40 protein-coding genes and 1 tRNA gene (2 of these 41 cut by a window edge) are annotated in these 57,671 nt (G+C 35.2%); 10 read left to right on the forward strand and 31 right to left on the reverse strand.

Features of this window, described 5'->3' with window-relative positions; translation table 11 throughout:
• The 3 genes from mnmG to FAF07_RS07435 form a co-directional block, all read right to left on the reverse strand.
• A protein-coding gene (gene mnmG / locus FAF07_RS07425) for a tRNA uridine-5-carboxymethylaminomethyl(34) synthesis enzyme MnmG (RefSeq protein ID WP_142784500.1) crosses the window boundary here: on the reverse strand, positions 1–916 show its 5' end (the start). The gene continues 956 nt to the left of window position 1, outside the view; only the first 916 of its 1,872 coding nucleotides appear in the window; the start codon lies at positions 914–916; its stop codon lies off the left edge, out of view.
• 109 nt (positions 917–1,025) lie between these two features.
• Positions 1,026–1,433: an rRNA maturation RNase YbeY gene (gene ybeY / locus FAF07_RS07430; RefSeq protein ID WP_142784501.1), complete on the reverse strand. Its 408-nt coding sequence runs from the start codon at positions 1,431–1,433 to the stop codon at positions 1,026–1,028.
• Complete coding sequence (locus tag FAF07_RS07435) at positions 1,426–4,827, reverse strand: DUF4175 family protein (RefSeq protein ID WP_142784502.1); 3,402 nt, start codon at positions 4,825–4,827, stop codon at positions 1,426–1,428. The genes ybeY and FAF07_RS07435 overlap by 8 nt, the downstream gene beginning before the upstream one ends.
• Before the next feature lie 178 nt (positions 4,828–5,005).
• Between FAF07_RS07435 and FAF07_RS07440 the strand changes: the two genes are divergently transcribed.
• Entirely contained in the window at positions 5,006–6,052 is a 1,047-nt protein-coding gene (locus FAF07_RS07440; protein WP_317130342.1) for an alkane 1-monooxygenase, read from the forward strand.
• 59 nt (positions 6,053–6,111) lie between these two features.
• Positions 6,112–7,629 carry a glutamate--tRNA ligase gene (gltX, locus tag FAF07_RS07445; protein WP_142784503.1) on the forward strand — a complete coding sequence of 506 codons (1,518 nt, stop codon included), beginning with the start codon at positions 6,112–6,114 and terminating at the stop codon, positions 7,627–7,629.
• A gap of 10 nt (positions 7,630–7,639) precedes the next feature.
• Here gltX and FAF07_RS07450 read toward each other — a convergent pair whose 3' ends face one another.
• Entirely contained in the window at positions 7,640–8,104 is a 465-nt protein-coding gene (locus tag FAF07_RS07450) for a hypothetical protein (protein ID WP_246067803.1), read from the reverse strand.
• Positions 8,105–8,402: 298 nt separating this feature from the next.
• Between FAF07_RS07450 and FAF07_RS07455 the strand changes: the two genes are divergently transcribed.
• Positions 8,403–9,326, forward strand: coding sequence for an SPFH domain-containing protein (locus tag FAF07_RS07455; protein WP_142784504.1), 924 nt, complete (start codon positions 8,403–8,405; stop codon positions 9,324–9,326).
• A gap of 116 nt (positions 9,327–9,442) precedes the next feature.
• Here the strand turns inward: FAF07_RS07455 and FAF07_RS07460 are convergent, their stop codons facing one another.
• The 4 genes from FAF07_RS07460 to FAF07_RS07475 form a co-directional block, all read right to left on the reverse strand.
• Entirely contained in the window at positions 9,443–9,643 is a 201-nt protein-coding gene (locus FAF07_RS07460; protein ID WP_142784505.1) for a hypothetical protein, read from the reverse strand.
• 287 nt (positions 9,644–9,930) lie between these two features.
• Positions 9,931–11,091 (reverse strand): peptidogalycan biosysnthesis protein, encoded by a 1,161-nt coding sequence (locus FAF07_RS07465; protein ID WP_142784506.1) that lies wholly within the window; start codon positions 11,089–11,091, stop codon positions 9,931–9,933.
• 62 nt (positions 11,092–11,153) lie between these two features.
• Positions 11,154–11,639, reverse strand: coding sequence for a DUF1761 domain-containing protein (locus FAF07_RS07470; protein ID WP_142784507.1), 486 nt, complete (start codon positions 11,637–11,639; stop codon positions 11,154–11,156).
• A 78-nt stretch (positions 11,640–11,717) separates the two neighbouring features.
• Positions 11,718–13,724 (reverse strand): glutamine--tRNA ligase/YqeY domain fusion protein, encoded by a 2,007-nt coding sequence (locus tag FAF07_RS07475; protein WP_142784508.1) that lies wholly within the window; start codon positions 13,722–13,724, stop codon positions 11,718–11,720.
• 141 nt (positions 13,725–13,865) lie between these two features.
• On the opposite strand from FAF07_RS07475, the gene FAF07_RS07480 reads away from it, so the two are divergent.
• The 3 genes from FAF07_RS07480 (at position 13,866) to FAF07_RS07490 (ending at position 14,560) form a co-directional block, all read left to right on the forward strand.
• Positions 13,866–14,075: a zinc ribbon domain-containing protein gene (locus tag FAF07_RS07480; RefSeq protein WP_142784509.1), complete on the forward strand. Its 210-nt coding sequence runs from the start codon at positions 13,866–13,868 to the stop codon at positions 14,073–14,075.
• Positions 14,075–14,437 (forward strand): dihydroneopterin aldolase, encoded by a 363-nt coding sequence (folB, locus tag FAF07_RS07485; RefSeq protein WP_142784510.1) that lies wholly within the window; start codon positions 14,075–14,077, stop codon positions 14,435–14,437. Before FAF07_RS07480 ends, folB begins: the two co-directional genes overlap by 1 nt.
• 52 nt (positions 14,438–14,489) lie before the next feature.
• A tRNA-Cys gene (locus FAF07_RS07490) sits at positions 14,490–14,560 on the forward strand.
• A 16-nt stretch (positions 14,561–14,576) separates the two neighbouring features.
• Here the strand turns inward: FAF07_RS07490 and FAF07_RS07495 are convergent.
• The 20 genes from FAF07_RS07495 to rnr all read right to left on the reverse strand — a co-directional run bounded on the left by FAF07_RS07495 (position 14,577) and on the right by rnr (position 51,819).
• Complete coding sequence (locus tag FAF07_RS07495) at positions 14,577–15,272, reverse strand: LysE family translocator (RefSeq protein ID WP_142784511.1); 696 nt, start codon at positions 15,270–15,272, stop codon at positions 14,577–14,579.
• A 125-nt stretch (positions 15,273–15,397) separates the two neighbouring features.
• Positions 15,398–16,048 carry a T9SS type A sorting domain-containing protein gene (locus FAF07_RS07500; RefSeq protein WP_185956538.1) on the reverse strand — a complete coding sequence of 217 codons (651 nt, stop codon included), beginning with the start codon at positions 16,046–16,048 and terminating at the stop codon, positions 15,398–15,400.
• A 782-nt stretch (positions 16,049–16,830) separates the two neighbouring features.
• The gene (locus FAF07_RS07505; RefSeq protein ID WP_142784513.1) at positions 16,831–17,715 is read right to left on the reverse strand and encodes a glycoside hydrolase family 17 protein; all 885 of its coding nucleotides are present in this window, start codon (positions 17,713–17,715) and stop codon (positions 16,831–16,833) included.
• 29 nt (positions 17,716–17,744) lie between these two features.
• Entirely contained in the window at positions 17,745–19,310 is a 1,566-nt protein-coding gene (locus FAF07_RS07510; RefSeq protein ID WP_142784514.1) for an MFS transporter, read from the reverse strand.
• Between the two features lie 6 nt (positions 19,311–19,316).
• Positions 19,317–20,816 (reverse strand): glycoside hydrolase family 30 protein, encoded by a 1,500-nt coding sequence (locus tag FAF07_RS07515; RefSeq protein ID WP_142784515.1) that lies wholly within the window; start codon positions 20,814–20,816, stop codon positions 19,317–19,319.
• Positions 20,817–20,920: 104 nt separating this feature from the next.
• Positions 20,921–22,207 carry a glycosyl hydrolase family 17 protein gene (locus tag FAF07_RS07520; RefSeq protein WP_142784516.1) on the reverse strand — a complete coding sequence of 429 codons (1,287 nt, stop codon included), beginning with the start codon at positions 22,205–22,207 and terminating at the stop codon, positions 20,921–20,923.
• A gap of 17 nt (positions 22,208–22,224) precedes the next feature.
• The gene (locus tag FAF07_RS07525; RefSeq protein ID WP_142784517.1) at positions 22,225–24,027 is read right to left on the reverse strand and encodes a glycoside hydrolase family 3 protein; all 1,803 of its coding nucleotides are present in this window, start codon (positions 24,025–24,027) and stop codon (positions 22,225–22,227) included.
• A gap of 30 nt (positions 24,028–24,057) precedes the next feature.
• On the reverse strand, positions 24,058–27,519 hold the full coding sequence (locus FAF07_RS07530; protein ID WP_142784518.1) for a hypothetical protein: 3,462 nt from the start codon (positions 27,517–27,519) through the stop codon (positions 24,058–24,060).
• A gap of 71 nt (positions 27,520–27,590) precedes the next feature.
• Positions 27,591–28,919, reverse strand: a complete 1,329-nt coding sequence (locus tag FAF07_RS07535; RefSeq protein ID WP_142784519.1) for a glycoside hydrolase family 2 TIM barrel-domain containing protein — start codon at positions 28,917–28,919, stop codon at positions 27,591–27,593.
• A 10-nt stretch (positions 28,920–28,929) separates the two neighbouring features.
• Positions 28,930–30,468, reverse strand: a complete 1,539-nt coding sequence (locus FAF07_RS07540) for a sugar porter family MFS transporter (RefSeq protein WP_142784520.1) — start codon at positions 30,466–30,468, stop codon at positions 28,930–28,932.
• A gap of 187 nt (positions 30,469–30,655) precedes the next feature.
• The gene (locus tag FAF07_RS07545) at positions 30,656–33,355 is read right to left on the reverse strand and encodes a PKD domain-containing protein (RefSeq protein WP_142784521.1); all 2,700 of its coding nucleotides are present in this window, start codon (positions 33,353–33,355) and stop codon (positions 30,656–30,658) included.
• Positions 33,352–34,269, reverse strand: coding sequence for a glycoside hydrolase family 16 protein (locus tag FAF07_RS07550; RefSeq protein WP_142784522.1), 918 nt, complete (start codon positions 34,267–34,269; stop codon positions 33,352–33,354). Before FAF07_RS07550 ends, FAF07_RS07545 begins: the two co-directional genes overlap by 4 nt.
• Before the next feature lie 32 nt (positions 34,270–34,301).
• Positions 34,302–35,750, reverse strand: a complete 1,449-nt coding sequence (locus FAF07_RS07555) for a glycosyl hydrolase family 16 (RefSeq protein WP_142784523.1) — start codon at positions 35,748–35,750, stop codon at positions 34,302–34,304.
• Positions 35,751–35,762: 12 nt separating this feature from the next.
• Positions 35,763–38,951: a glycosidase gene (locus FAF07_RS07560; protein ID WP_142784524.1), complete on the reverse strand. Its 3,189-nt coding sequence runs from the start codon at positions 38,949–38,951 to the stop codon at positions 35,763–35,765.
• Positions 38,952–39,554: 603 nt separating this feature from the next.
• Positions 39,555–40,907 carry a hypothetical protein gene (locus FAF07_RS07565; protein ID WP_142784525.1) on the reverse strand — a complete coding sequence of 451 codons (1,353 nt, stop codon included), beginning with the start codon at positions 40,905–40,907 and terminating at the stop codon, positions 39,555–39,557.
• A gap of 18 nt (positions 40,908–40,925) precedes the next feature.
• Positions 40,926–42,497, reverse strand: coding sequence for a RagB/SusD family nutrient uptake outer membrane protein (locus FAF07_RS07570; protein WP_142784526.1), 1,572 nt, complete (start codon positions 42,495–42,497; stop codon positions 40,926–40,928).
• Between the two features lie 10 nt (positions 42,498–42,507).
• A complete protein-coding gene (locus tag FAF07_RS07575) occupies positions 42,508–45,609 on the reverse strand; it encodes a SusC/RagA family TonB-linked outer membrane protein (RefSeq protein WP_142784527.1) in 3,102 nt (1,033 codons plus the stop codon).
• Between the two features lie 232 nt (positions 45,610–45,841).
• Complete coding sequence (locus tag FAF07_RS07580; RefSeq protein ID WP_246067804.1) at positions 45,842–48,661, reverse strand: helix-turn-helix and ligand-binding sensor domain-containing protein; 2,820 nt, start codon at positions 48,659–48,661, stop codon at positions 45,842–45,844.
• 199 nt (positions 48,662–48,860) lie between these two features.
• The gene (locus FAF07_RS07585) at positions 48,861–49,535 is read right to left on the reverse strand and encodes a head GIN domain-containing protein (protein WP_142784529.1); all 675 of its coding nucleotides are present in this window, start codon (positions 49,533–49,535) and stop codon (positions 48,861–48,863) included.
• Positions 49,536–49,629: 94 nt separating this feature from the next.
• Positions 49,630–51,819: a ribonuclease R gene (gene rnr, locus FAF07_RS07590; RefSeq protein ID WP_142784530.1), complete on the reverse strand. Its 2,190-nt coding sequence runs from the start codon at positions 51,817–51,819 to the stop codon at positions 49,630–49,632.
• Positions 51,820–52,445: 626 nt separating this feature from the next.
• Here rnr and rpiB point away from each other — a divergent pair.
• The 4 genes from rpiB (at position 52,446) to FAF07_RS07610 (ending at position 54,987) form a co-directional block, all read left to right on the forward strand.
• Positions 52,446–52,880 (forward strand): ribose 5-phosphate isomerase B, encoded by a 435-nt coding sequence (rpiB, locus tag FAF07_RS07595; RefSeq protein WP_142784531.1) that lies wholly within the window; start codon positions 52,446–52,448, stop codon positions 52,878–52,880.
• A gap of 163 nt (positions 52,881–53,043) precedes the next feature.
• On the forward strand, positions 53,044–53,955 hold the full coding sequence (locus FAF07_RS07600) for a cation diffusion facilitator family transporter (protein WP_142784532.1): 912 nt from the start codon (positions 53,044–53,046) through the stop codon (positions 53,953–53,955).
• A gap of 238 nt (positions 53,956–54,193) precedes the next feature.
• Positions 54,194–54,550 carry a hypothetical protein gene (locus tag FAF07_RS07605; RefSeq protein WP_185956539.1) on the forward strand — a complete coding sequence of 119 codons (357 nt, stop codon included), beginning with the start codon at positions 54,194–54,196 and terminating at the stop codon, positions 54,548–54,550.
• Positions 54,547–54,987 carry a GNAT family N-acetyltransferase gene (locus tag FAF07_RS07610; protein ID WP_142784534.1) on the forward strand — a complete coding sequence of 147 codons (441 nt, stop codon included), beginning with the start codon at positions 54,547–54,549 and terminating at the stop codon, positions 54,985–54,987. Before FAF07_RS07605 ends, FAF07_RS07610 begins: the two co-directional genes overlap by 4 nt.
• On the opposite strand, the gene FAF07_RS07615 is transcribed toward FAF07_RS07610, so the two are convergent.
• From FAF07_RS07615 to FAF07_RS07625, 3 genes are all read right to left on the reverse strand, one after another.
• Positions 54,988–56,400 (reverse strand): T9SS type B sorting domain-containing protein, encoded by a 1,413-nt coding sequence (locus FAF07_RS07615; RefSeq protein ID WP_142784535.1) that lies wholly within the window; start codon positions 56,398–56,400, stop codon positions 54,988–54,990.
• Complete coding sequence (locus FAF07_RS07620) at positions 56,387–57,259, reverse strand: OmpA family protein (protein WP_246067805.1); 873 nt, start codon at positions 57,257–57,259, stop codon at positions 56,387–56,389. Before FAF07_RS07620 ends, FAF07_RS07615 begins: the two co-directional genes overlap by 14 nt.
• A 115-nt stretch (positions 57,260–57,374) precedes the next feature.
• Positions 57,375–57,671 carry the 3' end of a S41 family peptidase gene (locus tag FAF07_RS07625; RefSeq protein ID WP_142784536.1) on the reverse strand. The gene runs 1,338 nt beyond the window's last position, so the window shows 297 of its 1,635 coding nt (coding positions 1,339–1,635); the start codon falls outside the window, past its right edge — the gene reads right to left on this strand; the stop codon is at positions 57,375–57,377.

Below are 57,671 nucleotides of genomic sequence, written 5' to 3' on the forward strand. Positions count from 1 at the left end.
CCTCACAAGTGTTCCAGCCTTCTGGCTCGATAAAAAGTTGGTGCCTATCCTTATCTGCAAATCTATTGATCTTGTCTTCAATTGAAGGACAATACCGCGGCCCCAAACTCTTTATACGACCATTGAACATGGGAGACCTATCAAAACCCTCTCGAAGTAAATCGTGTACTTCAAGACTGGTATACGTCATATGGCAAGAACGTTGATGCTCTAGAGGTTTTGTAATATCTAAATAAGAAAATTTTTCAGGGTTCTCATCACCTGGTTGCTCAATCATTTTAGAATAATCAAGTGATCGTCCATCGACTCTAGGCGGTGTTCCCGTTTTCATTCTGCCTGAATCAAAACCTAAACTTACTAACTGCTCTGTTATTCCAGTTGCCGCTCTTTCGCCAGCGCGACCTCCACCAAAATTTTTATCACCTATATGAATAAGTCCATTTAAAAAAGTTCCGTTGGTAAGGACTACGGATTTCGCCTTAATTTGAATACCCAGTGACGTTTTTACACCAACCACTTTATGATTTTCGATCAATAATTCAGACACCATGTCTTGATAAAAATCAAGATTAGGCGTGCCTTCTAACATCAAGCGCCAGTCTTCGGCAAAACGCATGCGGTCACTTTGAACACGAGGACTCCACATGGCAGGTCCTTTAGATTTATTAAGCATTTTAAACTGAATGGCCGAGGTATCTGAAACTATTCCACTATACCCGCCAAGCGCATCAATCTCCCTAACAATTTGGCCTTTAGCAATACCGCCCATAGCGGGATTACATGACATCTGTGCTATGTTTTGCAAGTTCATGGTCACCAATAAGGTTTTACTCCCCATATTGGCAGCAGCAGCAGCAGCCTCACTACCTGCGTGACCAGCTCCTACTACAATAACATCATACACTTCGTTAAACATAAACTCTAATTTAAATACTTCAATTCACCTCAAAACGTTCCACGTGGAACATTTAAAAATTTTAAGTTTGCAAATATACGTTGATTCTTGAAAACTAGCCTAATACCAATTACAACAGATCTAAGTATTGGTTTTCCTTCTGCCTCATAGTAGCAGCATCTAATTCGTTTTTATCCTTGTAACCACAATAGTGTAGCACACCATGCGCCATGACACGATGTAGTTCCTCTAAGAAAGACACCTCAAAATCTTTGGCGTTATCTACCACCCTATCAATAGAAATAAAAATATCGCCCTGTATTATTTTTCCGACTGAGTAATCAAAACTTATCACGTCTGTTAAGGTATCGTGATTTAAGAACTCTACATTCATTTGATGCAAATACACATCTGTACAGAAAATATAATTGATATCCCCTACCTTGAAATTTTCCTTCAAAATCACTTCAGAAATCCATGCGCTAATGGTCGATTCTTGCTCTAGCTGAAAATCGGTTTCATAATTAAAACTAATCATTTGTTTTCTTAAAATAGGCTTGTACTTTCTTTTTATAAACTTGGTGCAAAGGTAGTGTTTGTTTATTCAATATTTCTGTCGTGTTAAAATATTGTTTAGCCCTTGGAATGGCATCAGTAGACCGATTTATAAATTGATTGTTGTTTGTTTCCGATTCTCTTTTAGTGTCCTGACCTTGCTGAAATGTAGCATTTTCCAGCTTTAACAATTGATGCTTCAATTCCATCATTTTTTGGAGTGTTTGATTTGTAAATCCCTTATTTAATAAATCGAGTTCCACCTCTTCCATCTGCTTCAACAAAGCATCTCCGTTTCCTGTTTTGCCTTCTTTTGCCAATCGTTCTTCCAAAGCGTTTCGAAGCTGTTGTTGCTGTTGATAGATTTCATATAGCTGCCCATTTAAATCTTCATTTGAACCCTCGCCTTCTCCACCGGACTCAGACCCATGCCCTCCATTTTCTTTTCCGTTTTTACCATCCTTTCCTTTATCACCCTCCTTTTTACCCGCGCCTTCTTTTTTTCCTTCTCCTGGCTTTGGTTTCCCTTCTTGACCCTTTTTCATACCGTCCTCCATCAGTTTATTCAGCTCTTCTTGGCTCATTATGATATCTGGTAGTTGCATATCACCTTCACTGCCCTTTCCTGCCGCCATACTCATAGTCTCCTGCATATTATCTAAAACATCACTTAAAAAATTAGCTAAATTATTAGCAGCGGTAATGGTGAACTGTTGATTGGAAACACCTTGGTATATTTGATTTTCGGCAAGTTGAGCCAAGGCCTTATCCATATTATAAAATGCTTCAGTGACTTCATTATTGACACGCTCTGAGAGTTTGGGCTGACGAAGCGATAAGGCAAATAAACTGTCATCAATATGCTCAAAATATTCCTTTAGGTGCTGCTGCTTTCGGAGATATGAGGCATATTTATTATTATTGACTTCAATAGATTCGAATTGATTCATAAGGGCTTCCTGATCGAAAGAAAACAACACTAGGTTATCTAAAATTTGTCGAAGCATCTCCGCATCTTCCTGCATTTGTTCCCCACCTCCGGCCTGCATAGCACTTTGCATTTGCTGGCTCATCTGTTTCATTTTTTTTGCCGCTTTCTTCTGGCTCTTCTTTGCTTTTTCGGAGCTTTGGTTGTCTTTTGGTTCGCTTGTATTTTTATCAGATGGGTTCTCGCTTTCTTTCTTTTCTAATGCTTCTGAAGCTTTTTGTTGTTCTTGCTCCACCTCCTTTTCATCTAATTTATCCCTGGGGATTTCAATCGGTTTTCTTAAAGCCTTACTTTCTTTTTCCAGCTCTTCTATTTGTTTTTTGAAGTCTTCAAAACGCTCATTTAATTTGTCCTGTTGTTCCTTGGTGTTTTCCTCTTCTTTTTCATTAGACAGTTCTTCCTGATCTATGGCTAGTTTCATTAAATCTTCCTTCAGTTTATCTAGCTTTTTTTCGACATAAAACCTTTTGGTTAACTCCAATAACTGCTCTAAACTTCGCTTCTTGTTTTTATTCTGCTTTGCTAAATCTTCCAGTTTTTGAGTTAACTCTTCTTTGTGTATTTTGTCTTGAAGCTTTTTAAGAGCTTCTAATAATTTTTCATCTTTTTCGAGCTGCGCTTCGTTTTCTTTAACCCGTTCTTTTAAAGCTTCCTTAAAGCGATCTTCCTTGTCTTTTTTAAACTCCTCCAAGTTTTCCTGTAGCTTTTTATTGAAATTCTTCATCATCTCATTTTGCAGATCTTGGCGCTTTAAAAAGGATTCTAATTTCTTCTTGTCGTTAAAATTGAGATTGGATTTCTCTTTCTGGGTTTTTGAAAATCGCTCCAATTGTTTTTCTTGCACTTCAAATTTCTGAATGGATTTGTTCAAGTCCTTTATAGTTTCACTTTGGGATTGTAATTGCTTTTCCTCTTCTTCTGTTTTGGTGCGTTTACGATATGTGAAGATTGGGCTTTTTGCACTTTTATACCTGTTAACTTCATCATTATCAAATACTTGAAAATACAAGCTATAGGAAACACCTCTCTTAATATCGATATTATTTGGAAATGCACTTACAAATTCGGTGATATTGGATTTTGAAATCGGGATATTTTCAAAAATTTTATCCTTTTGATTATCACTTGGATAATACACCATTTGTAATTTGTTTAAACCGTAGTCATCACTAAGCTGGCCGAAAAAATAAAGTGTTTGCAGGTCTAAACTGTCCACTTCCATTTTAACATTTAATTCGGGAAACTCATCTTTGACAACGTCAATATGAAAAGACAAGTTTTCGTAATCTTTCAGCTTCATATTGCTCGTACTTAAACTATAGTCAAAACTGTGATATAAGCGCCTAGAGGCTTCAAATTTATCGAGATTACTAGAAGAAAAGCGGAGCGTATCTTTTGAATATAAGTTTACGGTACTAGTTGATTTTGTGTTCAAACGCCAAGTTACTTTTGTGCCTTCAGGAACTACAGCATTGCCTGAACTTTTTAAAATGACATCCTTCTTTTTGGTATATGTTGGATAATCTAAATCCATTTCAAAACCTAATAAAGAAGGTGCGGCTATCACATGCAACTGATATGGTTTTGAACTCACTTTATTGGCAGACAACTGAAAACTAACATTTTTCTTGGGTTGTGCAAATACATATTCAAACTCGCCAATCCCTGTTTTCTTTAATATATATACCTCATTATCAAAACTAATTTGAGCGGTTTCAGGAATGACCTCTCCCGCCGTGCGTACTCGAAGTTTAAAGGTTTCATTTTCTATGGCATGTAAACTATCATTAACTACGAAAAACTGAAAAGGCGCTGGGGGCTCATAGGTTGTTTTATAATGTACGACACGCTCATAACTGGTACTAAACCAATCAAAATTGCCAGATAAAACAATAAAAGCAATGATTATAATGGGGATTAGCACATATTTTAGATACCTAATGTTTTTATTATAATTAACAGCGAATTTAAAAGGAATGGGTTTGAGCTCCAGTGACTTTTGATTAATGCTAGCAAGTAATAATTCAGACTGCGTATCCGCCTGATGAAGCTGAAGCACGTTTAGTAATTTATCATTAACCTCAGGAAAATGCTCGCCTATAATTTTTGAAGCATCCTCGTAATTGATTCCTTTTTTCAGTTTTAATAATTGGGCTATTGGAAATGCAATAAATTTAGTTAACAAACCAACTTCCACAACTACAAATGTCCAGAACAATATGGTTCTTGCTCCCGTATTGAGCCATAGCGCGGATTCGATAAAAAGCGTGAACAGAAAATACAACAGCCCAATGGTAAAAAATAGAATAGTACCTTTTAATATGTCATTAGTATAATAGCGCCTAATAAACACTTCTAATTTTTGCTTTATAATGGTGAAGTTATCCATTCTTAATTCTTCTATTTATCACTAAATAAGCCCTTGGTTATAAAATATTTTGGTACAGGCTATTACAACACACTAAACTACAATTTTATTTTATAGGCTATTTGCTTATGTTTGGTAAAACTTAGTTAATTTTATAACGGTAGTCTGTGTTATAGCCAATTTGTCAATCTTGGGAACAATGAAAATAAACGATTTTAAATACTTAGCCGCTTTTAGCATCCCCGTTTTCGCATGTCTTGGTATGATTTATCAAGGGGCATGGTCTTTTGTCACTCCATTTTATGCCTTTGTAATTATTCCCGTGTTGGAACTTATATTTCCCGTAGATAATAGCAACCTTAATCAGAGTCAAACAGAGCAATTAAAAACCAAGACGGTATTTGATTGGATGCTTTACTTAAATTTAGTCGTGGTTTATGGACTTCTTATTTTTGGACTCGTTACCGTTACAAGCACCATATTAGAAACCTATGAATTTATTGGTTTGATATTCTCTATGGGCATTATTGCCGGAGTCAATGGCATTAATGTTGCCCATGAACTAGGACATAGGCAAACCACCAACGAGCGCTTTATTGGTAAGGCCCTGCTCCTTCCGGCGCTTTACATGCACTTTTATATTGAACATAATTTTGGGCATCATTTACACGCCGCCACAAAAGAAGATCCTGCTACAGCAAAATACAATCAAACAGTATATTCGTTTTGGGTGAGCTCTGTATTTAGGCAATACTTTAGCGCATGGAACATTCAAACCAAACTTCTGCGTAACACTGGTAACCCCTTTTTTTCCTATACAAATGACATGCTGTGGTATATGCTTATAGAGGTTCTGTATTTACTAATCATTTTAATGGTGTTTGGTGTTACAGGCTTCATTTTTGCATTTTTTTCAGCTATTGTTGGCTTTATATTGCTTGAAACCGTAAATTATATTGAGCATTATGGCTTATTGCGATTAAAAACACCCTCCGGGCGCTATGAACGTGTGCAGGAAATACATTCTTGGAATTCTAATCATATTATAGGACGCATTGTTTTATATGAATTAACCAGACATAGCGATCATCATTTTAAAACCACCAAAAAGTATCAGCTTTTAGACTGTCATACTGAAAGTCCGCAAATGCCTTACGGATACCCAACATCTATGGTGCTTGCCATGATTCCACCGCTGTGGTTTTCAATTATGAATAAACGGATTCCTAAAGATATGATTAGCTAGTATTTTCTTTGTTCTATTGGCTTATCAATCTATCTTTGCAATCTTAAATAAAAAGAGACATGATCAAGAACGTTCGTGTGCGTTTTGCACCAAGCCCAACAGGCCCTTTACACATTGGTGGGGTACGCACAGCATTATTTAATTATTTGTTTGCCAAAAAACACAATGGTACGTTCGTTCTCAGAATTGAAGATACCGATCAAAATAGATACGTTCCGGGTACCGAAAACTACATTATTGAGGCCCTTAATTGGTGCCACATTCCTTATGATGAAGGTCCAGGAAAAAACGAAAAATTTGGCCCTTATAGACAAAGCGAACGTAAGCATATATATAAAGCCTATGCAGATAAACTCATTGCTTCTGGTGATGCGTATTATGCCTTTGATACCTCAGAACAATTGGATTTTCACAGAAAAGACCACGAAGAAAAAGGTAAAACCTTTATCTATAACTGGCATAACCGGGAAAAAGGCCGGCTGGTTAACTCTTTAGTACTTTCTAAGGAAGAAACACAAGCCAAATTAGATGCAGGTGAAGATTACGTCATTCGTTTTAAATCGCCTCAAGATGAAACCCTTCACTTAACGGATCTTATCCGTGGGCAAATCACTATTGATACCAATATTCTGGACGACAAAGTCCTTTTTAAAAGCGATGGCATGCCAACGTACCATTTGGCCAATATTGTTGATGATCACCTTATGGAAATCTCACATGTTATTCGCGGTGAAGAGTGGTTACCGTCCTTAGCTTTACACTATCAGCTGTACCAAGCCTTTGGTTGGGATGCTCCAGAGTTTGCGCATTTGCCCCTTATTTTAAAACCTACAGGTAAAGGAAAATTGAGCAAGCGTGATGGCGATAAATTAGGCTTCCCTGTGTTTCCATTGGAATGGGAAGACCCAAAAACCAACGCCATCTCAAAAGGATACAAGGAAGATGGGTATTTCCCAGAAGCCATGATCAATTTTTTAGCCTTTTTAGGCTGGAACCCGGGTACTGAGCAAGAGATTTTTAATTTGGAAGAATTGATTAATGCATTCGATTTAGAAAAAGTCAACAAATCCGGGGCGCGTTTTGATCCCGATAAAATAAAGTGGTTCAATCACCATTATATGCAAGAGCAAAATGATTTGGAACTTGCTGAGGCTTTTCAATCTAATCATACGTCTTTATCCGATATCGATATTCATTACATAGCCATGGTTGTCGGGCTTATAAAAGAACGCGCTACGTTTATAAGTGACTTATGGGAATTGAGTTTCTTTTTCTTTCAAGCACCAAGATCTTATGACGAAAAAGCAAGAAAAAAGGCTTTTAAAGAAGATACCTCGGATATTTTAAAAACTGTCATTGCCGTTGTAGAATCGATTGAAGATTTTACCGTTGAAAGCCTTCAAAAAGACATTAAAGGATGGATTACAAGCAACGACATTAATTTCGGAAAAGTGATGATGCCCCTACGTTTGGCACTTGTGGGCGCATTACAAGGACCCGATGTGTTTGATATCATGTATATGATTGGAAAAATGGAAACCATCAAGCGTATAGAGAATGCTATCAAAACGATGTAGATAGAGCCTTTTAAAAAGAAATTAACGCCCCAAAAACAAGCATACTTTGGTTCCCTTTAAACATGCTTTCAGAACCTACGGTGTCTAAATCTTGCTTATTTAAATTCTTAAACATATTGGTAATACCATAAATATATTGCGCTTTTAGCTTGATAAACTTATAACCAGATGAAGCACCTATGGCACCATTGATATTAAAATTGGAAATATCCACAATATCCTTAGCCGATACATTGGTGTAATTATTAATATAATAGCTTTCTTTATTGCTATCATTCAATTCTAAATTTCCGTTGTATTGTATCATAGGCCCAATATCAATAGTCAAATAGTTTTCTATGATTTTCAAGTGTCCCATTAGAGCAATTTGTACGGCTAGTAATTTATAACCTATAAATTCTTCACCAGCACTTAGAAGTGTAGGTCTTGCTGAGACACCAAAATTGTTTTGAGAAAGCTGCATCCCATAACTCACATTATACCATTTAACGGAATGTCTACTGTGGCGGATAACCCGCCTAAATAACCGTCACCTTGGGTCGTGGTAAAATTATCGGTAATTATATCAAACTTAGTAACTGCTCCAGTGATACCGAAACCATTTGTTATGCGATAATTTCCTCTTTGGCTAAAACTTTTTTGTAACAAAACATAGCATTAAAGCTACTTATACAATAGCAGACCTATTTTTCATGAATTTGGGGATAGGTCGTCAAATATATCATAAATTTTGTATCTTCTTTTTTCTAATCTATTAATATCAAATAATCGCTATGAACTACTTTCTTATACCTATTTTCTTCATTGTATTGATCATCCTAATTTCCTCGTTTTTTATTGTTAAGCAACAAACTGCCGCCATAATAGAACGCTTTGGAAAGTTTTCAAGTATTAGACAATCTGGTCTACAACTCAAAATACCTTTAGTTGATAGGGTTGCTGGCCGTTTAAGTTTAAAAATTCAGCAATTGGACGTTATTATTGAAACCAAAACACTTGACGATGTATTTGTTCGTCTAAAAGTTTCTGTACAATATAAAGTGATTCGCGATAAAGTATATGATGCATTTTACAAGCTGGATTATCCACATGATCAAATCACCAGTTATGTGTTTGATGTGGTTCGTGCCGAAGTACCAAAAATGAAACTGGATGACGTGTTTGTAAAAAAAGATGATATTGCCTTAGCTGTGAAAGCGGAGCTTAACGATGCCATGTCCGATTACGGATTTGATATTATAAAAACGCTTGTAACAGACATAGATCCAGATGCTCAGGTAAAACAAGCCATGAACCGAATTAATGCCTCTGAACGTGAAAAAATTGCCGCACAATTTGAAGGTGATGCTGCTAGAATCTTAATTGTTGAAAAAGCGAAAGCTGAAGCTGAAAGTAAGCGTTTGCAGGGGCAAGGTATTGCAGATCAACGTCGGGAGATTGCTCGTGGTTTAGAAGAATCGGTAGAAGTACTAAATAAAGTTGGTATAAACTCCCAAGAAGCCTCTGCGCTTATTGTGGTGACGCAGCACTATGACACCTTACAATCCATAGGGCAAGAAACAAACAGTAATCTTATCCTACTCCCCAATTCTCCTCAGGCGGGAAGCCAGATGTTGAATGATATGGTAGCGAGCTTTACGGCAAGCAATCAAATTGGAGAGGCGATGAAACATGCTAAAAAGAAGAAGAATGAATAGGTATTATACTTTTTTTAGTGCCTGTTAAACATCTTAAAGCGGCCGTTCCCTTGAACTTGCCTTAAGGTCTCAACAATTATATTATGGGATAATGAAGGCTTATTTATAATTGTTTACTACGCTCCCCCATATTTCTCTATGAGGTTTTTTAAGGTATGTAAATATTCGTTTAAAGAGGCATCATCCACTTTTGGCTTTGCCTGATTAGGAATGGTTATTGGTTCTTCATCCAAATACTTCATGAGTTCTGGATATCGTGTTGCAATTTCAAGCTTTAACCTAAAGATTTCAGAAAGTATTTTGGAAGAAGAGGACATAGACAATACATTTTACACATCGAACTCATCACTAAATTACTAAAAACAAACTATTTAACGTGAGTTCGATATATTATTCATTGATAATTAGGGATTTAAGCATTTTAATAAAGAAACTATGTCATTCCGACCGAGGTACGAGGAGGAATCTCATCCTTCTGTGATATCTCGTCGCTCATGCTTCGCTCAGTCGACATGACAAAACCCTGTCTATCAATAACATGAATACTACTCATCTGTTTAAGTTTATATCGAGTTCACGTTATTTATAGAAATTTTTTATAAAACTAATGCTCAAAAGGATGGCGCGCTTCCCAAGCTCGTATCGGGTTGGCGTATTTTACAATCAATTTTAAAACCGTATTGGCAATCACATTATTGGTGTGCTTTAAATATATATACATGCCTTCAGGTTTTGCGCCAATGGAGCTTTTTATTTCCATAGCCGTTCGTGCATAAATAACTTGCTTAAAGTTATGCTGAATGCCAAAAGAAGCCATGTCATATAACATATTTAAATACAGTTGACCCTGTTGTTGTAAGTCTTGATTATATCCCAAAAAATAGGTTTCTAGTTTATCATGATTGAGAATTAAAGTATAAAAGCCGACCAGATTGCCCTCTAAAAAATAACCAAAAAGCTTAAAATTATCTTTGAGCTGAAGCTTTAAATAATAGAAATGCCGATCGTGCAGTTTAAAAGAATTCACCCTGGCATTATCCGATACGTTTTCGTAAAGGGTATAAAGCCTTTGTGAAAGCGTATTAACATCTTCCAGCGTGAGTTCTTTACAGTGAATGGCTTGACGCTTCTTACGAGCCGTTCTATAACGCCTTCGGTATTTTTTGTTTAGTGCTGCTAGATAATCTTCAAAAGATGTCCATTCATTTTTTACCTGAAAAACCATGTTGGGCTGCACTTGGGCTTTGTATAGGTTTCTTTTTAAGAAAAAGGCCTTACTCGTGTGAATCTGGTCATTTTCGAAATAATCCTTAAAGGTTATAATTCTTATTTTTTTATTGAAGGTGTCTTTTATTGATACCGAAAGTTCCTTTAAGGCTTCAGAGACGATTCCTAAAAACTCATCTTGGTTTACTTTTTCAGAATTAAAATAAATCCCATGCTGACCAGTATGCATCAAATTTCCAACAACCAAAGCATTGCCTTTCACTATTTTCGATATTAAGACCTTTCCGAAGCGTTTTAAATAATGATTGGATGTTTTCCTAAAAACATCATCCAAATACATTTCAACGCGTTGAATAATGCCGATACCAACTAAGGTTTCTTCTTTAAATACACCTAAAAAATAACTCGAAATATTAGCTGGACTAGAATCTTCTAAAGCTTTTAAAAATGCGCTTTTCAAGAAAATGTCATCAACCGGAAGGTCATCCCAAGCGGCGGGTAAATCGGTAACCGAATTATATAGTTTGAAGTTTATCAAGGCAAAGAAAAAGACCGAAGTTTAACTACCTCAGCCTTTATTATGTTAATTAAAAACAAAAATTATCTCCAGCCACAAATAATGCCGCCCATAATACCTAAAGTGACTATCCAATAGCCACTATTGATAAAGATATATTTGGCGCTTTTCCTTTCGAATAATGCGTTCGTACCCAATATAGGCAAAGCAATAAAGATTCCTGCCATCACGCCATGAAAAACACCATGTTTAAATGTTCGGAACGCATCTGAGTAGTCGTTCATAAAAGCGTCATAAGACGGTAAAGCCAAGGATGCATCTCCACCAATTAAGCTAAATGCCCCCATTTGATGAATAACCAATGACGGCAACGTAATGGCCAACATAAAGGCAAATAATAAGGCAAGACCGAAAATTTTAATCATGTTGCCTCCTTTAATTTGCTCATCCGTCATGCCTGCGGCTTGCATCCAAGCGGTTCCAAAAACTTTTGGGTTGTACCAAATAAATCCGACAACCAATGCGGATATTGCTGCAACAAGAATTGCAATTGGGTTTAAAAAATCCATAATAATTAGTTTTAGTTAGTATCTAAATATAGAAAAAAACTTTTAACAAGACCATCTAATCCGTTAACAATATGAATGCTAAGTAATTTCCTTAGCCTCACCAACTAGAATCTCATGACTATCCTGTAAGCCTTTTTCAATGAATGCTTTAGTATCCTCATTGTGTTTTAAACCGTTATTTAATAACACTTTCAGCGCAATCATAACCGCAATTCTAGTGCCTACTTTTTTGGCGGCAGTATTAAAAAGGGGTTTTAATTCATCATAAGCTACAGATTTCGCAAGTTCTTGAATTTCAGCTTTGACTTTAACTTGTTTTGCTTCTGGTAAATTGGTGTATTTTTTACCTAACTGCTGTATCACATCAATCGCTTTACGTTTTGGCTGTGCCTGTTTTGGCTTTTGTTGATTGGTATTATTCTGTGGCTTTTGTTTTGCCCAAGCATCCCTTAATCCCACCGTTTTATTAAACACTAGGTTTTGTTCGGTGGTATCTTTGTCAACATTAAAATACCCTATACGCTGGAACTGAAAACGTTCTCCAACCTTAGCGTCTTTCAAGCTTGGCTCTGCAAAAGCCTGAATCACTTTTAATGAGTTTGGATTTACAAATTCCATAAAGCTTTTATCTTCATGACTGTCTGGTGCTTCATCCAAAAACAGACGATCATATTCTCTCACTTCCACATTAACAGCGTGCTTAATTGAGACCCAATGCAAGGTGCCTTTAATCCTTCTATCTGTATCTTCGCTATAGGTACAATGAATTTCAGTAATGTTCCCGTTAGCGTCTTTTAAAACACGTTCTCCTTTAATGATATAGGCATTCTTTAAACGCACCTCCTTTCCTAAGGTTAATCGGAAAAATTTATTACTTGCCGATTCTTTGAAATCCTCCTTCTCGATATATATTTCTTTTGAAAAAGGAACTTTTCTGAAGCCAGCACTATCATCTTCTTGATTATTTTCGGCATCAAACCATTCTACTTTATCGTCTGGATAATTATTAATGATCACTTTTACTGGATCTAAAACCACCATCACTCTTGGCGCTGTTCTATTTAAATCTTCACGAATACAGAATTCTAAAAGTGACACATCGATAATATTATCGCGCTTAGCCACACCTACCGTTTCTACAAACTTGCGTATAGCTTGGGGCGTATAGCCACGACGCCTTAACCCAGAAATAGTTGGCATACGCGGGTCGTCCCATCCTGTTACTATGCCTTCCTCAACGAGTTCGAGCAACTTACGTTTACTCATTACTGTATAACTTAAATTCAATCGTGCAAACTCACGTTGCTTTGGTAATAGTGGTAAATTTTCAGATTCATATTGATACACATGTTCCTTGAACCAATCGTAAAGTGGCCTGTGTGGTCTAAACTCTAATGAGCATAAGGAATGTGATACTTGTTCGATGTAATCGCTCTCACCATGTGTCCAATCGTACATAGGATAAATACACCAGGCATCTTTTGTTCTATGATGATGCTTTTTTAAAACCCGATACATAATTGGGTCGCGCATTAACATATTGGGGTGCTGCATATCTATCTTTGCACGAAGAATGTGTTCGCCTTCATTAAACTCCCCACTTTTCATGCGCTCAAATAAATCCAAATTCTCTTTAATGCTTCTATTTCTATAAGGTCCATCAACCCCAGTCTGAGTCGGTGTTCCTTTTTGTTCTGCCATGGCTTCACTGGATTGTGAATCTACATAAGCCTTGCCGTCTTTTATAAGCAATATGGCCCAATTATATAATGTTTGAAAATAATCTGATGAGAACAATTCCTGATCCCAAAAATACCCTAACCAAGCGATATCTTCCTTAATGGCATCTACGTATTCTTGCTCTTCCTTCGCAGGATTCGTATCATCAAAACGAAGGTTTACTGGAGCATTGTATTTTTCACCTAAACCAAAACTAATACCTATGGCTTTAGTGTGACCAATATGTAAATAGCCATTTGGTTCTGGAGGGAACCTAAAGCGCAAGGCCTCTTTAGACATCCCATTTGCAAGATCTTCTTCTATAATTTGCTCTAAAAAATTGAGTGACTTTTTTTCTTCCGACATACTTCGTGTTTATTTCAACTAAATAAGGCTCAAAATTACGGAAATTCAAGTTATTTTAGCGCAAGAAGCGCAAGAAGCGTAACAAATTTTAATTCGTAGTGACTTACATTGTAAATCCTATTAATTTTAACGATTCTAAAAATGAAACAGATTAATTATAGTTGCCCGAAATGTCATAATAACACCTATGACCTAAGTGAAATGCGTGCTACTGGAGGCAGATGGTCTAAAATTTTTGATATTCAAAACAAAAAATTCACCTCTGTTACTTGCAAAACATGCACATATACTGAGTTTTATAAAACCAAAACCAGCGCTCTAAGTAATGTTTTTGATTTATTTACAAGCTAATGGGAGTCATTAGAGTTGAAAATATTCGTGTGTTCGCATATCATGGCTGCCTTAAAGAAGAAGCTAAAATAGGTAGTGATTATCGTGTAGATTTGCAAATTAAGGCTAACTTACAAACCTCAGCATATAGTGACAACCTGAGCGATACCGTTGACTATGTGTTTTTAAATAGAATCATTAGAGAAGAAATGCATAAACCCTCGCACTTGCTTGAAACAGTCGCGAAGCGGATATTAAATCGCATTTTTTCAGAAGATAAACGGGTTACCAAAGCCTCTGTCTGGGTGAGCAAATTAAACCCGCCTATTGGGGGCGATGTGGAAAAGGTAACGATTAAATTGACCGATAAGCGTAAAAATTAAAAATAGGTGAGGAGAAGTCTTATTTCTTTTTATATTTGCACCAATATTGAATGGCGTCGTGGCCGAGTGGCTAGGCAGAGGTCTGCAAAACCTTCTACAGCGGTTCGAATCCGCTCGACGCCTCAAAAAAGCTTCCCGTTTATTCTGGAAGCTTTTCTCTTATAGGATTAATCTGTTCTAACCGTTCCTTGATAAGTTCTTTTTCATTGGGAAAAAACCCTTGTATTAACAGTAACATGCCGAAACCTAAAATAACTAAGGCTATGATTTTCTTTGTTTTAAAGATGCGCCGAGGTGTTAATTTATTTTTAAGCTTTTTCGCTATGGCAATTTTTCCAAGGTCAACCAAAAAATAAACAACGAGTACCGTACACAAAAATACCACAACACCATTATTAGATTCAGTTAAAGAATTGGCAATAACAATGAGGGCTACCCAACCAATTAGTACGCCTATGTTAATGAAATTAAGGAGAAAGCCTTTTAAAAAAAGGCGTCCATATTTTTTTTGGATCTCTACTTTATGGTACTCTTTTACAATGTTACGAAATGATTTTGACGTTTTCATAAATGTAATGGTGCCGTAAACCACCAATAAAACCCCTCCGAAAATAACAAAATTAGGGTCGTCTTCGATTTTATGAAGAAGTTTACTTGTACTGTAAAAGGCAACTATAATGAATAAAATATCTGCGAAAACAACACCACAATCAAAAATTAAAGCACTCTTGAATCCTTTGGTGGCTCCTGTTTCCAACAGAACAAAAAAGACGGGGCCAATGGTGAAAGCAAGTAAAATACCAAATGGAATGGCTGCTAAAATGTCGTCAAGCATGTTGAAAAGGGTGTTTCTACAAAGTAAAGAAATATTTAAAACTTATAGAAGCTTTACCTATACAAATGAAAAAGCGTGTGATTTTAAAATCACACGCTTTAAAACAAACTTAAGTATTTACTAAACTATTGTTTTACTAGCTTAAGGCTACTAGCGCCATTAGCTTTTTTTACTTGAGCAAAATATAATCCTGCTTTCAAACTAGCCCCTTCTATAGTGGCTTCGTTAGAATTAGGAGCTATAGATAATACGTTTTTACCTAAAATATCGAATACCTTAATTGATGAGATGTTCTCGCTTTTAGTTTTCACTGTCCGACTGTTTTTTGTTGGATTAGGGAAAAGACTAAATAACTGCACATTGAAATTTTCTGCACTCGCAGTAGCTGTTTGTGTAATATTATCATAGTAAAAGGTTGAAGTACTTGAACCGTCTCCCAATGTACCATTATTTGGTAAAAAAGTTAATTTATCATAAATTGTAGCTGTTCCAGTAAAATCGTAAACTAGCGTTTCCCATGCACCACTTACCGTTGTAAATCGGGAAATATCACCGGTATTAATCGCTCCGTTAGCTGCGTCTTCTAATTTAAAATCAATTTTTGTACCAACTGGAGCGTCAGTCCAAATTATATATTTGATATACGGGTTAGTAGAAAAATCAATTTTACTAGGCACAGTTACAAATGCACCTGCCCAAACTTGACCGCCATTTCTAACCAATTCAGCAATCGTAGCGCTGGAATTGCCTGTTTGTTGTGCTACTGGGTGTAGCAATTTCAGTTGCCGTACAACCATCAAAACCAAAAAAGTCAGTAAAGGTTTCAAAATCAATTGTTGCAAATTGAGCATATCCAAAAGATACGGTCAAAAGAAGAAATAATAAAGTAATTTTTAGTTTTAAGGTTATTTAATTAACGTTTTAATAATGGTCTAGTTTCATTTGCAACATACAAGCTAAACAAAATATTTTTCATATTCATAAATATATAGCCCTATTCATGATAAATTAATTGATTATACCCCCTACAAAAATAATACAAAGCAATAAAAACAGCTTATTTTTAAATTATTCATAATCTCGATAAGCCAATAAGGCAATAAACCCTTATTAAGTGAGGGGTTGGAGTTTTTTGAAGCACTTTTATTTGGAATTAATAATTAGTATTAATTAACTACAAATAAAGCTATTAGGTCACAATGTGGTGGTAATATTGTGGTAAATGCGAAGGATGTTTAGTTATTAATTTAAGTTTCTTTATTTAGAAATGCCCTTGAAACGTTTATTAAAAGAAAAAATCACTTTAAATACTAAAAATCAAAATCTTATATTAGAACTCATCTTGACTTTTTCTATTTCCTAAAAAATAGCTGAAATTCGCCCATATTTCGTTACTTTTCTTATGCGTAACAGTGCTATGCCTTTCAAAAACTGCCTAATCTGAACAAATTCCAACTCATTTTCGGTTAAAAACAAAAAGCCAAGATGAGTTCTATAAAAAATGCACACAAATAAAATATTTGTGTGCATGAATTAAACAAACTAATAATTGTTAATACTAAAGCTTCAATTTTTCATCTTTATCCCAAAGCCCCCAATACGCCCCTACATCACCTTCTGCACCCACTTTCCAAGATTCATCAAAGGATGAAAAATAGAACATCTCAATATCGTCATCATCAGACCAAACCTGTGCATTTATAAAATACTTGACGGCATTTTCATGCGAAGGTATAGCGCCTTGTAATCCTTCTCCAAAAGAGGGCCATCCTGTTTCTGTAATAATTACTTTTTTACCGTTTCCAGCATCTTTGGCTTGATTGTACATGTCCCTCATATAGACCAATCCATATTCTTGACTACAACCCTCCCAATATGGGTAACAATTAGCCAATATAACATCACAAGCTTCCGTGATTCTTGGTCTGTGACTAAACTCATAGTAGGCATCTACATAGCCCATTGGAATATCTGGTACCGCTTCTTTTACTTGATGCATAAACGCTAAAAGTTCGTCTTCTGTTAAGTCTTGTCTGTACATCACTTCATTACCAACAGCTGCAATATCAACAAAACCTTCTTTTGCCAACTTAATAAGCCCTGCAATTTCTTTTTTATTGATTTCTGGATCATCACCTAACCAAGCGCCAACTAATGTTTTTATACCATATTCTTTTGCAATACGAGGAATAGCCTCATTACCATCTGTACAAGAAAAAGACCGAATCCATTTTGTATGCCGCTTTATAATTTTCATACGGCGTCTAATTTGCTTTTCGGTAATTTGTTGTCCAGGTTCTTGACCTTCTTCATAGGGACTAAAGCATAGGCCATGCATTCCATTTTTTAATACTCTTTTAAATAGGTTCTGTAACCCTTTTGGCGTTTTGTCTTCTAGGTTTAGTCCCGCTAATGATCTAATTTTATCTGCTCTGTACGACATAGTTTCTATATAATATTAATTTTTAAAAGTTACAGTTCTCCTCGTCTTTCTAATAATTCTTCTTTAATTTCTCTGGCTCTTGTTTCATCTAAACTATACTTCCACATCACCCATATAGCAAGCGCTGCAGTAAGAGATGGAACTAGTATATCGGCTATTCTAAGATTATTCATAGTTTCCAAGGTTTGTTCGGTCGTATTGGGGTCAAATCCTACAATTTTCAAAATTAAACCTCCTAACACAAGTGCGATAGACTGACCAATTTTAACCATCAACCAGTATATAGCTCCAAAAGTACCTTCTTTTCTAGGCATCCCATTTTCTAATTCATCTAAATCACAAACATCTGCTGTCATCGACATCATCAAAGTAAATAGCCCTCCCATTCCAAAGGCAAATAGAGGAATTGGCAAAAATATAAGCCATGGTATATCGTTTCCTGGGTCAATGGTAAACCAAGACATTCCAATATTATCCAATATTGGGTTTAAATATTCGAATAAAGAACCAAGGCCTGAGGTTAAGCCTTCACCAATTGCAGTATCGTTAAATTTACTATTCAATTCTTTATCAAAGCCCCACCATTTACCTAAATACCCAACTATTGATAAGAAGGTAGAGATTATAAAAGCATTTTTCTTTCCCCATTTATTTGCCATTTTTGAAATAATAGGTATCACTATAAAGGCAGTAATTATTGCATTAATAGTATTAAACCAAGCTGGCCAAGTACCCGCCATTTCATAACTACCGCTATACATATAAAATACAATGATGAAAACGCCAAATGCCGCTACAAGCTGAAACCCATTAAAGACTAAAAACGTGGCGCCACAAAGCTTCATAAATGGCTTATTTTTAGAAACTTGCTTAATCCCAGCCAACAAGTCTTTCATGTTGGAAGCAAGTGTTTTGAAATTAATTTTTTTACGCCCCTCCATATGTGAAGAGTCAATACCTTTACAAAACAAAGCGGGTAGAATTCCAAAAATCACACACATGGCACCTACAATAAGGGCCATTGTTCGTACGCCTTCAGTTTGGGTATTAAATGTCTCTGTGTCTGGAATAATTACATACAACCAAGGCACAATCATCCAAGCAATTTGACCCATAGTATTAGAGTATGCCATTAAACGTGTACGTTCGTTATAATCTGATGTCATTTCATAACCTAAGCCTACAAGTGGTGTCGCGAACATGGTGTTACCAATAAGGAATAGAATTTGAACAACCATTACGTGCCAAATGATGTAGGTTTGAGAAGCATTATCGTCAATCTGCCACATCAAAAAGAAGAGTATACCACTTATAATGGCTCCTATAAAAATGTAAGGTCTTCTTCGTCCCCATCTTGAGGTTGTATTATCTGAAATAAAACCCATAATAGGATCGGTAATAGAATCAAATATTCTTGGCAACCCACCCAAAAGTCCTGCCCACAAAGGATCAACCCCCCAAGCAGTAAGTAAGAAGAATTGAATAAAAACACCTAGTGTTCCAGGTAAAATGTTCAATATAAAATGACCTGCACCAAAGGCCGCTTTTTGCCCAACCGGGACTTTATCTTTAGCTGCTGTTTTAATATTCGACATATCTTATTAGTTTAGTTTGTTATGTTTATTCTTAGGGACTATAATTGTTTGAATGGCCCTAGCATCTATTGAAAATTCTACATTTTTCTCTTGTATTGAAAGACTAATACTTTTTGGGGTCTCAGTTTCATTAAACAACACCATCGCTATGGAACCGTCTGGATTATGGGCGGCAGTTGCAAAAAGTTCATTATCTGAGCAATCTAATTTAATTACTTTGGCGCCTGGTCTTATATATTTACTAAAATGCGCCATGGTATAGTAAATAGGCGTAAAGTAAACTTCGTCTTTATCGGGATCCGCAATTATGGGTGCTACACACCAATTTTTAAACCAATTAGGCCCTCCTTGAGTATCTAAAACCATATTCCAATCAACCCAACCGTCTACCCAATTATTAAGACATCCTATAATGTCTCTGGCATAACGATATACTGGAACGTATTTTGGGTGCAAATGTTTTTGATCTTCAGGCGCCCAATCCCAGCCCCAATCTGTGGCCTCTTTACTCCAATACCAAGCATCATCTTTCCATTTTGGTATTTCAGAATCTACACAAGCTTCTGTTTGAATTAAATATTTGTTTGGCGCTTTATTATGCGCATATTGTAATTTTTCAGGATAAATCTCAAAGGTGCTATCATACCAATGCACAGCTGTGCCGTCAAAATATCTTGAAGACGCTTCATCTTTAAACATAGAATCTACCCAATCTACTAAATGTGCCCGGTTTTGATCGTATCCTAAGATTTTAACATTGCCTTTCCCATCTTCTTCAAGTTTGGGTCCCAAATAATTTTGTACAAAATCGGTCATTTCATCAGGAGAATAGTGCATACTTTCCCAATTATTGCCGTTGCCCATAGGTTCATTTTCAACGGTAAAACCCCATATGTCAATCCCTTCAGCTTTATAAGCATCAAGATATTTTGAAAAGAATAAAGCCCAAGTATCATAATACTCAAGGAGTAATTTACCACCCACCCAATGGTTGTTGTCTTTCATCCAAGGTGCAGCAGTCCAGGGTGAAGCAAATATTTTAAACCCATCTTCAGACACCGCCATAGCGTCTTTTATCATAGGAATAAGGTCATCTCTATCTTCTTCAATTGTAAAATGCTCTAAGTTTTTATCGCCTTCAACGGGTGTATATGAATAATTTGTTAATGAAAAATCACAAGAATTCATATGTGTTCTGGTGAGTGAATACCTTGCGCCTTCTGTTGAAAAATAAGCTTTCAAGATTTTATCACGATTTGCTTTGCTTAATTTGTTTAGCAAATAGGCTGATGATTCCGTAAACGCTCCTCCAAAGCCTGTAATGGTTTGAAATGTTTCTTCTGGAATTAACTCAATACTTACTTTATTATCTGAAGTTTGAAACTCGTTAACTTTAGTAAGTTTATTTCCATTTGCTGAAGTCTCAAAAATGGAAACCTCCAATTGTTTTTGATTACAACTTAGCATAATCCCGATTAATAAAGTGTACAAATGATGTGCTTTCATACTTCAAAAAAATTATAATTTTACTTGATCTATATTCATTTTAAAAAATCCTCATTATTACATTCGTTTCGTTAAGCTTTAATAACACTAACTTGTTTACTCCTTTAATGGTGCACCACACCGTAATGAGCCGGTGGCACTAGCACATCTTTCATAAGCGCGTCTTTATCGCCACTATATGTTTTTGTAATAGGTTTTCCGTCCCGAGTTAAGCCATTAAAAACACCTTTATCTACCAAATCCCAAATGGCATATTTTGCTTCTCCTTTGAGGGTGATTAGACCAAAATGATTTTCAGAACCCAATTGATTAGCCGCATCTTTCCATTGTTCATCAAAAGCTTCAAAATAAAAACAAGAGATTTTTTCTTTATTTGTCCACTCTCTCATAAGCTTATAGTACTGTCCAGATTTATACTCATCTGCTGCCTTGGATCCATTAGAACCATAATGTCCGTTAGAAACTGTCGCCCAACCTGTTTCACCAATATGAACCGGTTTATTTACACCTAAGCTTTTCATATAATTAGATACAGAATCGTATTGTTTTTTAACAAACTCTTTTGATCTAAGCATTGCCGATTCGATTTTTTCTGAATCGGACCATTCATATTCATTTTCTGGTACGATCCAAAACGCTGGATTATAATGCGAGTTATGCATCGGGTAGGAATGCATAGAAATATAATCTACCGCTTTAATCAGATTTTCTAATTCGGGTGTGCGATAGCTTAGATCTCCACCTCCCCAAGATGAAAAATCATCAGAACTGGTAATCCATAAATCTTTCGAGAGCTCTCCAGATTTTTTTAAATCCTGTAAATGATTCACCCACTTAAGAATCACATTTGGGCGCACAAAATAACTGGTTGCCCAACGCACCATGGCTTCATTACCAACTGCAATTACTTTAACAATATCTGGATATGCCTTTGCCAATGCAACTGCTCTGTCTATTTCACCTGCATTTTGTTCACTTTCCACTTCATGATTTGGTTCTAAACCTGTCCATGCATTTTGACAATCTATCCAGGCGCCGAGCATGACATACATTTCGAAAGATGGATCTTCTTTTTTTAATGCGGATATAGCCTTTAATAAATTTGGAGCATGCTGTAATTGTACGTTATAAGTTCTTAAAATTTTAATGCCCATCGCAGATAAAATTTTCATGTCCTCCTTTAATTGTGGAATGGTAGGTTGACTGTCTCTTGATATCTGCCTGTATCCTCCATAAGAAATGGCTAAGTAATCTGGATTACCTAATATTTCTGCTGCTGTAATATGTTTTTCTTTAATCACGTGTTTTTCTTCTTTTTTTGGCTTGTTTTGACAACCAATCATAAAAATTAAAATTGGTAGTATTAATAGTTTTTTTAGATTGGTTCTCATGTTATTGTTATTTAAATTTAATACTTAAGTCCATACCCGAATTCGTATAAGGGTGTTATTGATTTATCCCAAAAATTTGGACCATATTTTCCTTTAAAATCTTCTTCATGTTTTGGCCATGAATGTGGCAATTTCCCTTTAAAATTATAGTCTCCAAACAACACTTCCGCTAAACCGTCGCCTTCCGATCCTGGTAACCATGCTGCTACAAAAGCATCAGATTTTTTAATTTGATCGGTAACGACCAAAGGCCTTCCTGAAATTAGAACGACAATGGTTTTAACACCCAAATCTGAATATGTTTTTATATAATTTTGATGTGATTCGGCTAAGGTGAGTTGGTATCTATTCATTTCACCTCCAATATCCCCAAAAAATTCAGCATAAGGCGTTTCGCCCACAACAATAATAGCAACCTCAGCATCGCTATGGTTTCCAGTGGCATCGGCATCATATATCACTGTGCCCTTTGCCGCATTTTGAATACCTTCTAAAATGGTTGTTGCTCCTTTATAATGCTCTCTAACGCCTTGCCATTTTATTGTCCATCCTCCAGATTGTAATCCAGAATTGTTTGCATGTTCACCAACTACTACTATTTTTTTTGTTTGCTTATCAATTGGCAATGCTTTATTCCCATTTTTAAGCAAAACGAGAGATTCTCTCACAATTTGTCTAGCTTTATCCCTATGAGCAGAACTTCCTATTTTTGAAATTAACGTGGAATCTGGAAAAGGATTTTTAAATAATCCCAATCTATATTTCTGACGTAAAATTCTTTTTACAGCATCATTAACCCTGTCCATGGATACAGAATCGTATTCAATTCCTCGCTTTAGACCTTCCTGGAATTCATACAAATCACCATCAACCGCCATGGCCATATCAACCCCTGCATTAATGATCTTATTTCTTCCAAATTTTGTGTAACCTTTCCAATCTGTAATCACAATACCATCAAATCCCATACTTGTTTTTAAGGTATCTGTAATTAGTGTTTTGTGAGCATGCATGTCTATATCAGACATGGTATTAAATGACACCATAACGGCGCCAATACCTGCTTTAACAGCGACGCGGTAGGGTGGTAGTAGGCGTTCGTTAACCTCTCGTAAACTAAGTGTTGTATTTCCGCCTTCAATTCCAAAATCGGTAGCACCATCACCCACATAATGTTTTGCGGTTGCCATAACCGTATTGGTTTGAGACAAGTCGCCTTGGTGTCCTTTTACAGATGCTCTTGTTAATTGCGACACCAGTTCAGTATCCTCTGAAAACGCCTCGTAAACACGTCCCCATTTTTCATTATAGGGTATTGCCAAACATGGTGAAAACACCCAGTTAAAGCCTGTTGCTTGAGCTTCAATGGCTGTAATGGCTGCAGCTTCTTCAACTAGTGTGGCGCTTCTAGTAGCGCCCATGCCAATATTATGCGGAAATATAGTGGCACCTTCAAAGGAGTTTTGTCCATGCACAGCATCGACTCCAATTAACAGCGGGATTCCTAACCTGGTAGACAGTGCCATTTTTTGTAAAGCCGTAAATTTTGCCTGCCAACCCATCGCATCTTCCCCAGGATTTGGACCCATAGTATGAATAATAGATCCAATATATTTAGCAGGAATTTCTTGTTCGGCTAAACTATCAAAATGTCTAATTTGTGACATTTGACCTATTTTTTCGTCCAATGTCATTAAAGCTAAAAGAGAATCTACCTTTTGCTCTATTACACTATTGGGGTCAACTTCTTTTGGTGAAGATTCTTTACATGAATTAAGAGCATACAAGCACAATCCTGCCAAAACAAGTTTTAAACTCATGTATGTATACCTATTATTCATGTTACACAATTATTTTACTACTGAAACAATTATTTGACCAATCTCTCCCGTTCTTTCGAACACTTTTTTACTTGTTTGAGCATCTAATTCTAAAGTATTAAGATCTAAATCCATACTCTGATTGAATGCCACTTTTAAACTTTCTGTTTCAGATAATTTATAAATAATTGGGATTTGACAATAGGTAAAACACAATGAATTTTTTTCTAATTCAATTGTCTTAAAGGTTTTATAAACATCAAAATATTCAAAGGTTTTAGGCGTTTTCAAAAACTCATTTCTTCTTAATAACCGTGGATTAAATAATAATTTACCATCCACAACATACACGCCTAATTCTCCAAATCGGCTTAAAATATCTTCTTTCACTTGACCAGTCATGCCTGGTTGTTGTGCCCCTTTAGTCGCTGGTGTATGCGAATACGGATCTGTAGGAACGGCACCGTATAGTTCTGGTGATTTATGAACCCCAATACCTTCATTGATTTCATAATAGTGATCCAACAATTTACCAATAGTCACTTCGTCTTCGTTACGCTCTATGGCAAGCAAACAGGTCTCCTGTACACTGAGTAATAGTTTAGATACCATGTGCCAGTAAATAGATCCCAAACCTTCATAACCAAAGAAGGTTCCCGATCGGCCTGTAAAAGCTTTATGATCAAAAATGTCTTCAAAAATATCCAATACTAATTTTGAATCTTGGTCAATAAGTGCTTCATACCTTTCAGTTGGTAGTGCTGATAAGGCTTTCTTTAAACTCGCAGCATTGTTAAATGCACCATTAAAATGATAATTGCCTTGTATGTCTTTTTCAATAATTTGTTTGTTGTCGTCTTTTACAAGTTGTTTTAACAAAGCCGAAGCCTCCACTTTTTCTGGAGCAATATTATTCTTTACATCAAATCTTGGTAGTTCTTTATTTGGATACAGAATATAACTGTATTGATCTGGTCTAAATAAAGCACTGCTTTTTAATGCATTCAGTACTTCTAAAGACTCTTCTCCATTGATATACCCAGAACTTAATACGGCTACTTGCCCTTCTAACATTTCTGGCAAGTATGAGATCGATACTTCTGAATCGTTGTCAATGGTCATTAAATTATAGGCATGGAACAAGTTGTCTTCCCGTTTGTTTGCATCTATACTATGATCTAAGTATTTTTTAGAGTTTTCTAAAAATTGGAGTAAATCACTTTTGGTAATAATGGCTTTATCACTTGAGAAATCATTTTCGTAAATTGTGTTCCTAAAGTCACTACCTGCATTGCCAAGTGCATCTAATACGGTCTTTCTATCTTTATTGGAAACCTTTCCAGTAAGTATGTAAAGGTTTTCGTTAAATGTAATTTGTACTTTATCAAAGAACTCAACAAGCTCGATGGAAATTTCATTCTGTTCGTATGGCATGTTTTCAACCACACCTTCCATAAAGTTTAAGAAACGTCTTAGGTAATAAAGCGTTACCATAGACACACCATTTCCTACTAATGCATTATTGGCATCATTCCATTCTGGTCGTTGTGTATTCATCCAAATACCACCTTCTGGGATGAAGTTTGATAGTTTAGCCAATACGGTTGCCAATAACTTCTCAATAAGATTCACCTTATAAATGAAGAAGGTTTTATCTCTTAATATAGCGCCATCTGCACCCAACTCCAATCGTTTTTGGTCAATTTTTTTATCTAATTCATGATCAAACTCAATCGTGTCTTTCGGATTGTCTAATATATCCGCATAACTTTTTATTCTGTAAGGCACATTGGCATACACAAAAATGTCTTGCTCAAAATATGACGCTAATTTGTTTGGATAATGGTTTTCTATAAACTCTAAAAACTTAAGTAAATATATTATTTGGTGATCGCCCCAATACCCAATATACGACCATGGATCGTCTGCTTCTATTTTTTCCCAATCGAAACCATCTTTAGTGACGCGGTATGGATTATAGCCGTCAAACGTAGTTGCGTTTAAGAATTTATGGATCATACTTTCAATAAACTCAGGATAGGAGTGTGCCAAGGCTTCCCAATTTTGGAAAATATCTCTCCAGTTCCCTTCGTAATCCAATATTTTAGAGCCGTCAATTTCGCTTGTGGTATTGATTGAAAACCTATTCCAAGGTCTACTTGGGTCGCCATGCCTTCTACTAAATTTAAGTGGCATGTATTCCATAGCAAGTCTTTTGAAATTTTTATCTTCATCTTGCTTTGCTAATCCCTTTAAATGATTAAGCGTAAACTTTTCTGGTAGGTTATCAAGTAGGACTTCTTTTTTCTTAAATACTTTTTTATTGGCACTTTCTAAATACTTAACAAAATCCCATTTTTCAATTTGATAGCCGTCATCAAAAATACCACCGCGCATAATATTAAAAAGCGTATTTGCAAAATGGCGTGTATTTCTTAGTTTATCGGCAGTTAATTGTAAACCATCCGAAGCGGCATTTAGCTCTAGTAATTTTTTAGACCCCAATTCGATATCATCTTGTATTAGATTAACAAGATTTTCGTCATTTTTAATTAATTCCGCTATTTCTGATATGTCACTCATTGTTTGGTTAACATCTGCGACCAGCATCCAATTTTGTTCAGATTTAGGTTCTAACGAAACATCTGCACAAATAAAATAAGCGCCTTTTTCAGCCTTAACATCTACTTCTTGGGTTATATTTTGGCCTTTTCTAAACTTGTCCAGTTGTAAAGACGACACTACATACTTTGCCTCTTTTATTCTTGTAGACCAAGCAATCGTTGCTTTTAAAGCTTCACTAGGTTCTGCTTTATCAACAATCATGGAACTTAGTGCGTAGGTTCCTATCCCTGTATTTTCATCCAATTCACATTTCTTATAGGCATCCCCTAGATTACTTCGCTTTGCCTGTAAATCTTCTGAAATGCCATAGGGAAGTATATTTTGAATCCCATCTAATACCGTGAGTTCAACGTTTTTATTAGTGTTATTTTCTAAAGTAGACTTCCTTATAAAGCCAAAACGATCACTTGAATTCCAATGGTATCTAAAAGTCAAGCCTAAGTCTTCGTTTATTTCTTCAAAGACCACTTTATTCCCTAAGCCATTCTTGTATAAATTTCTTTCAATTTTATAGACTCCTGCATATCTATCAGATAGCGGTTCCCATAAATAGGCTTTACTTTTAGCATGTACTCGAATGATTGTTTTACTCCCTGTAAGGTCTGCAGATTCAGTAATCTTATCATCTGTATAATATGGAAAAAGTGAAGATTCACTATCTTTTCTTCCTGCAGATAATCCGCCATTACTCGAAATAAACATCCAATGGTTAGAATCACTCACAATGCTCATGAAAAAGGGTCTCATGGCATCTGAATTGGAAATTTTATAGTAATCTTCGTTATCGAAATTGACAAGTTTGCCTGTAGCTTCCTTTGATTCAAAAGAGGCTTCTTTATTGCCTATATAAATTTTACTCTGTTTCATTAATTAATAATTTTACATTTAGGTCCAACATAAACCTCCTATAATTTTTTTTGAGATTGGATTGTTATTTTTTATTCAACTTTAAATGGGATATTTGCAGTTGCCGCATGATTATATCCATCATCTGCAAACACAAATAAACGATACTGTCCTTTTTCTGGTACTATAAATTTTAATTCTCCGTTATTATTATTTATTATTTTAATGTCTACATTTTCCGGTCGCATTTCCAAGTCTCCACCATCCTTTAAATCTGTGCTTTCATGTAAAATCTCCCATGAATACGAAATACTGTCTTTTTCAAAATCTCTAATTTTAACAAATGCTGACATTTCTTTTTCAGAATCAATTATAACATCTTCATAAGCTGTTTTGTTATTTAGGGTAAAAGATTCTATTTGTGGCGTTCTGTTTTCTGGCCATTGCTTAGTCCATATATAATGCATCACATCTACAGATTCTGTTTCTTTACCATCCTCTATAAATACACCATACCAAGTAGGTGTTCGCTCTTGTTTTTGTCCCCATAAAAACACATAAGATCCTAAACACTGTGCCGTATCGGACGCTATAGCAATTTGATATCGTTTTAAGTAGTTAGCGGCTTTTAATGTGCTGTTTTCTTCAATAGGCGCATTCCATGATGTTTTTGGAACTTCCCAATGTCCTGTCGCTCCCCATTCTGTAACCATATAGGGACCGGTCCATCCAAATTGCTTTATCTCTTTTGGCAACCTTTCTATTGCACCGTACAACTGGATCGATAAAATATCGACATCTGGACAGCGTTCTTTAATAAGATTAATTTCCTTTTGAGATATTCCAGCGAGGGTAGTCGTGGTTAAATGATTTGGGTCTATGTCATGAATCATTTTTGAAATATCGTTGACCGCATCCCAGACTTTAGGGTTTGTAGCTCTTAAATTTAATTCATTCCCAATAGCCCAAATTAACAAAGCTGGATGGTCCTTGAATTCCAAGACTTCTTTTCTTATGCGCTCTTTTTGATTTTTTACTGCTGCTTCATCATTATAATCAAAACCATGGCGTTCTCTAGCCACTTCAATTCCCATGGTTACCATTAAACCATTTTTATGAGCGGCGTCTAAAACTTCTTTTCCACTTTGTTTGCCATTATCCGTGCGCCATGTTCGAAATGAATTTCCGTTATGTTTAGCTAAGGCAGCAATATTTCCAAACTCACAGCCTGCGCCGTTTATATAAAAAGGTTCGTTATTAACTAATAACTGGTACTTTCCATCAGTGTTATTTAAAGTTACTTTAGCCGCTTTTTTTTCTAATGTATTCAACTCTAATTTTGTTATATTTTGTTCAGATTTATCATTTTTACAACCCATAACAATTATGAAGCAAAGACCTAGTGTAAAAATATTTTTCATCTGACTTGTATTAATTTGTAACTAATTCCCTTTCTATTTGTTCTAAAGATTTTCCTTTGGTTTCTGGCAGTATTTTTAACAATACAAAGAAACCTACAACTGCGATTGCTCCAAATATGAAAAAACTCAATGCATTTCCAAAATTTGATAGTTCCCATGGGAAAAAAAGTTGTACAAGGGAACTTATTAAAGAATTCAAAAATGCTATAACACCTATTGCAAGGCCTCTGTATTTTATTGGATAAAGTTCCGAAAGCAACACCCACATAACGGGACCTAATGAAAATGCAAAACATGCAATAAACCCTAAAATACCTATCAAAACTAAAGTAGCATTCATAGTGGTTGCAGCTTCTAAAATAGTGCCGTCATTTTTACTATACACTTGATTTCCTAAAGCCAATTTCATATCGTTTTTAAAATCTACATCATTATCATATGCTTTGTTTGCATAAGGTTCCAACTTATTAGCTCCAGAAAATTCAAAACTTGTTATTTCTTCAGTGGTAAGTGTATAAGTTGCTTGTTTAAACCCGTAGGCGCAGAGCAATAGACTTAAAGCAATACCTGCCGTACCAATTAATAATAATGGTCTTCTGCCCATTCTATCAATTAAATACATTGCTACAAAAGTAAAAATTACTGTTACCGTACTTAATAAAACGCCTGATGAGAAGGCTGCATCTGTACCAATACCTGTTTGTTTAAAAATGGATGTCGCATAAAAATAAACCGCATTAATACCGGTTACCTGCTGAAGTATTCCAACCACAAGACCAACGATTAAAATAAATCGCAATGATTTTTTGAGTAAATCTTTAAGAACTACTTTTGATTTGTTTTTATCTTCGTTGATATTTTTTTCAATGAATCCTATTTCAATTTCACCTCTAGCTTCCCCATGAATTTGATTAAGAATTATTTTTGCCTCATTGAACTTATTTTTTAAACATAACCACCGCGGACTTCGAGGCACAAAAAATAAGGTGGCAAAATAAAGGATTGCCGGAATTAGCTCGACTCCTAGCATCCATCTCCATACATTGTCATCCATTAAAAATGTACTATCTACAGTATTGTATTTATTAAAAAAATAGTTGCTTAAAAACGCAGCAAAAAAACCAAGTACAATATTTAGTTGCTGAACAGACACCAGTTTTCCTCTGTTTTCTGCTGTAGATACTTCTGCAATATACATGGGTGCCAAAACAAGTGCGGAGCCAAATGCTAAACCACCAACCATTCTTGCTATATAAAGCATTTCAAAAGATGTCGCATAAGCCGAAAACAATGCAGAAAGTGCATATAAAAAAGCCACTGTCAATAGAATTTTCTTTCTACCAATAATATCGCTCAGCCTCCCGCAAAAAAGCATGGCAATCATAGCTGCAAAAGAAGGTGAACTTACTACCCAGCCAATTTGCCCTTCGCTTAAATTAAATTCTGGTCCCGCATAAGACATGACGCCAGAGATAATACCCGCATCAAATCCAAAAAGAAAACCTCCAAGGGATACTACAAATGCAATAAGTATTAGTTTTTTAGACATGTATAATTATTCCTTTATATTATATTTTACTCTTAGTAAATTATTCTCATTAAGCACAATAGATTCAAAATTTTAAACCTAAAAATTAATATTTCTAGATAAACAATTATGAAAACCTTTATTAAATTTTACTTTAATATAAGGGTTGAGTAATTACTTGCTCAACCCTTATTTAATATATTATAAACTACAATTGAGTTACTTGAACATCATCAATATATACAACGCCACCACCATCGGCATTCCCACTACCTGTAAGCTGTAATAGCAATGAAATATTGCCATCAATATTGCCATCAGTAACAAATGTTTGTGTAAATGTATTCCAAGTATCTAAAGGTGTATCAGGTGCATTACCTAGATTATGCTCTACCGCTCCAGCTGAAAGTTCTGAAAATGCTAAAACTTGTAATATAGAACCCGTTCCAAGAGCCGTTGTAAATCTATATTTAAAACTAACCTGAACTGTTACTCCTCCAGTAATAGATGATGCAAAACGCTCCATTTTTATATTAGGTGCCTGGTTTGCTCCAGTAGTTAATTTTGCAGAATATGTTCCAGTGTTGACTTGTTCAGTACTCACAGCAGCTGTACCTCCGCCTAAATTAAACTGCCAGCAAGCACCATCGCCACTATTAGCTTCAAAGCCACCGTTAGCAAGCAATTCTCCAGTAGGAGGATCAATAGTGCAGCCAGTACCGCCACCACCACTAGCAACTTGCTCAATATCATCAATATAAAAAGTGCCTACCGCATTACCTGGACCATCTATAAATACAATTATATTGCTAAACGATTCTGACGTTGCAAGCGTAAATATTAACTCTTCCCATCCTGTTCCTACATGGTTTTGATCGTTTTCAACTGGGGTTCCGCCACCCTCTACTTTTAATTTTATAGGTAGACTTTGTGTTGAATATAACTTAAGTTTTATCGATTTGTCTGTTGAAAAGTCAATAGGAGTGTCTAAGGTAAAATTAAGGTTTTCCCAATTATTTCCTATATTAACAATCTCACCAACTTTGGTAGCTACAGCATTGATTCCATTTACTTGTGGATTATCTATGATACTAAAACCTATATCTCCTGCAACTCTTTTTGATTCATAATCAATACTTTCACAATCAAAATCTATTGCTAATTCTAGTGTGGTGTCTGTACACGCAGTACCACCGCCGCCACTAGCAACTTGCTCAATATCATCAATATAAAAAGTGCCTACCGCGTTACCTGGGCCATCTATAAATACAATTAAATTACTAAACGATTCTGACGTTGCAAGCGTAAATGTTAACTCTTCCCATCCTGTTCCTCCATGGTTTTGATCGTTTTCAACTGGGGTTCCGCCACCCTCTACTTTTAATTTTATAGGTAGACTTTGTGTTGAATATAACTTAAGTTTTATCGATTTGTCTGTTGAAAAGTCAATAGGAGTGTCTAAGGTAAAATTAAGGTTTTCCCAATTATTTCCTATATTAACAATCTCACCAACTTTAGTAGCTACAGCATTGATTCCATTTACTTGTGGATTATCTATGATACTAAAACCTATGTCTCCCGCAACTCTTTTTGATTCATAATCTATACCATCACAATCAAAATCTATTGGTAATACTAGTGCAGTGTCTGTACACGCTGGAGACGTTGGTGTTACTGAAACTTGCTCTATATCATCTATATAAAATATTCCAGCAGCCGTTCCAGGACCGTCAACAAATAATACCACATCGTTATATGATGCTGAAGAGGTAAATGCAAATGTTAACTCTTCCCATCCAGTACCTGTATGGTTTACATCAACCTCAATTGCGGCTTCTGTGCCATCTTCTAATTTTAATTTTAGAGGCAACGCTTGATCTGAAAAGAATTTGAATTTAATGCCTTTGTCTGTTGAAAGATCTAAAGCTGTATCAAGATTAAAGAAAGCATTTTCCCAATTAGCTCCAACATTTGTAATTTTTCCAACTTTAGAAGCCTCGCTATTAATGCCTGAAAGTTCTGGATTATCAACAACATCAAAAGATACATTACCAACAATTTTATCTGTATATGCAATACCATTACAATCAAAATCTATTGGTAATTCAAGTTCTGTTTCTAAACATGGTATGTCAGCAGTTGCGATCTGAGAAATATCATCTATATAAAACGTTCCAGAAGTAGTTCCTGGACCATCAACAAACATGGTAAATCTAGAATAACTCGCGGCAGAATCGAACGTGAAATAAATTTCTTCCCAGCCTGTACCACCGTGGCTAGCCGTTGCTTCTGATGCTGCAGCTGTACCTTCTTCTAATTTTAATAAAACATCTACTGCCGTATTAGACCAAAAAATGACTTTAATAGTTTTGTCTGTTGTTAAATCTATTTGAGTGCCTAAATCTATATAAAAACCTTCAAAAGCAGCACCACTATTTGTAATTGCTCCTACTTTAGAAGTACTTGCATTTGCACCTCCAGGTGCTGGGTTATCAACGACTTCGAAAGATGCTCCATTAAATACCTCGGCCTCATATTTAGTATTTTCACCATCAAAAGTAATAGGCAATGTTGCTATTTCAGGAATTAAAATAGTTATTTCATCTTCAAAAGTATCTGTTGCTCCAGAAACATTGTTTGCTTCTAAAACAATAGTATATGTCCCATTCTCATAAGCTTTAACTGGATTAATAAGAGTAGATCCACTAGTATCACCTAAATCCCATGCATATGTATTAGCATTTTCTGAAGTGTTTATAAATGTTACTACACCAGTATCGCTATTTAATGTGTAAGTGAAACCAGCAGTAACTTTTGGTAAAACTACATCGTCATCTTCACAACCTACAAAGGATAACGCCAATATCAAAACTGATATATATTTAAATGTTTTAATTAATTTTTTCATTGTCTTGTTTTTTTAGTGTTATTATTTTTATAAACTCTTACGTAATCTACGAGCATGGTTTGTGGAAATATTTCGTCGCTATCTGGATTTCCAGGGAATTCACCGCCAACAGCCAAATTTAAAATGATATAATATGGTTTGTTAAATACCCATTCACCTAACTCTCCAGTTTCATTTGCTGGTGTTACTTTAAGATCCGCAGGCGTTATTTGGTTATATAATACGTCATCTACATAGAAGTTAATGTATTCAGTACCCCATTCAATACCAAAAATGTGGAACCCTGCATCTAGCCGCTCTTCTAAATCATAGCTTTTAGTGATTTGACCTTGAGGATCTGTTAATCCTGAGTATCCAGGTCCGTGTACCGTTCCGCTAATAGTGGTTGGCTCTTTTCTTCTATATTCCATGATGTCAATTTCGCCACATTGCGGCCAATTAGAATCAATTTGCTCTCCAACATCCTCACAATCTGCTCCTAGTAACCAAAAGGCAGGCCATAAACCAGAACCAGCTGGAAGTTTTATTCGTGCTTCAAAACGTCCGTAGCGTTGTTCAAATAATCCCTTGGTGGAAAGTCTTGCTGAAGTATATGAGGCATTTTGAAAGCTCTCTTTCTGAGCCGTAATAAGCAATAAACCATTCTGTACGGTTACATTTTGCGAACGGCTTGTATAAAATTGTAACTCATTATTCCCCCAGCCGTCAAAGCCTGTTCCAGTATCGTAACCCCAAATAGTGGGATTCGGAACTCCATCAACATCAAATTCGTCTGCCCAAACAAGCTCTTTAAACTTTGCCACTGTTTGTGTTTCATCTGTTTCACAACTGTAGATAACTAAAACCGCTACCAATAGAAAAGACATAAACAGAAAAGCTTTTTCCTTTATTTTATATTTATTTTTTTTATTCATCTTTTTATTTTTTGAATTTTATATTATCTTATTTATTCCTTATAGAAGTAAATATTATCTAGTATGAAGTCTGGACCGCCTGCCAAAATAATAGCCCCCAAGTTGTTTTTTTGAGTGTCAAGACCTGCATTTAATGGAATGTCAATAGATGTCCAAGATCCAACTGTTAATCCTGTTGCGTCAAATCTTTTGTCTTTATCATCACCATCAGGGTTCCCTGTAAAAACATTAGTTTCAATCTCACCATTTGCTCCAACATCTCTTATTTGTATATTAATACTAGTTCCTACTTTCTCTGAATAAATATCGATATGCAAGTGTGTTAAAGTTGATGCGTCTACTGTGTTATTAAAAACAATACCTGTGAAATTGTTATTTGTATATAACTTTACCTTCTGACCTGTTGGGCCAATATCAGCTGTTTGCGTAGTTGAGCCTCCAAAACCTGGATTAAAACTACTTTCAGTTACTGAAGTATAAGCATCGCTATAAATAGACTTAACATTTGCAGCTGGTCGTGTTGGCACCGGAGCTATTGCCAGAGCACCACTAGATGTTATCGTTAGAGTACCTTGAGCCTTAATGCCAGCTAACTCAGCTGTTATTTCTGTAGTTCCTACGCCATTAATACTTATTATTCCTTTCTCATCTACAATGGCAACATCAGTATTAGACGATATAAAATTAAAATATCCAGGTGCCGCGGTAACTATTATATCTCTTCCGTCGACATTATATTTTGGTTGTAACCCTGATGCTGAAAGATCAATTTCACTTCCTGTAAATGTTTGTAATACCGCATCTTCTCCACCTAATATAATTGGTCTTGGTTGAGAAACCGATCCTACTTTTTCAAATTTAAGTTCGTCTATCCAAAAGGTATATCCCATCCCACCAGTACTTTGTGATCCTGCAGAAAAAAGAAACATTCCTTTTTCTTTTAATAATTTGGAAGCATCAGGAATTGGAATAATATATTTTTTCCAATCTGTAGATAGTTGAATATTTTGCGTCAATGCCGCATACTTGTCTTCAACAACACCTTCTGGAAAATCATCCCCAAAAGTTGTCCCAAAACCTACCTCGCCAACTGTTGCTGTGGTAGAGCCTTTTGCCCAAAACGTAAGGGCATTATAACTAGTTAAATCTCTTCCCTCACCTCGGTCTCTAAAGATACCACCTATATAAGTTCCCACAGGATCCACACTAGAAGGAACATCAATTCTAATAGATGAATTGCCTTCATAAGACACATTATCATCCACACCAAATCCGTCTACATTAGCACCCGTCGCAGGATCAAATGACACAAAGAATTGATCCGTAAGTCCAACAGGATCATCAGTAAATATTTCGGCAGTATTTCCAAATGTGGCAAAAACTGCTTCATCAGATAGTTCTCTTTCACAACCTACTACCATTGTAAAAATGCAACCAAGTAGGAATATCATTTTTGTATATGTAAATTTTATATTTTTCATTTTAATCTTGTTTTATTTACCAATATTGATGTGTACATAAGTTCTAATCTCCCATTCGCTTCCATTACCAAATCCTACAGTACTAGTTGGGGGTATTGCTGGAAACGTATTTGGTGGAACAGCATTAGGTGAATACCTAGGTGAATTTTCGTTTAACGATCGCCACATACCACGGATACCAATTTTAGTATCTGGAAGAATAAACCAGTCTGGTTTTCCTATTGATGTAGAAATATCAATCATATTTTGAACTGGGAACGTCAGGTTAAAATCACGATGGTAATCAAAAGGTCCCCAATCATTAACCTTAAAACCATATTCTATTTTCCAACTTCTGTAAATCATTTTAATGTCTCCACCAAAGCGTTCTATGGTTCTATCACTATCACCATTTGCTTGAGCGTTACCGCCATACATGTTTCCAATTATGCCTAAATCTGGGCTTACCTTAGAAACGATACGGGTGCTTATTTCCCAAAGGTCTTGTGAAGGAGCAGATTGTGGGAAAGCGAAAAAGGTACGATTCGCTAAAAACCCTATAGCTGCGTCTTGTGCTGTTGGATGATGACGATATACAAAACCTAGGTTGAAAGCAATTTTTGCATCCTCCGAGCGGTCGTTATCCCACTCATAAAACCAAGATCCTGGTGTTGGATCAAAAGTTAAGAGTAGTTCCCCCGCTGTAGTTTCCCTGTTACCTCTTACAGCAAACGGATCATCTATAAAGTTTCTTAATCTTCCTGGCGCATTTATATCATTAGGCATTGGAGCCACCAAAGGTTTCTGCCAAAGGAAGTTTGGTGCTATCTGCCAGTTACCTGTAGTATAAGTAAAACCAGAAAGCACATTGGTTTGGTTACCACTTCCCGAATCTTTTAGTTTCCAACCTGTAAATGTTCTTGTCGCATCAGCACCACCATTGGCTACTAAGCCCATGTAAGCTCCTTGCGCATACCAGTTAAACCTTCCTTTTTCAAAAGTTATTTTGGCTTTTCCACCCCAGTTATCATCTGAGTTAATTATATCTTGATAAACTACATAGTTTCCTGATTCACCAGTTACATCTTGAAACGTGCTTCCATTTAATGGGTTACCACCCCAAATACCACCCAAGGAAATGCCAAAGGCTCCAAAGTCTCTTTCTAGAACTACGGTAGCACGTTCTGTAGGCCATGGTGGTATAACACCACTTCGAACCTGATTAGGATCAAGAACTCTTCGTCCATTTGCATCGAAATCTAAGCCTGTATCCAAATCTCTGTGATAAATACCTGTGATGTCCCAATGACTCAAATTCGTTCGATACTTTAAAAGCACGGTTGGATTAGCTCCCCACCATAATTGTGGGCCAAATGCTGCCTTAAGGCCTTCTAACGACCCTTTTCCATCAACCTCCATTCCCAATATCTCACCATTATAAATATCTAGGTTGGGACCATAATTAGCTTCTGGATATAAACCAAAGAAATCTCCCTCGTAGCCCCAATGGTAATGTCCGGTTCTATAAAAACCTCTTACATCTGCATGTTTAGTATTCCACTCAAACTCTGCATTATAAACTCTTATTCGGTTATTATCATTAATAACAATATCCTCGCCATTTGCATTTACAACAGTAATGGGGCGTCCAACATTCTCATAAAAAATCTCATTAATTGGATTTTGCGCTACGTTACCAAGAATATTAAAGTTTACTTCTGCTCGCATATTCGAGGTTGGGTTTCCTTCTACACCAACATAATAAGACTGCATATGATCAAACCCTAATTTGTTTGGAAATGATTCTAAATCCGGATCCTCGTTTTTAGGAGTTGTTATTAAGCTTCCGCCAGTATTAAAAGTTGTAAATTCAGCTCTTAAATTACTTAGTCTAATTTTATCTGAGCCTTCGGCTTTTAGAGCTGCCTTGTCCCCTCTGGCTTTTAAAACAGCATCCATTAATTTAATATTATCAAAATGATTCCTTACAAATTCTGCTGTTACACCTTCTCGGTATGGGTTAAGTTGATGCGCTTCTTTTAAAGCATAATAGGCTGCACGAGGGTATAGATCGTAAAGTCCTCTTGAGCTAGTTGGTCCTTTCGCACAGATACCAAACCATTCTTCATTCATGTTATTTTCACCAGAAGCCAAATCAATAGCGTAACCTCCATTAGCCCAAGAGGCATTACTATCATGTAAATCTGCATTTTCTCTATCATCAAATCCATATTTCCACCAGCCATCACTAAATTGAAAGGTAAATCCGCCAATTGAATTTTCTTCTTTTCCTAAACCAGCTGCATTTTCATAAATCTCTTTCCAATTGCTTACCATATAATAGGCTTGCGATTTTTGATCTTCCTTGTTTTCAATGGCATTAAAAGCATCAGCTCCAAACTCTGTAAACATTAAAGGTATATTCAATTTTTCTTTCACAACTTTAAACATATCTGTAAAAGAAGCACCACGATAAGTGTTTGTTCCATAAATATCAATGTCTTTACATTCTTCTGCAACAATATCTATAAATAAGACATCCCCATTACATATCGCTACTGGGTGAGATGCATCCATAGATTTCATCATTTTTGCTGCATCATTCATGAGTTTATACATCGGTCTTCCCCGTAATTCGCCTACAGCATCAATTTTTTCCTGTCCATCAGGAAAATCCTCAGTTTCCGCGCCAGCCCAGAATAGACCATAGTTATTTTCATTACCGAGCAAGTACATTAATAAGCCCGGAGTATCTTTATAGCCTTTCACTAACTCCTCCATTTCGGCAATTAGAAACTCTTGAGTACGAAGTTCAGAATAGATTGTAACTGGCGTCCAAACGCCATCAAGCGTTAAACCATAACGTCCGAAAGAATGATTAAGCATAGTGTAGATTCCATAGTTCTCGTATATATACCGGATCCATTTTGCTGGAACACCCGTATATTGACGAATGACATTAACATTCATGTTCTTTAAAAGTGACATTTCATTATCAAGCGCTGCTTTGATTATATCATCGGACTTTTTCCAGAAATTAGCATTTACGGTATTGGTTCCAATAGGAATATAATCCCAGTTCATACCATTGATCATGAAGTCTTCTCCATTGACCACTAATTTCATGCCCTCTTCATTACTTACAACAGATACTTTATTGGTTTGCGACCATACAGTAATTGTAAATAAAAAAAGTACCAATCTTAGAAAATTATTTTTCATATTGTTATTTGATTTTAGTGAGTCTTCTTTAAAAAATGCAGATGGTTTAAGGCTTGAGCACTAATTTAACCGCAACACTTTTAGAGAATTATAAATTTAGTCTGTTTGATTATCAAATTAGCAAAAAACACCGCTACAAAAATCATACATCGATAAGGATTATCCCTTTTTTTGCGAGAACAGCAACATTTACAGTGTTTTAACGATAAATAATGATTTTTTTAAACCTTTACAATTTTAGATTTTGATTTAATGTTGTGGTCTTGTATGGGTAAAATAAGCGTGTGTTGTATATTTTTCCTTTTAGTTTGTCGTTTATTAAACTCTGCAAACTATGTAAACTACTTAGTCATAGCGTTTTTTAATATGATATATTTTTATAAACTTGTAGGGCATGTAATATTCCTCTTCTCTAGCTTTTAAGTCGAAGGTCAACTATTCTAGCTACTTATGGTTACGTGATTTTATTTATAATTAGATTAATTTGAAGAGTTATTCTTAAATGAAATAGTCATTTTTTTTTTGAGCATGCGCTAACAATACCTAAATAAAAAAGGAGGAGCATGAAACCTGCTCCTCCTAAGTAATATATAAATATTGCAATTACTGCTTCACTAGTCTAAATGACCAGAATCCACCACCTGCAATTTCGATATCTAACTCTAAAGTGTTTCCATCAAGCGCTGCTATATAAGTAATTGAATCTGCCGCTTCAGAAGGAGACCCAATCTCTGCGCCATTAATTACCTTAGCTAAACCTAAGAAAGCACCTTTACCATCAATAGTGATCGTTCCAGCAGCTTCATTATAAGTATATGTTGCTGTTGCCGTACCATCGTGCGGGAATACTGGCGTACCACAAGCCTCAGGATCTGTTCCTTGCCAGCCTTCTAACCAAGTCTGTGTTCCTAATACGTTTTCGAATGTTCCGTCTGCATTAAAGACGTATTCATCATCAAATAAACAATCTCTTGTTGCAACATCTTCAATAGCACTTGACCACCAAGATACATTGTCCTTTCCTGGACCAACACCTAAAGCTCCAGCTTCTGGTGCTAATTTCCAAGTACCAACTATAGATGGTACATCTTTTACCAATCTAAATGACCAGAATCCACCACCAGCAATTTCAATATCCAACTCCATAGTATCGCCATCTATAACAGCTAAATAAGTAATTGAATCTGCAGCTTCAGAAGGAGAGCCTATTTCTGCTCCATTAACCACCTTAGCTAATCCCAAGAATGCTCCCTTCCCGTTAATAGTAATGGTTCCAGCTGCTTCATTATAAGTATATGTTGCAGATGCTGTACCGTCATGTGGGAATACTGGAGCGCCACATGCTTCTGGCGTTGTTCCTTGCCAGCCTTCTAACCATGTCTCAGTTCCTAATACATTTTCGAACGAACCGTCTTCATTAAAAACATAACGATCATCAAATAAACAATCTCTCGTAGCTACATCTTCTACAGCACTTGACCACCAAGAGACGTTGTCCTTTCCTGGGCCAACTCCCAAAGCCCCTGCCTCTGGAGCTAATTTCCATGCCCCTTCTAGTGGGTTACCCGATCCAGTTGGTATAGCAGGCGGAATGTATTCTGTTATAGTAATTTCTTTTGTAATTGATACATCTGCATTCCCTGGAAGAGCAGCTGTCACAGTAATATTATAAGTAGAATCTTCATTTGGGAATTCATACCTTACCATAGGCCCACTGGTTTGAAATACATCATCATCGGCAGCAGTACCATAATCAACTGTGTAAACAATGGTATTGTTATTATTAACTGTTGTTGGGACAACGCCTATCTCAGTACCTTCCAGGTTTAAAGTTGCAATAACAAAATCCAGACCAGCAATCTCGTCCATTTCATTATCATCATCATCACATGATATTACCATGCCTAAACATAGTACGGCAATTAAGTAGAATCCTTTTTTAAATATATTTTTCATTTTTTTGTTTTTTTAGTGTTATTGATTATTATATCCTGGGTTCTGACCCCATCGTTCTGTGGCATTTGCCAATTCTAATTCGACTCTTGGAATTGGAAATAGTTCATTTTTGCCAACAATAAATGTTATTGTTTCAAAATCTTCAGGTTTAGATGCGTTGTAGGCATCAAAAGCTGCTTTAGCTTCTCCTGTTCTAACTAGATCGAAGAATCTGTGTCCTTCACCAGCTAGCTCCTTACGACGCTCGCTATAGATAGCATCTAAAAGAGCCCCTTCACTTGACGTATAGTCCTGGCTCGTATCACCATAGGCACGCGCTCTCACATCATTTAAATAATCCTCTGCATTAGCACCACCGCTTTGAGCTTCTGCCTCTGCAGCCATTAATAATACATCTGCATAACGAATGGCTCTATAATTGTTTAAATGTACCAGTTCAGCTGTACTAGCATTACCTGCTTTATCGCTCTTTCTTGGCATATACTTTTTGTTATAAAACCCGGTATCTTCCCTAGGAGCAGAATAATTAGAATTATCGCCATTCTCCTTAAGGTCCCTTAAATCGAAAATAGTGGCGTCTCTCCTCATATCGTTGGCATCATAGGTATCATAAAGTGCTTGTGACGGAAGAAAGAAACCCCATCCTGTAGCAAAAACATCATCACTGAATGGCGATCTCGGTCCATTAAACTGAACAAAATAAGATCCTTCACTACATTGTAAACAATCCCAACCTGCACCTTCTACATTTGTGTATTGAATTTCAAATACAGATTCTGAACCGTTTTCTCCACTAGCAGTAAAGAGGTTCATATAATCATCTCCTGTAGTTAAACTGTATTGATTACTTGAAATAACCTGATTTAAAACGGTGGCAGCATCTGCAAATTTGCCGTCATATAAATATGCTTTACCTAACAACGCCTGGGCCGCACCCTTAGTTGCCTTATAAGGCAAATCTTGAGTTATCGGTAAATTCGGGATGGCTTCTTTTAAATCTTCTTGTATAAGCCCATAAACTTCGGCAATACTTGCTGTTCTTTCAAGTCTAAATTGATCTCCGGCTAAGATTTGCTCATCAACAATTCTTTTTACACCGTCACGCTCTTCAACTTTTAAGGGTACATTACCAAAATATTTTGCTAACTCGAAGGTGTAATAGGCTCTTAAGAAATAGCCCTGAGCAATAATTTCCTCTTTACCTGTAAAATCTAGTTTACCTTTATTTTCTAATAAGTAATTGGTACGATTGAGTCCGGCATACATTAACTGCCAAATGCTTCTTAATTGTTCCTCATCATCAGGACCGTGAATCATAAAATTCACATTTTGAATCACTGGTTGATCATAATTAAATGCATCTCCTCCAGATCCATAATCATCTGAAGCAGAAACAGCAATTGTATTATTCCAAAACGTTGCCTGCAATAAATCATATGCACCAATCAATGCATCTTCGTACTCTTCAGCAGAGTTAAAAAAATCGGCTGCATCTGGTCCAATCGGGTCGATGTCGACAAAGTCGTCGCATGATCCTAAAGTAACCAACAGCGCCAACACTGCATACTTTAAAATTTTAATTTTCTTCATAACTATTTTTTTAAAAATTTAAATTAACACCTAGCAGATAAGAGGCTGCAACAGGGTAAAAACCCTTATCTATACCATTTCCTATTGGTCCCCCAGAACTAGCCGAAGGATCGTATCCTTTATAATCTGTAATGGTAAAAATATTATTACCAGAAAGATAAAAACGCAATTTATCTATACCTGTACTTTTAAGCGCATCTGGATTAATAGTGTAACCCAATTGCACATTCTGTAAACGCACAAATGATGCATCCTCCACCACAAAATCTGAAAACAGATCAGTATTAATAGAACCTCCAGATACAGCTCTTGGCACTGTATTACTCGTACCTGTACCTTGCCATCTGTTTAAGATATAATCACCTCTATTTGCGAATAAATCTTTACGCTCATAGTCTCTTACCATATCATTTCCTAATGATGCAAAGGCATTGGCACTAAAATCGATATTCTTATAGCTAAAACCAATATTAAAGCCCATGGTTACATCTGGAATTGGGTCACCAATATTTGTTCGATCCCCATCATCAATATAACCATTTTCGTTAGTATCCACAAATTTTAAATCTCCCGCAGCTGCTCCGGCATGATATACATTATCATTTGCTGTAGCTCCTGTATTTAATGCATCTATTTCCGCTTGAGTTTGATAAATACCATTTGTCTTATATCCGTGGAAATATCCAAGAGGTAAGCCTACCACCATACGAGAGATTCCAGTTTGACTAATCCCAACTCCGAACTCTCCACCAGTAGGAGGCAGATTTCCGTTTAATGAGGTAACCTCGTTTTCTAACACTGTAAAATTAAAGCTAGCATTGAATTTAAAGTCTTCTGAAAAGTTATCATCATAACCTATCTTGAATTCAAGTCCACGGTTTTCAACAGTTCCCGCATTAATAAATGGTTCAGAAGATCCTGGAGCAGATGTTCCAAGTGTTCCTGATGATTGTGGAGCAATTAATAAATCTTTTGTCTGTTTTTTAAATGCATCAACCGTCAAACTTATCTTATTGAATATCCTAGCATCAAAACCAATATTTGCCGTTTCTTGCTCTTCCCATTTTAAATCATTGTTACCAAGTTTACCGGCAGCAACACCATTTGGTAAATCATCTACCGTGATAACAGAAGGGTCTCCAGAATCGATTGTAGCTTCTCCATTTAGTAAGGTTACATAGGCAAAATCGCTAATTCTATCGTTACCAATAATTCCATAACTTGCTCTTAACTTTAGAGAGTTTATCCAGCTACTATCTTCCATGAAGGCTTCATCCGATATATTCCAACCAATGGATCCAGACGGGAAATAACCAACATTATTACTGTTTTCTGAAGAAAACCTAGAAGATACGTCTCGACGTAACACACCAGATAATAAATATTTACCCTTATAGCTGTATTGCACTCTTGTAAAAACTGAAGATAAACGCGAATCAAATTGATCTGCCCCTAAGGCTTTAGCTGCATCGGAAATCCGATTTGTTATAACACCTTCTACTCTATTTGAAATATAATTATTAGCAAAAGCATCTGCTACTGAGTTGCTGCCATTTCTTAATATAGTACCTCGCTCACCGTAAAAATGACCTCTCGTTCTTATAAGTGAACCACCTAATAAAATTGTAAAATCATGATTTTCACCAAATGTGTTTGTATAATTAATATAGTTGTCCCATGTATAATCTGTGTATAAATCACTGAAATCCTGAACTTCATTTTCTGCTCTATTATTAGACTTACCATTTCCATAATCTACTATCGGATCAAACACGTCGTTTAATACATTGGCATAGTTGATTTGAATTTTAGAAGTCACTGTAAAATTTTCTAAAAAGGTATAGTCTAAACCTAAAGTACCACTAAACTTATCTACTTTGGTTGTATTATACGTATTGGTGATTTGAGCTAAAGGGTTTATAATTTCTATTTGAGAAATATCGTTAGCTAGTGAATAATCTCCGTTTTCATCTCTTACTTGTAAGTCTGGGTTTATATTTACAGCACTATAAAGCACCGAGCCTATACCGCCTTCAGGTAAGTTGTTTTTCTTGGAATTAGTATAGAGACCTGTAGCAGACAATTTAAGGTTGTCTAAAATATCATATTGATATCCTAATCTAGCCGTGGTTCTTCTATAATTTGATTTACCAACACCGACTATACCGTCTTGATCTAAGTGCGAAATACCGAAGGTGTAAGCCGATTTTTCTGTTCCACCGCTTCCGCTAAAATTCATATTAGATATAACCGCACTTCTAAATACTTCGTCTTGCCAATCTGTACCTTCTTGTGGATACACAAAATATCTTGTTTCATCAGCTGCATCATTGACATAAATTGCAAAATCTGTAGGGTCTAACAAATCGATTTTATTGCTCGTTGTTTGAACACCTGTATAAGCATCAAACTGAAATTTTAATTCTGAATTCTTTCTACCTGTTTTGGTAGTAATTAAAATAACGCCATTTGCACCTCTTACACCATAAATACCAGCTGTGGCATCTTTAAGTACGTTAATGGTTTTAATGTCATTTGGGTTGATAACCGATAAATCTTCTATAACATTACCATCTACCAATATTAAAGGTCTGTTATCTCCATTGGTTGTGATACCACGTATTCTAATGTTAGAGGCCGCACCAGGAGACCCAGAGGAAGAGGTCACATTAACCCCAGAAATTTGACCTTGCAAGGCTTGTTCAACACGTTGCGGGTTTAGTTTTTCAATAGCCTCAGAATCTAGAACTGCCACAGCACCTGTAACCTCCTTTTTCTTTTGGGTACCATAACCAACCACGACAACTTCGTCTAATTGTGCAAGATCTTCATCTAATTGAACTGTTAAATTAGTGCCATCACTAACCAGAATTTCTTTAGTTAGGTAGCCAACGTAACTAAATACTAAGGTGGATCCTGCTTCCACATTTTGAATGGTAAAACCACCGTCGAAATCTGTAACGGTTCCTGTCGCCGTGTTTTTAATAATTACATTCACTCCTGGTAACGGAAATCCAGTATTGTCTTGCACGTTTCCGCTTACGTCAACGTTTTGTGAAAAAACATTTGCAAACAAGAACAATGTGAGAACTGTTAAAAGCTTTTGTTTCATTTTAAGTTAGTTTATTGAGTTTATGTAAAAATAGAAGTTGTATTAAAAGAATTCACATTTTGAACCTCAACAAAAAACATACATGACAAAAAAAACCTTGTGTTATTACGTAAAATGCAAGTTCATAGCGTATATATTAACATATTCGAGAGTAATGCACCACGACATCAAAATACTAAAAATGGACAATGTAGTGGTAATGTATAGGTAATTATTCGTTTTGTAGCGTTGATTATATTTCTAAAATATAATGCGTCAGGCTAGATTCGTGAGATAAACCAATTTTCTTACGTAACCTGTAACGTTTCACTTCTACACTTCTAGGAGATATATTTAACAAAGGGGCAATTTCTTTTGACGATAAGTTTAACCTAAGATAAGCACACAGTCTTAAATCATTTGAGGTTAATGATGGGTGAAGTGTCTTTATTTTTTTTAGGAAATCTTTGTCAGCATTATTGAAGGCTTCCTCGAAAGTATTCCAGTCATCCGTATTATTTAAGTTACGATCAATTATTTTAATAATGTGTTTCAGATTTTTACTGTCCTGAGCGTTTTGAAGTTCTGCCTTGATGCTATGTAAAAATTCATTCTTTTTTATGAGACTCATAGTAGAGATACCAAGTTCCCTATTTTTGCTATCAATATCTTGTTTTAGTTTATCATTATTAAAACGCATTAATTGCTGCCTATTCTCTAATTCCTGAAGCTCTAATTCTCGCTGTGTTTTAAGTAATAACTTCTCTCTTTGTTTTTTATAATATTGTTTGTAAATATTGTGCATTATTAAAGAGAACAACAGTATAGATGCAATATAAAATGCTATGGCCAAATTAGATAAATACCAAGGTGCCTCAATTGTGAAACTATATTGTTCTGTATTTTCCGTTAATTGATTACCTATACGTCCTCTAACATAAAATGTGTAATTACCATGGGGTAGGTTTTCATATAATTTACTTGGCTGTGTTGACCATGGACTCCATTCATTAAAGATACCCTCTAACTTATACTGATATTCCGCCACTAGAAATTTATTATATTCTGGGATGCTAAAGTTGAATTTTACGTTGTTTTTATAATTATCGAATTCGCCATTTTTAGTTTTATTTACAATTTCAGCTCTATAACTTTTATGATAAGAGCTTACTGTAATCGTGTTTATACCTATTTTAAAGGATTTATTATCTTGATTATTTAAATCAACAATAATATAGCCCGTAGCTGAACCATAAAGATATCTGTTGTTTTCTAAGTGTGAGTTATTCTCATAACCCGAAATATCATTACGTAAATAGCTGGGTAAAGGGATATGGCTAATTTTAGGGGTATCGCTTAGGTTTCTAGGATATATATAATTTAGACCAGATTCTGAAAATGCCCAAAGCTTATTCGATTTTGTATCACTTACTAGTTTTCCTGTGGTAAATTCATCCGTTTTATAGAGCTGACTGTAAAGGCTATCTAAAACAAACTTATTTTTAATCGAGTCGTATTTATATACCCCATCTTTATGAGCATAAAAGATATTGCCTAAGTATTTTGCTAAGCTCGTTTTTAATCCCTTTTTGACTGAGTTTTCTTTTGTAGTGTTTAATACTCTTGAATAGTCATTCGAAAATTTTAGATTAAATACGCCACGGTTTTCATGACTAACTAAAAGATTAGTATCATTAATAAATTCAAGGTACCTGCTTGATATATTAAATTCTTCTATATTGTTTCTGAATGACCACACGTCATTCTTATATTCCAAAATACTTAAACCACTATAGTTCCCTTGTAGTATTAAATTTGGATTATTTGGAATTGTTTTAAAGTTCCAAGTTCCTTCTGCATCATAAATCTTTTTAGCTACTGTATCTTTTATAATAAAGGTTCCTGAGTGATGGCCACAAAAAATAGTATCATTGATTTGAGTCAACTCCCATACCGCCCCTTTTGTTCCTTCTATAAACGTAAACGCTTCATCTTTGCCATATTCTTTGTAAAATAAGCCTTGATTGGTACCTATATACAGATACTTATTACTGAGCATGGATATATTAACCGCACCTATTTTACCCTCTTTGTCATTGTAGATAGTAAACCTTGATTTTATATTGAGACAATCTACACCGTTCTCTAACCCCAACCAGATGTTATGATCCACATCTTCAAAAAGAGCAAGTACGGTATTACTACTTAAGCCACCTGTTTTATTTATACTCCTGTTAATATTACCTTCTGAAGTAAGATGAAAAACACCATTAGAAACAGTACCAAGTATAAAACTGTCATCTTTCAATTTTATGCTACTATAGATTCGAAATTTGGATAATAGGTCATTTGCTGGAATTTCCCATTTTAAGAGCGTGCCATCTTGAAGTATGTAAAACCCAACGTCTTCAGTTTGAAATAATAATTTATTGTGATGATTAAAAACGTTTACTACTAAGTTATCCTTAAAGATATCATGATTGGAAACCAATTGTGCTTCTCCATTTACAATCTCGTATACGCCATCTCTTGTTTTTTGGAAATAGATACTATCATCAACTTTAAAGATTCTATATAGGTTGGTATCTGAATTGATAACTGAATATGAATCTTCATTTTTATTGTACAGATATATGCGTTTTAAAGACTGAAAAAGAATAAAATCATCAATACCAATAATTTTCCAAATCTCTTCACCATCTAAAAAAGGAACTTCTAAGTTTTTTGAAATAGTGTTATAGACTAATAAACCAAAATCATTACGTTGCCAATATCCAAACTCCCTATAACTCCCTGTATATACTTTATTATCAAGTACGGCTACAGATCTCACATTGCTTTGATCTGAAATCGTATAGAGCGACCATTTGGCACCATTAAATTCTAATAAACCCTTATTATTGGCGGCGTAAATATATTTGTCATCAGATTGAGAAAAGGCCCAATTTTGGTTTTCTCCACCGTAGTCTATAGGTGAATAGGATTGAATTGGGGGGTGTTCTTGTGCATAAACTAAATTCGCAAGTTGTAAACTAAATAATATTAAGATTAATAAAAATTTCTTAAAATTCACGGCAAACATAAATATGTTGAGTTGCTAATGTAGTAAAATTAAGGGATAAAACCATTATTGTATAGAACCTGTATAGTTTGAACTAATTTTAAAAACTCTAAAAAAAAACTGTACAAATGCCATTTTCGCCATAACTAAGCACAAAAAAAGCGTCTTATTATTAATAAGGCGCTTTTTAAATTTTACGTGTAGTTTGGTTTTATTCCATCCTTTTAATTCGACCACCAAACACTTTACTTTCATTTACCTTATCTGGATTTCCGTAAATGAACACATCGCCTCCAGCTCGTATTTTAATATCTACCAAATCAGAAGCATGAACATAGGCTTCTCCAGCGGCCCGAATAGCAACCTCTGTTTTATCGGTTTTAAGCTCAGCCCCTTTGTAAACCCCTCCAGCTTGTATAGAAATATCTTGGCTTTTAGCTTTTCCTTCTACTTTAATAATACCTCCAGTTACAGCCTTTATATTTACATAGTTTACATTTAGTTTAACATCTATTTTACCGCCTTCTTGCGCTTTTAAATCGATCTCAAACTGTTTTATTTTATCATCTGAATACACCTTAGCTCCTTCATTAACATCAATTACATCTAAAGACGTATAGTGAAGGGTTACCTTAGTTTTACTCCCATCAAAAATTTCTTCTAAACTCATCTTGATTTTTAATGTCCCATTTTTATTATTAACTAAAACATCATTACTGTTTTCACCCGAAATAATAACCTTATTATCATTGGATTTTACAAGTTCTACTTCTATTAAATCGTAAACTTTAAGGGTATTAAATTCTCCAATAGTTTTTTCTATAGGATTTTGCGATGTAACTATCATTGCAGATAGCATGGTAAAAATGACTATTGAATATTTCATTTGTTTGTATTTATTGTTTTTTAATTACAACGTAAACGTATCAATTATTATTCCATTGTTTAAAAATAATAATTGATAAACAAATAACAAAGTTTTAGTTTTCAGGTTTACCTATAAGTTTAAAATCAAGATGCTTTTTTACTAAATCTGTATTTTTAACTTTCACAATAACTTCATCACCCAATTGGTACATGGTTTTAGAATTTTTACCAATTAGCGCATAATGATCTTGATCAAACTGATAGTGGTCATCTTTCATATCCCGAACACTCACCATCCCTTCGCATTTATTCTCAATAATTTCTATATATATCCCCCAATCTGTCACACCAGAAATAACGCCTAAAAAGTTTTCATCTTTATGGTCTTCCATAAAGCGAATTTGCATGTATTTAATAGAATCACGTTCTGCTTTGGTTGCTAAATATTCCATATTACTGGAGTGTTGGCATTTATCTTCGTAAACCGCTTCGTTAGCCGACTTACCGTCATCTAAATACTGCTGTAATAAACGATGTGCCATGACATCAGGGTAACGACGAATGGGCGAGGTAAAGTGACTGTAATAATCAAAAGCCAAACCATAATGTCCAATATTCTTCGTGGTATATTCGGCTTTGCTCATGGTACGTATCGTCAACGTATCAACCAAATTCTGTTCTTTTTTACCGTGCACTTCCTTTAATAAATTATTAAGTGTTGATGCTACAGATTTTCGATCCTTAAAATTTAATTTATAACCGAAACGACTTACTACGTTTTGAAGTGATTCCAATTTACTTTCATCCGGCTCATCATGAACCCGATAAATAAAGGTTTTCTTCGGACTTTGTTTCCCTATAAATTCGGCTACTTTTCTGTTAGCTAATAGCATAAACTCTTCTATAAACTTATTCGCATCTTTACTGGTTTTAAAAAAGACACCTACAGGATTAGATTGGGCATCTAAATTAAATTTCACCTCTACTTTATCAAAAGAAATAGCGCCATCTCTCATACGTCTGTTACGCATAATTTTAGCTAAGGCATCCATTTTTAAAATAGCATCTGCAATATGTTGTTTTGTTTTATAAGCGTTTCCAGTTAATGATACTTCTTTAGGAATAGCATTACTACCACTCTCAATAATAGCTTGAGCTTCCTCGTAAGCAAATCGAGCATCAGAATAGGTGACAGTTCTACCAAACCATTGATTTTTAATTTCCGATTTATCATTCATTTGAAACACTGCCGAAAATGTATATTTCTCTTCATTTGGTCTCAACGAACACGCATTATTAGATAATACTTCTGGTAACATAGGTACCACACGGTCTACCAAATATACCGAGGTAGCACGCTCGTAAGCTTCGTCATCCAACACGGTACCTTCTTGTAAATAGTGCGACACATCTGCGATATGAATACCTATTTCATATAACCCATTTTCTATAATTTTAAATGATAAGGCATCATCAAAATCTTTAGCATCTTTAGGATCTATAGTGAAGGTTAAGTCGTTACGCATATCACGTCGTTTCGCTATTTCTTCCTTGGTAATTGAGGTGTCCAATTTATTGGCAAATTCTTCAACGTCGTGTGGGAATTCGTGTGGTAAGCCATATTCGGCAAGAATCGCATGAATTTCTGTATTGTGATCGCCTGGTTTACCTAAAACCTGAATGACCTTTCCGTTTGGAGAATCGGCTTTCTCTGGCCATTCTTCAAGACGAACTAATACTTTATCACCATCTTCAGCTTTAAGGGTTTTATTAATGGGTACAAAAATATCCTTATACATTTTATTACTGTCCGGTACTACAAAGGCATAGTTATTATGCAATTGGATAACACCAACATATTCACTTCTTTCACGTTTTATAACTTGGGTAATTTCGCCTTCTAACTTGCCTCGATTACGACGTTTATAAACATAAAATTCAACTTCATCGCCGTTTAAAGATTTGTTAATGTTGTTTGAAGCAATAAATACATCATCATCAAAATCATCAGATATAATGTAGCCAGAGCCTTTGGCAGACATATCTAAAATTCCGGTATGGTAATCGGTATTAACAACCGCTTTAAATTTGCCACGTTCTACCTCTTCTATTTCCTTTTTACCTTGTAAATCGCGTAATTTTTTTATAATTTGATTTCGGCTACTAGCGTCGTTAACACCAAGTTTGGAAGCTATTTGTTTATAATTAAAGGTTTGGTTTCTTTCTTTTTTTAAAATACTTAAGATGGTATTGGTAAGGTCTGAAATCCCTTTTTTGGATTTCGTTTTTTTCTTTCTTGTCATTTAATTTGTAATCATATTGAATTTCTAAAGTTAAGTGAAATTCTGTTATTTTATAACGCTAATTATTGGAGAAGGTGCGTTATTTATTTTGGACAAAGCTACGGTTTAATTATTTAATAAGATTATCTTAATGTTATTATAGCAGAAAATTGAAGTTATCCACATTATATATAATATAATTATTTTTCTTTTAAAATTTTAAAAAACAATGGTGCTTATTATAGTGTGTTAATAGCTAGGATAACTTTTTTAGGTTTTATTTTTTTTACAGTTTAATTACATTCTATTAATAGGTAGTTAACACTCTAAATTCTATTAATAAGTTCATCTTTAATGATTTTGAAATTTCTATCCACAGTTGTTAACAACTTATAATGACCCTATTTTGCTTATAAGTATTTTAACTTTACTGTTTATATCTAGCTATTTATTATATGATAAACGCTCTACAAAAAAGGAGTTAAATATTTGGTTATATGATACCGGTTTTTGATTGGAAAAATAATTGGATATTCAATGTTTTTCTTTTAGAAACTAATCAACAGTTATTAACAAGTAATGAGTATTATAATACACACTTATAATTATTACCTTTGTGTATATATTTTATTAAAACGTATTAAATAATGACACTATCTATTGGTAACGATCACGCAGGAACAGCTTATAAATTTGCTATTGTCGCATTTTTAGAATCGAAGGGTTACATGGTTAATAACCATGGCACAGACACAGATGACAGTGTGGATTACCCAGATTTTGTGCACCCTGTCGCTACAGAGGTTAAAGAAAAAACAGCAGACTTTGGTATTTTAATATGTGGTAGTGGCAATGGCGTAGCGATGACGGCAAATAAACACCAAGATATACGTGCAGGTTTATGTTGGAATAAAGAAATAGTGGTCTTGACCAGACAACATAATAACGCTAATATCTTATGCATTCCAGCTCGTTTTACAGCGATACATCAAGCTATAGAAATGGTTGATACCTTTCTAAATACACCATTTGAAGGTGGCCGCCATCAGAACAGAATCGATAAAATTCCATTGTCTTGTTAATACCAATTTAAATATATAGTAACACATATAAATTGTTTCTTTTTATCTATAATTTTGTTAAAAATAGAAACCGTAACTAAGGCTATGATTTAGATTTTTGCGTCATTAAAACTAAAAATAATTCAATTTCTTTATGCATTACTATATATTTAAATCGGTATAAATGGGTCATGATCATTCTCATACACACTCGCATACAGAATTAAAAGGGCGCAATCTTTTAATATCCATTTTACTCAATATCATCATTACAGCTGCTCAAGTGGTAGGTGGATTGGTATCAGGAAGTTTATCATTACTAAGTGATGCCCTACATAATTTTAGTGATGTTATTTCATTAATTATTAGTTATATAGCCAATGCACTCACCAAGAAAGAGGCCTCATTACAAAAAACATTTGGTTATAAACGGGCTGAAATTTTGGCGGCTTTTATTAATGCAGCGACTTTAATAATTATAGCTGTGTTATTGATAGTTGAAGCTGTTGATCGTTTTCAAAACCCGCAAGAAATAGAATCCAATCTGGTTATTTGGTTATCTATTGTCGCAATATTAGGAAATGGATTCAGTGTACTCTTATTAAAAAAAGATTCCAAAACCAATATGAACATGAAAAGCGCCTACCTGCATTTAATTACAGATATGATGGCTAGTGTTGCGGTTTTAATTGGTGGATTATTAATGAAGTTTTACGAACTGTATTGGGTAGATAGTGTTTTAACTTTTGCTATTGCCTTATATTTAGTCATGATGGGTTATGATTTGTTAAAAGATTCGTTTAAAGTTTTAATGCTGTTTACTCCAGAAACTATTAAAATACAAGAAATAGTGGATGATGTGCAGCAGATTGAAACCATTAAAAACGTGCATCATGTACATATTTGGCAACTTAATGAGATAGAAATTCATTTTGAAGCCCATGTAGATTTTACAGAAGATATCACTTTAACACAATTTGATATGGTGTTACATAAAATAGAAGATTTGGTATTCCATAAGTATGGCATCAATCATGTGAACATTCAACCAGAATTTGGTAAAAATGACGTGAAGGATGTGATTGTCCAGGACTAGGTACGGTATTATTTTTGATATATGATAAATCAAATTTATTATATAGAACTCATCTTGACTTTTTGTTTTTAACCGAAAACGAGATAAAATTTGTACAGATGAGATACTTTTTGAAAGGCATAGCATCGCTACGAATAAAAAAAGTAACGAAATATGGGCGAATTTTAGCCGTTTTTTAGGAAATAGAAAAAGTCAAGATGAGTTCATATACAAAGTTATCTTCTGTTTGCTATTTTGTTTGTTTTTCTCATGTGAGGCCATTTTAGAAAATGCTATTGAGAATAACTCGAAGGAAGAACCTGCATTGGTTGTTATAATTAAAAATAATACACCATATTTATTTGAAAGAACAGAAGTGATTACAGATGACGGGATTGTAGTTTTTCAAATTATAGACCCAGGTTCGTATGATATAAGCGACTATTTTTTATCTATTTATGATGATATTGAAATACGTATTCAAACTAAAAACAGCAATTTTTACCATAAACCATTATATTACAACGAAGCATCTAAAGTTGTAGATGGCCGCTATACTTTTAATATTAGTATATCAGACGATAATGAATTAATTATAAACAGAGTAAAACATTGATTACTAAAGTAAAATCATTTGAAGAATTAACCAAACTTGAATTGTATGGTTTATTACAATTACGAAGCGAGGTTTTTGTTGTAGAGCAAGATTGTGTTTATCAAGATGTAGATGGAAAAGACGAGAAAGCATTACATGTTCTTGGTATTAAAGACGGTAAAATTATTGCTTATACACGTCTATTTAAACCAGGCGATTATTTTAAAGAATCGAGCATAGGTAGAGTGGTTGTCGCTAGAAATGAGCGGCAGTATGATTACGGAAAACGTATTATGGAAGCCTCTATTAAAGCCATTGAAGATCATTTTAACACCACGCGCATTAAAATTTCAGCGCAATGTTATTTACAAAAATTCTATAGCAATCTTGGATTTGTAAGTGTTGGAGAAGACTATCTTGAAGATGATATTCCCCATATTGCTATGATTAAAAACTAATTATCGTTTTAAAGTAAAATGCCCTTTTAGTGTTTCTCCAGAATTTAAAGTAATCATGTACCAATAATCATTTGTTGGCATAGGTTGTCCATTTACAGTGCCGTTCCAACCTAGTGCATGAGCCGGTAAGTATTTTAAAAGCTTCCCATAACTATTAAAAATAGAAACACTTTTTACAGCATTCGCAAGATCTTGTACAAACCAAGTATCATTGCTGCCGTCGTTGTTTGGTGTAAAGTACTTCGGGATAATATAATCTTCATCAGTTATTATCACATTAAAATTGCTTTCATTGCTGTTGCAGGTGGTTTCGTTATAGATATAAATGGTTTGCGAGGTCGAAATAATGTCGCCTGCATTTAAAGGACTGCCACCTCCTCCAGATTGTGTAAAGTAATTGCCATTAGTGAGGTTGGGTAGCGTATAAGTCGTTTTTGTAACTACATTTTCCAAAAAGTCTACCTCAACAAGTGCATTGCAATCAGACGCAGAGGTAACATAATTACTAAACGCTGCGGGCTGCCAATTACTTTTAGAATCAGAACTGTTATCGACTACGACACAGTTTAAATCCGAATTTCCTGTGAAGTCTAAAGAAGTGATATTCGTGTTGTTGCCATTTTTCACATTTAAATTACAAAGCAAATTATTACTACAGTCCAACACTGTTAAGCCCTTATTTTGAGAAATATCTAAACTATTAAGTAGATTAAACGACACATTAAGGTTGTCTAAATTTTTGTTTTGTGATACATCGATAACTGACAAGTTGTTCATACCGGCACCTAAAACCGTCAGGTTTGAATTATTTGATATATCTAAATTAGACAGCAAATTATTTCCGCATTGAAATCTATTTAAAGTCGTATTCTTTGAAACATCAAGCATTGTTAATTGATTTTGCTCACATACCAAGACATTCAACCCTGTATTATTTGAAACATCTAAACGTGTCAAATTATTATCCCAACAAACCAATGAAATCAGGTTTGTGTTTTTCGTCACATTAAGGCTTGATAAGCTGTTACTAAAACACCATAAAATTTTTAAGTTAGGATGCGGGGTAACATCAATAGCTGTGATTTGATTATTGTAAACATATAATTCGGTTAAGTTTTTATTGCCAGAAATATTTAGGGAAGTGAGTGTATTTACCGAACAATCAAGAATTAGCAAAGAGGTGAAATCTTCAATTCCCGTAAGGTCTGAAATATCCCTTTCTGCGACATCTAAATTTTTAATACTGCTGATATTGATCGTTGGGACAAAATCATCTAAAGGCGGTGTGTCAAAACCAAATTCAATTAAAGCTTGTTCAAAATTATCGTCAGGAACATATGTGTTTTGAGATGAACCAATAAAACCTATTAGCACAAAAAAAGTGAACCAATAAAGGGTTCTAGTCGCCCACATAGGTAATCAAAATTTCGACACGTCTATCAAATTGTGGGTCACCTCCCAAAGGGAATTTACGGCGCATGCCCATATAACGCATACGTTTTTTGCTTACCCCTTTTTTAGCAAAGTAATCGTAAATTTTTTTTGCCCGAGCTTCAGAGAGGTTTCTTTTTTTCGTTTTTCTATCTACTGCATCCCTGCTAAACTGTGTACAACAGACATGGCCCTGAATGGTAAAATAAATATCATCGCGTTCCACAAGGGATTTAGCAATAGATTCCAATACTTTCTTTGATTTAGGCACAATCGTGCTATACCCTGTTTTAAATAAAATGTTTTCAAATACAATTTTATCACCAACGTTAAGCTCGCCTCTTATTTTTTCAGGCACCGTTTTACTAACGGGTTTATCAGCAACAACCTGTTCTTCTTTAGGTGTTGGTGGTTTTGGTTTTACTATAATTTTGACTTTTCTGTTTAAGCCTCTTATTTTAAGTAAATTTTTTTCGTTAACTATTTCTAGTAAAATTTCGCCCTTCCCGTCCACATTTGTAATTAGCGATTCGCTAATCTCATTACTTGAAAAAACACTTTTTATAGCATCAGCACGCTGTTGGGAAAGTTTCATATTATACGAGTCTGCCCCGCGATCATCACAAAAACCATAGATAGAGATCGACTCAATAGCCATATCCGATAAATTGGAAATAAATAAAAGCAAGCGGTTTTCTTCAGTCGACGGAACGTCATACTTATCGGTATCAAAATAAACTTCATGGGTGAGATCGTTTTGAGTAAAAGCAAGTGCACAAGTAAGTAAAAGCAATATGGAAGCAACCAGTTTATTCATAGTAGGGTAGCAGAATAAGGTCATAAATATACTATTTTTAATCTAAAAAGGCGACTTTTGAGGCGTTTCATTGAGATTTTCAGGCTTATTTGTCATGCCCTTAAAAATTTATGATGGAACCCAATAAACGCAGAAATACCTACCTTAAATAGCCTAAATAGGTCCCAGGATCATCTAGAATTTCTGTAGCCTTTTTAATTCTTGAATCGTTAATTTTATAATAGTCATAAAGACCCTCTCTATAGACATAGCGTTTTACAATTTCTTCAGTTAATTGCTCTAATAAAAACGCTTTGTTTTCATCAATAATAGCTGTTTTAGATGTATTAAGATTGGAAATCAATGCCATATAATCCTTTTCAATATTATCATCTAAAGACTCTAGTCGTGCAGCTTCAAAGGCCTTATAGAGTGCTTTTTCGGTATTGGTTTCAAA

The sequence above is a fragment of the Changchengzhania lutea genome, assembly GCF_006974145.1.
GTDB lineage: Bacteria > Bacteroidota > Bacteroidia > Flavobacteriales > Flavobacteriaceae > Changchengzhania > Changchengzhania lutea.

Bases quoted from the DNA above. Each gene is read 5' to 3' on its own strand.
- FAF07_RS07555 (WP_142784523.1), bottom strand. From the start codon at position 35,750: ATGAAAAATATAAAATTTACATATACAAAAATGATATTCCTACTTGGT.
- FAF07_RS07475 (WP_142784508.1), bottom strand. From the start codon at position 13,724: ATGTCGGAAGAAAAAAAGTCACTCAATTTTTTAGAGCAAATTATAGAA.
- FAF07_RS07470 (WP_142784507.1), bottom strand. From the start codon at position 11,639: ATGGATTTTTTAAACCCAATTGCAATTCTTGTTGCAGCAATATCCGCA.
- FAF07_RS07530 (WP_142784518.1), bottom strand. From the start codon at position 27,519: ATGAAACAGAGTAAAATTTATATAGGCAATAAAGAAGCCTCTTTTGAA.
- FAF07_RS07525 (WP_142784517.1), bottom strand. From the start codon at position 24,027: ATGAGTTTAAAACTTGTTTTGGCAGGATTGTGCTTGTATGCTCTTAAT.
- FAF07_RS07560 (WP_142784524.1), bottom strand. From the start codon at position 38,951: ATGAAAAATAATTTTCTAAGATTGGTACTTTTTTTATTTACAATTACT.
- FAF07_RS07480 (WP_142784509.1), top strand. From the start codon at position 13,866: ATGAAACAGATTAATTATAGTTGCCCGAAATGTCATAATAACACCTAT.
- FAF07_RS07505 (WP_142784513.1), bottom strand. From the start codon at position 17,715: ATGTCGTACAGAGCAGATAAAATTAGATCATTAGCGGGACTAAACCTA.
- FAF07_RS07510 (WP_142784514.1), bottom strand. From the start codon at position 19,310: ATGTCGAATATTAAAACAGCAGCTAAAGATAAAGTCCCGGTTGGGCAA.
- FAF07_RS07535 (WP_142784519.1), bottom strand. From the start codon at position 28,919: ATGAAAAATATTTTTACACTAGGTCTTTGCTTCATAATTGTTATGGGT.
- FAF07_RS07550 (WP_142784522.1), bottom strand. From the start codon at position 34,269: ATGAATAAAAAAAATAAATATAAAATAAAGGAAAAAGCTTTTCTGTTT.
- FAF07_RS07585 (WP_142784529.1), bottom strand. From the start codon at position 49,535: ATGAAATATTCAATAGTCATTTTTACCATGCTATCTGCAATGATAGTT.
- FAF07_RS07565 (WP_142784525.1), bottom strand. From the start codon at position 40,907: ATGAAAAATATATTTAAAAAAGGATTCTACTTAATTGCCGTACTATGT.
- FAF07_RS07435 (WP_142784502.1), bottom strand. From the start codon at position 4,827: ATGGATAACTTCACCATTATAAAGCAAAAATTAGAAGTGTTTATTAGG.
- FAF07_RS07515 (WP_142784515.1), bottom strand. From the start codon at position 20,816: ATGAAAGCACATCATTTGTACACTTTATTAATCGGGATTATGCTAAGT.
- rnr (WP_142784530.1), bottom strand. From the start codon at position 51,819: ATGACAAGAAAGAAAAAAACGAAATCCAAAAAAGGGATTTCAGACCTT.
- gltX (WP_142784503.1), top strand. From the start codon at position 6,112: ATGATCAAGAACGTTCGTGTGCGTTTTGCACCAAGCCCAACAGGCCCT.
- FAF07_RS07495 (WP_142784511.1), bottom strand. From the start codon at position 15,272: ATGCTTGACGACATTTTAGCAGCCATTCCATTTGGTATTTTACTTGCT.
- FAF07_RS07455 (WP_142784504.1), top strand. From the start codon at position 8,403: ATGAACTACTTTCTTATACCTATTTTCTTCATTGTATTGATCATCCTA.
- FAF07_RS07520 (WP_142784516.1), bottom strand. From the start codon at position 22,207: ATGAGAACCAATCTAAAAAAACTATTAATACTACCAATTTTAATTTTT.
- rpiB (WP_142784531.1), top strand. From the start codon at position 52,446: ATGACACTATCTATTGGTAACGATCACGCAGGAACAGCTTATAAATTT.
- FAF07_RS07620 (WP_246067805.1), bottom strand. From the start codon at position 57,259: ATGACCTTATTCTGCTACCCTACTATGAATAAACTGGTTGCTTCCATA.
- FAF07_RS07575 (WP_142784527.1), bottom strand. From the start codon at position 45,609: ATGAAACAAAAGCTTTTAACAGTTCTCACATTGTTCTTGTTTGCAAAT.
- FAF07_RS07570 (WP_142784526.1), bottom strand. From the start codon at position 42,497: ATGAAGAAAATTAAAATTTTAAAGTATGCAGTGTTGGCGCTGTTGGTT.
- FAF07_RS07615 (WP_142784535.1), bottom strand. From the start codon at position 56,400: ATGTGGGCGACTAGAACCCTTTATTGGTTCACTTTTTTTGTGCTAATA.
- FAF07_RS07545 (WP_142784521.1), bottom strand. From the start codon at position 33,355: ATGAAAAAATTAATTAAAACATTTAAATATATATCAGTTTTGATATTG.
- ybeY (WP_142784501.1), bottom strand. From the start codon at position 1,433: ATGATTAGTTTTAATTATGAAACCGATTTTCAGCTAGAGCAAGAATCG.
- FAF07_RS07540 (WP_142784520.1), bottom strand. From the start codon at position 30,468: ATGTCTAAAAAACTAATACTTATTGCATTTGTAGTATCCCTTGGAGGT.
- FAF07_RS07600 (WP_142784532.1), top strand. From the start codon at position 53,044: ATGGGTCATGATCATTCTCATACACACTCGCATACAGAATTAAAAGGG.
- folB (WP_142784510.1), top strand. From the start codon at position 14,075: ATGGGAGTCATTAGAGTTGAAAATATTCGTGTGTTCGCATATCATGGC.
- FAF07_RS07460 (WP_142784505.1), bottom strand. From the start codon at position 9,643: ATGTCCTCTTCTTCCAAAATACTTTCTGAAATCTTTAGGTTAAAGCTT.
- FAF07_RS07440 (WP_317130342.1), top strand. From the start codon at position 5,006: ATGAAAATAAACGATTTTAAATACTTAGCCGCTTTTAGCATCCCCGTT.